This is a genomic window from bacterium SCSIO 12844 (genome assembly GCA_024397935.1).
GTDB lineage: Bacteria > Pseudomonadota > Gammaproteobacteria > Francisellales > Francisellaceae > M0027.
Map to the genome: position 1 here is coordinate 516,650 of CP073743.1, position 57,671 is coordinate 574,320.

General features: G+C 33.3%; 47 protein-coding genes (2 of these 47 running past the window's edge). 17 read left to right on the forward strand and 30 right to left on the reverse strand.

Translation table 11 applies throughout. The features are described 5' to 3' along the window. From rpoD to rpsU, 4 genes are all read right to left on the reverse strand, one after another. Nucleotides 1-1,584 carry the 5' portion of an RNA polymerase sigma factor RpoD gene (rpoD, locus tag KFE69_02510; GenBank protein UTW43033.1) on the reverse strand. It extends 345 nt beyond the left edge of the window, so 1,584 of the gene's 1,929 nt are visible here — the first part of the coding sequence; it begins with the start codon at nt 1,582-1,584; its stop codon lies off the left edge, out of view. Between the two features lie 123 nt (nt 1,585-1,707). Next, entirely contained in the window at nt 1,708-3,507 is a 1,800-nt protein-coding gene (gene dnaG, locus KFE69_02515) for a DNA primase (protein UTW43034.1), read from the reverse strand. Between the two features lie 6 nt (nt 3,508-3,513). Beyond that, nucleotides 3,514-3,960 (reverse strand): GatB/YqeY domain-containing protein, encoded by a 447-nt coding sequence (locus KFE69_02520; protein ID UTW43035.1) that lies wholly within the window; start codon nt 3,958-3,960, stop codon nt 3,514-3,516. Nucleotides 3,961-4,001: 41 nt separating this feature from the next. Then, nucleotides 4,002-4,217, reverse strand: a complete 216-nt coding sequence (gene rpsU / locus KFE69_02525; GenBank protein UTW43036.1) for a 30S ribosomal protein S21 — start codon at nt 4,215-4,217, stop codon at nt 4,002-4,004. Between the two features lie 312 nt (nt 4,218-4,529). On the opposite strand from rpsU, the gene ssb reads away from it, so the two are divergent. After that, complete coding sequence (gene ssb / locus KFE69_02530; protein UTW43037.1) at nt 4,530-5,009, forward strand: single-stranded DNA-binding protein; 480 nt, start codon at nt 4,530-4,532, stop codon at nt 5,007-5,009. 115 nt (nt 5,010-5,124) lie between these two features. Continuing rightward, nucleotides 5,125-5,394: a 30S ribosomal protein S20 gene (gene rpsT / locus KFE69_02535; protein UTW43038.1), complete on the forward strand. Its 270-nt coding sequence runs from the start codon at nt 5,125-5,127 to the stop codon at nt 5,392-5,394. A gap of 80 nt (nt 5,395-5,474) precedes the next feature. Here rpsT and KFE69_02540 read toward each other — a convergent pair whose 3' ends face one another. Together KFE69_02540 and KFE69_02545 are read right to left on the reverse strand one after the other, a co-directional pair. Further along, nucleotides 5,475-7,634: a bifunctional (p)ppGpp synthetase/guanosine-3',5'-bis(diphosphate) 3'-pyrophosphohydrolase gene (locus tag KFE69_02540; protein ID UTW43039.1), complete on the reverse strand. Its 2,160-nt coding sequence runs from the start codon at nt 7,632-7,634 to the stop codon at nt 5,475-5,477. A 79-nt stretch (nt 7,635-7,713) separates the two neighbouring features. Then, nucleotides 7,714-7,980, reverse strand: a complete 267-nt coding sequence (locus KFE69_02545) for a hypothetical protein (protein UTW43040.1) — start codon at nt 7,978-7,980, stop codon at nt 7,714-7,716. 50 nt (nt 7,981-8,030) lie between these two features. On the opposite strand from KFE69_02545, the gene KFE69_02550 reads away from it, so the two are divergent. The 3 genes from KFE69_02550 to KFE69_02560 all read left to right on the forward strand — a co-directional run bounded on the left by KFE69_02550 (nt 8,031) and on the right by KFE69_02560 (nt 10,529). Continuing rightward, the gene (locus tag KFE69_02550; GenBank protein ID UTW43041.1) at nt 8,031-8,597 is read left to right on the forward strand and encodes a Sua5/YciO/YrdC/YwlC family protein; all 567 of its coding nucleotides are present in this window, start codon (nt 8,031-8,033) and stop codon (nt 8,595-8,597) included. A gap of 105 nt (nt 8,598-8,702) precedes the next feature. Next, nucleotides 8,703-9,221, forward strand: coding sequence for a hypothetical protein (locus tag KFE69_02555; GenBank protein ID UTW43042.1), 519 nt, complete (start codon nt 8,703-8,705; stop codon nt 9,219-9,221). Nucleotides 9,222-9,269: 48 nt separating this feature from the next. Next, on the forward strand, nt 9,270-10,529 hold the full coding sequence (locus tag KFE69_02560) for an aminotransferase class I/II-fold pyridoxal phosphate-dependent enzyme (protein UTW43043.1): 1,260 nt from the start codon (nt 9,270-9,272) through the stop codon (nt 10,527-10,529). Here KFE69_02560 and KFE69_02565 read toward each other — a convergent pair. The 14 genes from KFE69_02565 to KFE69_02630 form a co-directional block, all read right to left on the reverse strand. After that, a complete protein-coding gene (locus KFE69_02565; GenBank protein ID UTW43044.1) occupies nt 10,514-11,248 on the reverse strand; it encodes an SDR family oxidoreductase in 735 nt (244 codons plus the stop codon). The genes KFE69_02560 and KFE69_02565 overlap by 16 nt on opposite strands. A 23-nt stretch (nt 11,249-11,271) precedes the next feature. After that, nucleotides 11,272-12,138: an amidohydrolase family protein gene (locus tag KFE69_02570; protein UTW43045.1), complete on the reverse strand. Its 867-nt coding sequence runs from the start codon at nt 12,136-12,138 to the stop codon at nt 11,272-11,274. Between the two features lie 114 nt (nt 12,139-12,252). Next, a complete protein-coding gene (locus KFE69_02575) occupies nt 12,253-13,347 on the reverse strand; it encodes a hypothetical protein (GenBank protein UTW43046.1) in 1,095 nt (364 codons plus the stop codon). A gap of 113 nt (nt 13,348-13,460) precedes the next feature. Continuing rightward, on the reverse strand, nt 13,461-14,183 hold the full coding sequence (locus KFE69_02580; protein ID UTW43047.1) for a class II aldolase/adducin family protein: 723 nt from the start codon (nt 14,181-14,183) through the stop codon (nt 13,461-13,463). Then, the gene (locus KFE69_02585) at nt 14,183-14,884 is read right to left on the reverse strand and encodes a hypothetical protein (GenBank protein ID UTW43048.1); all 702 of its coding nucleotides are present in this window, start codon (nt 14,882-14,884) and stop codon (nt 14,183-14,185) included. Before KFE69_02585 ends, KFE69_02580 begins: the two co-directional genes overlap by 1 nt. A 27-nt stretch (nt 14,885-14,911) precedes the next feature. Then, complete coding sequence (locus tag KFE69_02590; protein ID UTW43049.1) at nt 14,912-15,469, reverse strand: hypothetical protein; 558 nt, start codon at nt 15,467-15,469, stop codon at nt 14,912-14,914. Nucleotides 15,470-15,555: 86 nt separating this feature from the next. After that, the gene (locus KFE69_02595; GenBank protein ID UTW43050.1) at nt 15,556-16,197 is read right to left on the reverse strand and encodes a queuosine precursor transporter; all 642 of its coding nucleotides are present in this window, start codon (nt 16,195-16,197) and stop codon (nt 15,556-15,558) included. A gap of 44 nt (nt 16,198-16,241) precedes the next feature. Beyond that, nucleotides 16,242-16,739: a hypothetical protein gene (locus KFE69_02600; protein ID UTW43051.1), complete on the reverse strand. Its 498-nt coding sequence runs from the start codon at nt 16,737-16,739 to the stop codon at nt 16,242-16,244. A 166-nt stretch (nt 16,740-16,905) separates the two neighbouring features. Then, the gene (locus tag KFE69_02605) at nt 16,906-17,226 is read right to left on the reverse strand and encodes a divalent-cation tolerance protein CutA (GenBank protein UTW43052.1); all 321 of its coding nucleotides are present in this window, start codon (nt 17,224-17,226) and stop codon (nt 16,906-16,908) included. A 14-nt stretch (nt 17,227-17,240) separates the two neighbouring features. Next, nucleotides 17,241-18,026: a methyltransferase domain-containing protein gene (locus KFE69_02610; protein UTW43053.1), complete on the reverse strand. Its 786-nt coding sequence runs from the start codon at nt 18,024-18,026 to the stop codon at nt 17,241-17,243. Nucleotides 18,027-18,044: 18 nt separating this feature from the next. Further along, nucleotides 18,045-19,418, reverse strand: a complete 1,374-nt coding sequence (locus tag KFE69_02615) for a hypothetical protein (GenBank protein UTW43054.1) — start codon at nt 19,416-19,418, stop codon at nt 18,045-18,047. Nucleotides 19,419-19,427: 9 nt separating this feature from the next. After that, nucleotides 19,428-20,405, reverse strand: a complete 978-nt coding sequence (locus tag KFE69_02620) for a hypothetical protein (GenBank protein ID UTW43055.1) — start codon at nt 20,403-20,405, stop codon at nt 19,428-19,430. A gap of 51 nt (nt 20,406-20,456) precedes the next feature. Beyond that, complete coding sequence (gene lpoB, locus KFE69_02625; GenBank protein ID UTW43056.1) at nt 20,457-21,074, reverse strand: penicillin-binding protein activator LpoB; 618 nt, start codon at nt 21,072-21,074, stop codon at nt 20,457-20,459. 132 nt (nt 21,075-21,206) lie between these two features. Next, on the reverse strand, nt 21,207-21,416 hold the full coding sequence (locus KFE69_02630) for a hypothetical protein (protein UTW43057.1): 210 nt from the start codon (nt 21,414-21,416) through the stop codon (nt 21,207-21,209). 500 nt (nt 21,417-21,916) lie between these two features. On the opposite strand from KFE69_02630, the gene KFE69_02635 reads away from it, so the two are divergent. The 3 genes from KFE69_02635 (at nt 21,917) to KFE69_02645 (ending at nt 34,094) form a co-directional block, all read left to right on the forward strand. After that, nucleotides 21,917-28,303 carry a pentapeptide repeat-containing protein gene (locus KFE69_02635; GenBank protein UTW43058.1) on the forward strand — a complete coding sequence of 2,129 codons (6,387 nt, stop codon included), beginning with the start codon at nt 21,917-21,919 and terminating at the stop codon, nt 28,301-28,303. Between the two features lie 175 nt (nt 28,304-28,478). Then, nucleotides 28,479-29,768, forward strand: a complete 1,290-nt coding sequence (locus KFE69_02640) for a hypothetical protein (protein ID UTW43059.1) — start codon at nt 28,479-28,481, stop codon at nt 29,766-29,768. Nucleotides 29,769-30,014: 246 nt separating this feature from the next. Next, nucleotides 30,015-34,094: a hypothetical protein gene (locus KFE69_02645; GenBank protein UTW43060.1), complete on the forward strand. Its 4,080-nt coding sequence runs from the start codon at nt 30,015-30,017 to the stop codon at nt 34,092-34,094. A gap of 80 nt (nt 34,095-34,174) precedes the next feature. Here the strand turns inward: KFE69_02645 and KFE69_02650 are convergent, their stop codons facing one another. From KFE69_02650 to KFE69_02660, 3 genes are all read right to left on the reverse strand, one after another. Next, nucleotides 34,175-35,614, reverse strand: a complete 1,440-nt coding sequence (locus tag KFE69_02650; protein ID UTW43061.1) for an oligopeptide:H+ symporter — start codon at nt 35,612-35,614, stop codon at nt 34,175-34,177. 127 nt (nt 35,615-35,741) lie between these two features. After that, on the reverse strand, nt 35,742-38,015 hold the full coding sequence (ptsP, locus tag KFE69_02655) for a phosphoenolpyruvate--protein phosphotransferase (protein UTW43062.1): 2,274 nt from the start codon (nt 38,013-38,015) through the stop codon (nt 35,742-35,744). A gap of 13 nt (nt 38,016-38,028) precedes the next feature. After that, a complete protein-coding gene (locus KFE69_02660) occupies nt 38,029-38,505 on the reverse strand; it encodes an RNA pyrophosphohydrolase (protein ID UTW43063.1) in 477 nt (158 codons plus the stop codon). 191 nt (nt 38,506-38,696) lie between these two features. On the opposite strand from KFE69_02660, the gene glnA reads away from it, so the two are divergent. After that, on the forward strand, nt 38,697-40,109 hold the full coding sequence (gene glnA / locus KFE69_02665) for a glutamate--ammonia ligase (protein UTW43064.1): 1,413 nt from the start codon (nt 38,697-38,699) through the stop codon (nt 40,107-40,109). 107 nt (nt 40,110-40,216) lie between these two features. Here the strand turns inward: glnA and KFE69_02670 are convergent, their stop codons facing one another. Further along, a complete protein-coding gene (locus KFE69_02670) occupies nt 40,217-41,167 on the reverse strand; it encodes a hypothetical protein (GenBank protein ID UTW43065.1) in 951 nt (316 codons plus the stop codon). A 211-nt stretch (nt 41,168-41,378) separates the two neighbouring features. Here KFE69_02670 and KFE69_02675 point away from each other — a divergent pair, with 211 nt between their 5' ends. Continuing rightward, complete coding sequence (locus tag KFE69_02675) at nt 41,379-43,127, forward strand: glycosyltransferase family 39 protein (GenBank protein UTW43066.1); 1,749 nt, start codon at nt 41,379-41,381, stop codon at nt 43,125-43,127. Here the strand turns inward: KFE69_02675 and KFE69_02680 are convergent. Next, nucleotides 43,124-43,840: a hypothetical protein gene (locus tag KFE69_02680; GenBank protein ID UTW43067.1), complete on the reverse strand. Its 717-nt coding sequence runs from the start codon at nt 43,838-43,840 to the stop codon at nt 43,124-43,126. The two genes, KFE69_02675 and KFE69_02680, sit on opposite strands and share 4 nt — an antisense overlap. A 31-nt stretch (nt 43,841-43,871) precedes the next feature. After that, nucleotides 43,872-45,182 carry a hypothetical protein gene (locus KFE69_02685; protein UTW43068.1) on the reverse strand — a complete coding sequence of 437 codons (1,311 nt, stop codon included), beginning with the start codon at nt 45,180-45,182 and terminating at the stop codon, nt 43,872-43,874. Between the two features lie 230 nt (nt 45,183-45,412). Here KFE69_02685 and udp point away from each other — a divergent pair, with 230 nt between their 5' ends. After that, nucleotides 45,413-46,186 carry a uridine phosphorylase gene (gene udp, locus KFE69_02690; GenBank protein ID UTW43069.1) on the forward strand — a complete coding sequence of 258 codons (774 nt, stop codon included), beginning with the start codon at nt 45,413-45,415 and terminating at the stop codon, nt 46,184-46,186. 5 nt (nt 46,187-46,191) lie between these two features. Here udp and KFE69_02695 read toward each other — a convergent pair whose 3' ends face one another. After that, on the reverse strand, nt 46,192-47,442 hold the full coding sequence (locus KFE69_02695; GenBank protein UTW43070.1) for an O-antigen ligase family protein: 1,251 nt from the start codon (nt 47,440-47,442) through the stop codon (nt 46,192-46,194). Nucleotides 47,443-47,603: 161 nt separating this feature from the next. Here KFE69_02695 and KFE69_02700 point away from each other — a divergent pair, with 161 nt between their 5' ends. The 6 genes from KFE69_02700 (at nt 47,604) to waaF (ending at nt 53,658) form a co-directional block, all read left to right on the forward strand. After that, on the forward strand, nt 47,604-48,644 hold the full coding sequence (locus KFE69_02700) for a glycosyltransferase family 9 protein (protein ID UTW43071.1): 1,041 nt from the start codon (nt 47,604-47,606) through the stop codon (nt 48,642-48,644). 83 nt (nt 48,645-48,727) lie between these two features. Next, nucleotides 48,728-48,982: a hypothetical protein gene (locus KFE69_02705; protein UTW43072.1), complete on the forward strand. Its 255-nt coding sequence runs from the start codon at nt 48,728-48,730 to the stop codon at nt 48,980-48,982. Beyond that, nucleotides 48,966-49,550 carry a DNA-3-methyladenine glycosylase I gene (locus KFE69_02710; GenBank protein ID UTW43073.1) on the forward strand — a complete coding sequence of 195 codons (585 nt, stop codon included), beginning with the start codon at nt 48,966-48,968 and terminating at the stop codon, nt 49,548-49,550. Before KFE69_02705 ends, KFE69_02710 begins: the two co-directional genes overlap by 17 nt. Beyond that, on the forward strand, nt 49,547-52,303 hold the full coding sequence (glnE, locus tag KFE69_02715) for a bifunctional [glutamate--ammonia ligase]-adenylyl-L-tyrosine phosphorylase/[glutamate--ammonia-ligase] adenylyltransferase (GenBank protein UTW43074.1): 2,757 nt from the start codon (nt 49,547-49,549) through the stop codon (nt 52,301-52,303). The genes KFE69_02710 and glnE overlap by 4 nt, the downstream gene beginning before the upstream one ends. A 69-nt stretch (nt 52,304-52,372) precedes the next feature. Continuing rightward, nucleotides 52,373-52,603: a zinc-finger domain-containing protein gene (locus KFE69_02720; GenBank protein ID UTW43075.1), complete on the forward strand. Its 231-nt coding sequence runs from the start codon at nt 52,373-52,375 to the stop codon at nt 52,601-52,603. Between the two features lie 5 nt (nt 52,604-52,608). Next, nucleotides 52,609-53,658, forward strand: a complete 1,050-nt coding sequence (gene waaF, locus KFE69_02725; GenBank protein ID UTW43076.1) for a lipopolysaccharide heptosyltransferase II — start codon at nt 52,609-52,611, stop codon at nt 53,656-53,658. A gap of 17 nt (nt 53,659-53,675) precedes the next feature. Here waaF and KFE69_02730 read toward each other — a convergent pair whose 3' ends face one another. The 3 genes from KFE69_02730 to KFE69_02740 all read right to left on the reverse strand — a co-directional run. Continuing rightward, complete coding sequence (locus KFE69_02730; protein UTW43077.1) at nt 53,676-53,867, reverse strand: cold-shock protein; 192 nt, start codon at nt 53,865-53,867, stop codon at nt 53,676-53,678. Nucleotides 53,868-53,986: 119 nt separating this feature from the next. Then, nucleotides 53,987-57,376 (reverse strand): beta-ketoacyl-ACP synthase 3, encoded by a 3,390-nt coding sequence (locus KFE69_02735; GenBank protein ID UTW43078.1) that lies wholly within the window; start codon nt 57,374-57,376, stop codon nt 53,987-53,989. 128 nt (nt 57,377-57,504) lie between these two features. Continuing rightward, nucleotides 57,505-57,671: the 3' portion of a DJ-1/PfpI family protein gene (locus tag KFE69_02740; protein UTW43079.1), read on the reverse strand. Its footprint extends 520 nt past the window's final position; only the last 167 of its 687 coding nucleotides appear in the window; the start codon falls outside the window, past its right edge; the stop codon is at nt 57,505-57,507.

Consider the following 57,671-nt stretch of genomic DNA (forward strand, 5'->3'; position numbering starts at 1 on the left):
CTCTTTAGCAATTTTTAGGATTTTGCGAATTTTATCTTCAGGCATTTCGATCTTTTCGCTTAGCTCTTCAGGTGTTGGTTCTTTACCTGTTTCTTGAACCATTTGGCGAGAGATACGATTGAGTTTATTAATCGTTTCAATCATATGCACAGGAATACGGATCGTGCGTGCCTGATCAGCAATAGAGCGTGTAATTGCTTGACGTATCCACCAGGTAGCATAAGTTGAGAATTTATAACCACGACGATATTCAAATTTATCAACGGCTTTCATCAGGCCGATATTACCTTCTTGAATTAAATCTAAGAACTGTAGGCCGCGATTGGTATATTTTTTAGCAATTGAGATAACAAGGCGTAGGTTTGCTTCAATCATTTCCTTTTTAGCGCGTCTTGCAACAGCTTCACCAACAGACATTTGCTTATTAGCAGCTTTTAACTCTTCAATTGACATTGTCGTATTATCTTCAACTTGGATCATAGCCTCTTGAAGGTTTACAATCTCATCTTTAAATGGACGAATACTGTTATATTTAGTAACGATTTTATCAATCCAATTTAAGTTGGTTTCATTGCCATTAAAACTTGAGATAAATACTTGGCGAGTCATACGACCTTTTGCAGTGCATATTTGCATAATGCGTCGTTCAGCAAGGCGTACTTCGCTCATATAACCTCTTAAAGCATTAATCATGCGATTTAGTTGAGGCGATGCAAATTTAAATAATAAGAATACTTGCTTTAGCTCTTGTATTGCTTGTTTGTATTCAGATGAGCCTTTTTTGCGAATTGTATATAACGCTTCTAGCTTATCTCTTAGTTGGCCAAAATAAAGCGATGCAACTTCAGGGTCAGGCCCTTGATCTTCTTGAGGGGTTGAAGCGTCACCATTATCATCATCCATATCATTTGTAGCGGGAGCAGCAACTGCATCATCTTCTAATGTATGCTCAGGATCATCAAGCATAGAGCCTACATCGGTTGCAGAAGTATCTATATCATCAGGGGAGTTAAACCCAGTTAATAACTCTGCAAGCTTTGTAGGAGATAATAAGACGGCGATATCTTCAATATTTTCATCATCCGCTAGTTCTTCAGCTAAATTTTCTTCAGCTTCTTGTAATAACTCTTCATATTTGGCTAGTAGATTTTGAGCAGTAATAGGGCATTCAGATAGTGTTTCAATAACTTGGCGAGTACCTTCTTCAATACGCTTAGCAATTTTAATCTCGCCATGGCGAGTTAGTAAGTCAACTGATCCCATCTCGCGCATATACATCCGCACTGGGTCAGTTGTTCGTCCTAGTTCAGAGCCAACTGAAGCCAATGCTTGTGCAGCAGCTTCTGCTGTATCATCTGTTGTATCAGATAGTAATAATTCATCTTCATCCGGTGTATTTTCAAATACGCGAATTCCCATCTCGTTTAAAGCTTGAATAACTTCTTCTAAATGCTCTGGGTCAGTTGTTTCGTCAGATAGATGGTCATTAATATCAGCATAAGTCAAATAACCTTGCTCATTAGCTAAGGCTATTAGCGTTTTAATATATGACATTTGTTCTTCTTGGTTATTTTCAACAGCCATAATTTCTGTTCTCTTTTGTTTTGCTATTTTTTAGACACTGGATCAAGGCAGAAATTGTAAAACAGATTGTTGAATTTGTCCAATTTTTGCCTCAATTATTGATTAATTTTTTACTTATTTATTTCAATGTCTGCTAAGTAGTTGTTTCAATAGTTTTTTCTCCTGTATGTTAAGCGGGGTGTGCTTGCTTTTTTCAATCAGCCTACTAAGCAGTATATCATCATTTTTTTGTTTTAATTTGATAAAAGTTGCATTTAGTTCAGTTTGAACCTCTTTTAGGCTTAAAAATGGAAAATCAATTGCTGAAATTGCAAAGAGGTATTGCTTTTGTTGTGGGTATTCTTCAGTCATATGCTCAAGTAATAATTGCGTATATGGTAATTGTTGTGCTTTTGTAATTAGATTCATTAATAGCATTAAAGTAATATTTGTATCTTCAGTTAATTCTTTAGGTATATGAATATCAGATGCAGCTTGAGGCTGTTGTAAGATAAGCGCAATTGCTTTTTCTTCTAGTGATAGGCGTTCTTTAATTAATTTAAGCGGCTTTGTGATTGGTTTTTTTTGTTGTGATGCTGTTTGTTTATGAATATTTCTTTTTTGATAAGTTCTAATGGTATGATCTAATTGCTTTTCAGTTAGTTTAAACTGTTGAGCGAGTATTTGTTTAAATACGGTTTGGTAGCTAATATCCATTTTAAGTAATAGTTCAATGGCTTTTTCAAACATTCTTGCTTTAGCATCAGCACTATCATCATCTTTATCTGTGATAGAAGCTAGTGCGTACTCAAGTGCAGGTGTTGCTTGGTTAACCAATGCTTGAAAATGATTTAAGCCGTATTTTTTGATATAGCTATCAGGATCTTCATCATCTGGTAATGTTAAAAACTTCACTTGACGGTTGTGATTTAGCATTGGCAATATCATTGTTAATGCTCGAATGGCTGCTTGTTTGCCAGCGGTATCACCATCAAAGGCAAAAATAAGCGTTTGTGTTTCTCTAAACAGGCGCTTGATATGTTGTTCGGTTAATGCAGTACCCAAAGTTGCAACCGCTTGCTTAAACCCATGTTCATGTAAGCTTATGACATCTAAATACCCTTCAGTAATCAATAGATAGTTAACTTGAATACGTAATTTACGTAGTTCATATAAGCCATAGATTTCATTGCTTTTATGAAAAATAGCTGTTTCAGGTGAATTTAGATATTTGGGTTGTTGTTCATTATTTAATGCGCGAGCGCCAAATGCAATTAGTTTGCCTTGTCGATTTCTAATTGGAAATATCAGACGATTTCTGAATTTATCATAATAACGTCCAGATTGGTTTTGTACAATAAGTCCTGATTTTTCAAGTAAATCAAGGTCATATTTATCAGAAAAAGTATCAAGTAAGATACGCCACTGATCAGGTGCAAATCCTAATGCAAATAGCTTTGCAGTCTCAGCACTAATGCCTCTGGATTTAATATACTCAATGACTTCATTAGCGTTTGAGTGATGTTTTAGTTGCCAGTGAAAGAGCTTATTTGCTTTATCTGTTATTTCATATAGCTGGTCAATTAATTGCTTGCTATGATCATCATTTGTATTTGATGTGCTCTGTTGGCTATTGTTAAGCTCATAAGGAACAGATAAGCCTTGGAGGGATGCCAACTCTTCAACAGTCTCAACAAAGTTTAAGCGTTCATATTCTTTTAGAAAGCCAATTACATTGCCGCCAGCGCCGCAGCCAAAGCAGTGATAGATTTGTTTTTGCGGGCTAACATAAAAGGAAGGAGTTTTCTCATCATGAAAGGGGCAGCAGGCAGTTAAATTAATGCCGCGTTTTTTTAAAGGTATTGCTTTGCCAATGATTTCAACAATATCGCTAGATGCAACAAGTTGATTAATGAAATCTTGTGGGATTAATCCCTTGCCCATTCTAGGTTAACCAAGTTTTGATTTGATCAGTTGACTAACAATGCCCATATCAGCACGTCCGATTAATTGTGGGCGAACTATGGACATTATTTTCCCCATGTCTTTCATTGTGCTAGCGTCAGTTGTATCAATGGCATGATTAATTAGCTCATTAATTTCTGACTCACTCAGTTGTTGAGGTAGATATTGTTGTAAGATAGATATTTCAAGTAACTCTTTTTCAGCTAGCTCATCACGTTGTGCTTTTTGATATTGCTCTGCTGAGTCTTTGCGTTGCTTGATCATTTTAGTCAAGGTCGAAATTGCAAGCTCATCGGTGATGGTTGCTTTTTCATCAATCTCGATTTGTTTTAAAGCCGCCAAAGCCATTCTAATGGTATTAAGGCGGTCTTTATCTTTATTTTTCATGGCAGTTTTCATGTCCTGCACCAATTGTGCCTGTATTTCAGACATAGACTCTCCCATTTATTATTATAGTTAGAGTAGTGAAAGCGTTACGCCAAACGTTGGCGGAACTGTGCTTCACGGTGCAGTTTTTTCAGATGGCGTTTGACTGCTGCAGCTTTTTTACGTTTTCTTTCCCAAGTTTTCTTTTCGTGGAATTCACGACGACGTAACTCAGACATAATACCTGCTTTTTCACAAGTACGCTTAAAACGACGTAATGCTATGTCAAATGGCTCTGTTTCTTTGACGCGAACTGATGGCATGCTAAATCTCACCTCACTTAAATAATGTAGTTTGCCTGTTAATTTATAAATATATAACTTAGTCTAAACTTGCGCATTGTAATCAAAGGTGTAAGCTGTGTCAAAGTTTTTCATGAAACTTTTTTAGCTAATGCTGTGTTTTTATCTCTAAAGTTATAACTTAAATAAGTTTAACCTACTTTTTTTTAATTAGCTAATTGATTTTGATATATTTTAATGAATTTTGTGTGTTTTTCCTTGCAATTTGGTATCGGTTAAGCATAAAGTGTCACATAAAGAGACAACCCGTCAACAACAAAAAAGGAAATGGTTATGGCAAAAGGTACAATTAATAAGGTAATTTTATTAGGGCGTTTAGGTGCAGATCCAGAAGTTCGTCAAACACCAAGTGGTATGACTGTTGTTAATTTACGTCTAGCAACAAATGATGGTTATAAAGATAAAAACAGTGGTCAGTTTGTTGAAACAACTGAGTGGCATCGTGTTGTCCTATTTGCAAGACAAGCAGAAGTCGCAGCTGAATATTGTAAAAAAGGTTCATTGGTTTATATTGAAGGGCGTATCCGTACGAATAAATGGCAAGATCAGCAAGGCATGGATCGTTATACAACAGAGATCGTTGCAAGCGAACTTCAATTAATTGGTTCTCGCTCTGATAGTCAAGCTTATCAAAGTGATGATTATGCTTCGCAGGCTGACTCAACTGAGCGTAAAACACCAGTAACTGAACAAGCGACTCCATCGTTAGCAGAATTAGACAAAGACTTTAATGATGATGAGATACCTTTTTAAAGAATTATGATAACAAAAAATTGACAAATGCATAAAGGCAAGGTATGTTGTTGTTCATTTTTTAGTGTAAATGAAATATAACTAACTTTAATATAGATAAAACTGGAGAATAACATTGGCAAACAGTAAACAAGCAGCTAAAAGAGCACGCCAAGCGGAAAAAAACCGTAAGCATAACATGGCTCGTCGTTCAATGATGCGTACTTTTATGAAAAAAGTATTAAAGGCAGTTGAAGTAAAAGACGTTGACCAAGCGAAAGAAGCGTTTAAAACATTAGTTCCGATTCTTGATCGCTATGCAACTAAAGGTTTAATCCACAAAAATAAAGCTGCTCGTCATAAGAGTCGCTTGAATGCTAAGATTCGTGCCTTAGAAACTGCATAAGTCTTATATCCTTTAAAATATACATTAAGATAAAAGCCCGTTTAATTTAAAAATTAAGTGGGCTTTTTTGTGTTTGGTGGTTACTGTATTAACGTTGCTTTTTGTTTCACTTTAAAACGGCGTATAACACGATAAACTCGTGGTAGGCGTTTAAGCGCACGTAGAGAGCTTGCAAGCTCTGTTCGATTGGCTACTTCAATAATCATTGATAAAACACCATAAATACTATCAGATTCTTCAACATTAATTTGTTGAATATGAATGCCCATATTGCCAATAACCGTTGCAATATCGGCAATAGCGCCGGTATAGTTGGCAGTTTCTATCTGTAGTTGACAAGCAAAACGTTGATTAACATTATCTCCCCAATCAGTACGAACAATCTGATGTGGGTTTCGTTTAAGGACTTTTTGTTTTTTTAGTTCATTACATTTACGATGATGTACCTCTAAGCCTTGATTAGGAATCATAATACCTAAAATCTTATCGCCGGGAATCGGATAGCAGCACTTAGCAAAATTAATATTGGTTGATTCATTACCATGAACAAGTAATGCTGGGCTGAAAATAGAGGCACCTGATTTATACCGTGGCTCTTTATCACGGATGCATTTAAAAATAAATTTAGCAATCTCAGTTGGTTCTTTCTCACCACGGCCAATTTTAATTAATAAAGCTTTTAATGAATTAACGCCGTATTCCTTAGTGATGCGCTCGATCATAGGATCAGTTAAATCTTGGTCAATATTTAATTTATTTAATATCAAAAAGCGGTTAACTAAGCGTTTACCAAGGTTAAATGCTTCATCATTTGCTTGTTCACGAATGTATTGCCTAATGGCACTTTTAGCTTTACCCGTTTTGACAAAATTAAGCCAGGCAGGGTTAGGGCTTGCAGTAGGAGAAGTAATAATCTCAACTGTTTCTCCATGGGCAAGTGTGTAGCTTAATGGCGTCATTCGACGGTTAACACGCGCAGCAATACAGTGATTACCAATTTCGGTATGAATGGCATAAGCAAAGTCAACAGGTGTTGCATCACGTGGTAATTCAATAATTTCACCGGTTGGCGTAAATACATACACTTCATCTGGGAATAAATCAACTTTAACGTTCTCAACAAACTCAATGGATGAATCCGTATGCTCTTGAATTTCAGATAAGCGTTCAATCCACTGTTTTGCTTTTTGTTCAGTTAAGCCTTTAGATTTATAAAGCCAGTGAGCTGCAATGCCTTGCTCTGCCATATAATCCATTTCGCGTGTTCGTATTTGAACTTCAATTGGTACGCCATAAGGGCCAAGTAAAGTGGTATGTAGTGATTGATAGCCATTAGCCTTAGGTAGTGCAATATAATCTTTAAATCGCCCTGGTAGGGGCTTAAATAAGCTATGAACTGCACCAAGTAATTGATAGCACTCAGTAACATTCTCAGTGATAATGCGAAAACCATAAACATCCATAATCTCAGATAGCGGTAGTTTTCGTTTTTGCATTTTTCGATAAATGCTATATAAATGTTTTTGACGCCCAGTAATATGATAATTTTCAGGGATATTAAGCTCTTTTAAATGATCAATTAACAGTGCTTTTAATTTTTCATGTAAGCGTTTTCTATTACCAATGGCTTGCTTAACATTGGCTTTTAAAATTCTATATCGAAATGGGTAAAGCGCTTCAAAAGCTAATTCTTCTAGTTGTGATTTAAAATCATGCATACCAAGGCGGTGTGCTAAGGGTGCATAAATTTCTAATGTCTCATGTGCAATACGTCGTCGTTTATCAGGACGTAGTGGTCCAAGCGTTGACATATTATGTAAGCGATCAGCAAGCTTAATGACAATAACACGTAAGTCATGTGCCATCGCTAACATCATTTTTCTAAAATTTTCAGCTTGTGCTTCTTGCTTGGATTTAAATTGAATTTTTAGTAGCTTTGTTACACCGTCGACAAGATTGGCAATTTCTTGGCCAAAATTAGCTTTAATATCTTCAGAGGTAACTTCAGTATCTTCAACTGTATCGTGTAGTAATGCAGCAATTAGTGTTTCTTTATCTGCTTTGATATCGGTTAAAACTTCAGCTGCAGCAACAGGATGGGTAAAATAGGGTTCTCCTGAGCTACGCTTTTGAGTTTCATGAGCATCTGCACCAAAGATAAATGCTTTAGCAATTTCTTGGCGATCTTCATTGCTACAGTAGTTTGCTAACTTGCAGTTTAAGTTTTCAAATAAAAACATAAAAATAGTATGCGCTAAATTAATCCTTATACTTACAGAGTATAAATGAAAAAGGTAGGTTGAAGCTATCTAAATGCAATTAATTATTTTGATTTGTATCAGATGATGGTGCTAATGTTTTGCCAGAAGATGCTTTTGTATTTTTTGCGCTTGTATTTTGCGCGTTAAAATAAAACTCTTCAACAAATAGTGGATGTGAGTTACTTGGTACGCCATGAGGTTGGTTTATATGCGCATTTGATTGAGGTTGAGGTTTTCCTGGTGCAACATCAAAACTTTTTTGCGTGCAGGCGAGTATGCCTAGTGATAGAATAGCAATAAAGAAAAAAATGGTTGTTTTAATCATAATTAAATACCAAAAAATTATTATTAATTTATAAAAGTATAGCAAAAATAATGAAAACTGAAATTATTAAAGATTTTAACGTAGCAATAGAACAGTTACAAAATCATCGAGTGATTGCTTTACCTGCTGAAGCATGCTTTGGTTTATCTGCATTACCATCTAATGACACGGTTAATCAAATTTTAATGCTGAAAGGCCGCCTACAATCAAAAGGATTGATATTAGTTGGTCATCAGTTGGAAGTATTTAAAGACTGGATTGATGACTCACAGTTAACCGATGAGCATCAAAAAAAATTAAATGCCAAGTATGATAAACCAACTACTTGGATTGTGCCTAGCAAGGTATCAGTGCCTAAGTATATTACAGGGAATTTCAACTCAATCGCTATTCGGATTACCAAGCATCCGGTATTGGCCTATTTATCAAAAACATTAAACTCAGTGCTTATTTCAACAAGTGCAAATTTACAAGGACAGCCGCCAGCAATTACAGTTGATGAAGTATTAAAGTATTTTGAGGATAAAATAAGTGGTGTATTTGATGCTCAGATCGGTAGCGCACAATCACCAAGTCAAATTATTGATTTAATCTCAAATGAAGTCATTCGACGATAATTATTTTATATTTCATAAAGTCAATTGAATTAATATCAATTGCTAACTAGACGTTTGCATTAATTCTGTCTAATATGAAGAGGAAATAAATATAGGAGTGTATCTATGAGTCGTGCGTATGATCACATTCGTATCGAAGCGTTATGGAACGAAGAAAGCGATGATAATCTAAGTAATGACCAGTTTTATCGCTTGTTGATGGAGCAGTATAAAATTTATGTTGAAATGGCAGATCGAGCATCATTTAGAAGAACATTAATTAATCTATTTTTTATGATCGTTAATATTTCAGTTGTTAGTATTATGGCCTTAGGCTTAAGTCGTGCAACAAGTGGCGTGTCGATGTTTTTAATGTTAATTCCATTATTGGGTTTATTAGCAATTTGTTATGCTTGGTGGCGTTTGGTGCGATTTTATCGACATAGTGTAACCATTAAAGAAAAAATTATTGGTGAATTAGAGAAACGTATGCCATCAGCAGTATGGCAGGCTGAACGTAAAGCAGTTGTGCTTAAAGGCGCGTTGAACCCATTACACCGACTAGAGAGTGTAATGCCATATATATTTTGTTTGTTATATATTGGTATTTACGTTTATTTATGGGTTAATCCACCTTGGAATTGATCAATTGCTATTGACTTATAAAGACTTAAAGAAGGTTGTGAGAAGAGTATGGCTGATTTAGAATCATTAAAAGCGCGTTATGAGCAATTTAAAGCACAAAATTTAGCACTGGATATGACCCGTGGTAAACCTTCTCAAGCACAGCTTGATTTGTCTTTACCGTTATTATCGATTCTAAATGAAAGTGATTATATGAGTGCTTCAAAAGTAGATTGTCGTAATTATAGTACGCCAAATTTACTAGCAGGGTTACCAGAATTAAAAGCATTATTTGCAGAGTGTTTTGACTTAAAGGCAGATAATATTGTTTTAGGTGGTAACTCATCATTGAAGCTTATGTATGATGTTATCTCAGCTATGATGTTACACCCTTTGCCAGGGGCGAATACAACTTGGTCAAAAGAAAAAGTAAAGTTTCTTTGCCCATCACCTGGCTATGACCGTCATTTTGGTATTTGTCAGTCACTAGGTATTGAAATGATACCTGTAAAATTAACAGGCTCTGGCCCTGATATGGATGAAGTTGAGCATTTAGTTAAAAATGATGCTGCAATTAAAGGGATTTGGTGTGTGCCAAAATACAGCAACCCAACTGGTGAGACGTATTCGGATGAGACGGTTAAACGTTTAGCTTCAATGAAAACGGCAGCTAATGATTTTAGAATATTTTGGGATAATGCATATGCCGTTCATTATCTGCATGATGAACCCGATCACTTATTAGATATATTTAGTGCTTGTGATGATGAAAATCATCCAAATCGCGTATTTTCATTTGCATCAACCAGTAAAATTACCTTTGCTGGGGGTGGTGTTGCTTTAGTTTCATCCAGTAGTGAAAATACTCAGTGGTTTAAAGAAAAACTTTCTTACCAAACCATTGGTTATGATAAGTTAAATCAATTAAGGCATTTGTACTTTATTGAGACGAAAGATAGCTTATTGCATCATATGCGCCAACATGCGCGCATTTTAAAACCAAAATTTGATGCTGTATTAAGAGTGTTAGAGAAAGAATTAGGTACTGATGGGGCGTTTGCTACATGGACTGAGCCAACCGGTGGCTATTTTATTAGTTTAAATACTAAAGATGGCTTAGCTAAACAAGTTGTTGAAATGGCAAGTGAAGTGGGCGTAAAACTAACTAAGGCAGGCGCCACCTATCCTTATGGTAATGATTTAAGTGATGCCAATATTCGTATTGCACCTTCGATGCCAACAGTAGCTGAAATTACCCAAGCATCTGAAGTTTTGGCTTTATGTATTCAGATTGTAACCATTCAAGCGAATGCTCATTGCGCAGTATAACCACCATCAATGGGTAAGATAGCGCCTGTTATATAAGATGCTTTACCTGATGCTAAAAAGTACGCTAATTCAGCAATTTCATTGGCTTTACCAATACGTTTAAGTGGTTGAAGGTTCGCTTCTTCACTGTGAATATCAGCTAATGCAATGCCTGATCGATCGCTATAACGTTTTACAGCCGCTTGGTATAATTCTGTATCAATTGTACCCGCTGCAATGCAGTTTGCAGTGATATTGTACTTAGCATAATCTAATGCAATGTTTTTTGTTAATTGACCAATGGCAGCTTTCGTTAAACCATAAATAGCAGAGCTTGGTTTGGCTATACTACATTGGTCAGAACCTATGGTAATAATATGAGCGCTGTTATTTGCTTTCATCATAGGTATTACTTCACGAATTAAGACAAAAGTCGATTTTAAATTGGTATTGATAACATCATAAAAATCTTCATCCGTTGTATTTTCAATTGTCGCAGAGAAGTGTTTGCCAGCATTTGAAATGAGAGCATCAACTGTATTTGTCTGTGTTTGAATTTGTTTGATAGCCTGAGTAATTTTATTGCTATTGGTTAAATCACATTTAATCCAGCAATCCTTATTGTGTTTAGGTTCGTTAATATCTAAATTAAAAACTTGCCAATTTTTGGCTAAAAATAATTCAAGGCAAGCCTCTCCAATCCCTGATGAAGCACCAGAGATAATGATTGTTTTTGTCATTGATAAATTTTTCCTTATTTTACTTAAAAGTTAAATGCATAAAATTGATTGGCATTGTCAAAGAAAAGCTTTTTTTTGTCAGCATCATTTAAATTAGTTTGTTTTAATTGATTCAACCATGTTGAATAATTATCATTAAAATCAACTGGAAAATTACTACCATAAATTAAGCGCTCAATGCCGATTGTATCCACTAAATAATTTAAAAGCTTATTGAGTTCATTTAGTTTAAAATTACTTTTAAACATATTTAAGCCAGAGACTTTAATATAAATCGATTTAAATGGCTTAAGTGATTCAATGGCTTGAGTCCACAAGTGAAATTCATTATCATTATCCATAATGGGTAATGATAAGTGTTCAAGCATAATCTTGCCTTTGAATTGATCTAAAAAAGGCATGAGTTTAAGCCATTGTTTTGGGTAGAATTGTGCTTCAAAAATTAAGTTATAATCAGCTAATATTTGCAAGTTTTCAATCAAGTTTGAGTTAGTACTTTCATCTGATTGCATCGGGTTATAATGGGCTAAGTCTTGATGCGCTAAAATATGGCGAATACCAATAACTTCTGGGTATTCTAGCAAACGCTCGATAGCAGTTTTAAATGTATTTGGAGATTGTAAAATATCAACAAAGGCAATGATTTTAAGTTTAATCTCTGGATGTTTTTGCGCTTCTTTAATAAGCCATTGAGTTTCTTTAAGTGTATCAACTTTTGAATCATGTGCTTCAATATGCACAATACCTTTAAGAGGATGATCAAGTGATGTTTTAATGGCTTCTAAAGTAAAGGATTTTTGAATGGCTTTAAAGTCATCAGATAAAAAAATCCATTGATTGTAGTTATTTTCTATATCCCATAAATGGATATGACTGTCGATGATGTTCATAAATAATTCAAGTTAAATGACTGTGTAATGATTATATAAGATATATTAAAGCATTTGTTAGTCTGATGATAATTAATTAAATATTTTATAGTATTATTTAGAAAATAAAGTGGTTTATTTTTTAGATGCAACTGCTTTTTTAGAGACAGTTGCTTTACTTTTAGTAGTTGTAGATTTTTTAGTGCTTTTTGCAACTTTTGTAGTTCCCTTTTTTAAGGGTGTAGGGTCCATAGCTAGTTTAAATTCCCTTTTAATGTGCTCTGGTACTTCTTCAGCCAAAGTAAATTGCCAATTTGTTTGTTTGACTAATGCACCAACAATCCGACTTTTAACGGAATCAAGTATGGCATTTAAAACTGCCTTAAATGCAGTAAGTAGTTGAGCACCAAATTGAGCTATTTTAACTGAGAAGGTAGCATCAGATTCACCTGAAGCGCGCTTTGGAGATTTAACTTTTTCTTCAGTACCAACTTTCTCTAGTGCGCCAACACTTCTTAGTTGTTTAATAATATTATCAATAAGTTCATTAACTTTTTTCTGTTCAACAACAGGTTCTAAGGAACCCTCTAAAGTAGTTGTAAGTGTTACAGGTACTTTACCCTCAGCTGGTAATTTAATATAAACATAATCAGAAACTCGATCATTAATATTCCCTGGTTTGTTATAAGACTTTACTCGTTTAGACTCAGCTGCTTCTCCGGCACCTCCAGGTGAGCTAACATCAGTTTTAATGGTAAATTTAACGCCACCAAAATGTGATGGATCAACTTCTCCAGTAACTTCAGTATCCGCAGATGATCTAATATGCGCAAGCTCATCTCCATCTTCGCTTGTTCGATAAAGTGTTGTTGTCATAGTACCAATTAATGCAATATCAACTTTAGAGATTAATTTTTGAATAAGCCCTGCAATTTCAGTAGCAACTTTTTTAGCGCCACCATTAGCAGTCATACCAGGTATTTGCATTAAATCTGCAACAAGCTGTACACCTGTTTCAATACGTGAATTCTGTTTCAATAAGAGTTTGAAATTTTTATCATAATCAATATTGATATAAGCGCTAGTTGTTTTTTCATCAGCTGTGACAACTTTAATTGGTCTTGGACGTGGCACTTCCCAAATGCCAAAGCCTTTAGGTGTGGCATCAATATTTTTACCATTCCAAATCATTTCTTTATCTTTAACAAGTCGAAAATATTTTTTACCCATTAACTAACTTCCTTTGAGTTTATTAATTACGTATAAAATAATGATAGTACAAAGTTTTTATTTTATGAGAAAATTAGTTTAATAGTTTCAGTTGTTAAATTGATTATTGTAATTTAGTTATCGTATTGAGCATACTTAGATGCTTGTGGGCAGCGATTAGCTAGGGCTAAGAATTCCTCATATGGGTTAGAAATTTTCATAAATTGAGACTTGGTTTTTAAACAAGTTTCTGGGGAAATTTCGATAATAGATTGATTGGCTGATAAAGTTTTTATTTGAATTTTACAGACCCTTTCTAAGTAAAAAAGTAAGTATGCAGCTTGTTCAATAGAGCTGCCTGTAGTTAATAGTCCATGATTTTTTAGTATCATAACTTTTTTATCAGTTAAACTTTTAGCAATTTGCTCTCCTTCATTACCAAGAGCAAGTGCATCAAAATCATGATAGGCAACATCATTATAAAATCTTAATGCATGTTGATTGATAAATAATAAGCCACACTCAAGGGAAGAAACAGCCGTGCCATAGATGCTATGAGTATGCATAGCAGCTTGGATATGTGGATTATTTTGATAAATTGGTAAATGAATGTTACTACCTTGAGGCATCACAGTATAGCCATTATCTCCAATCATATTACCTTTTAGATCTAGCTTAATTAACATATGAGGTTCAACTGCTTCAAATGCTACATCTAGCGGTGTAATTAAGATTTGGTCAGTATTAGGAATTCGAGCACTTAAATGAGTTGATAACAAATCATCAAAGTTATTATTTTGAATAATATGATGACTAATGGTAAGTTTTTTTCTTATATCTTTCTCAGCTTTATTCATTAAATTGGCACTCCTTTTGGCTCAGGCTTTAATACAGTTTCTTTTTTACTTGTGCGTGTGGTAAAAAGAATGAAAATATCAATAATGATTGCATATACTATAATAATGCTAATTTCAAATATTAGATTATTGATTACCCTCGACCAAGTCATATAGCCTGCTTTTACCATAGGGTAGTCTAAAAATAAATTATGTGAAATTAGAGTGATTGAAATTGAAATAATAGTTGCACTAGAAAACCGTTTAAGTTTTTTAAGAAAAAAGGAAAAAATAATTACTTCAACTATAGCAGTGATTATAGAAGCAATTAATCCATGATACCAAAGTGGTGGAAAGCCTGATGATAAGGTATCTACGGCATAGCTTCTACTTGCTTGTTGTACTTGCTCAGCAGGAAATGTAGGTTGACTGAAGAAGCTTGAAGCATAAACTGAATATGAAAAAAAACCATCACAAAATGTCCCAATTAAAACAACATATATTGCAATAAGGCGGCCTTTTAAAAATACAATCAAATCGGATAAAACATAAACTAAAGGAAAGATAAATGCTGAAAAACTAATTAACATAGAGTAATCAAAGAAGTGAAACATATGTGTTCGAAAAAATAAAGGGTCAGTTGTTATTTTGCAGGTTACATAAAACATAATAGCAAATAAAAATACAGCTTCCTTTTTAGTGTTAGTTTTAATTTTGAACATAATAAATACCAAGTTATAGTTGTGTTATTAATCTGTTTCTACCAATGTTAGAGTAATTGGTTTAGTGCTTTTTTTTAAATCATCACTATAGTGATTAGTATTTGAGTTAGTGAGTTTAAACTGTAAAAGCTCAAAACTATCTTTAGATAATTGGCTTATGATTTGATAGTTAGATGTAATTTCTTCTGCCCGTATTGGCGGAAGCTTTTTATCTTCAGTAACATCATATAAAGTAAATAGACCACTAAAGTCATCATATTCTAGGTGATAGCGTACAGTTGGCTTTGAAGCAATTTTTACTAACTCGTGAGTAAGTAAGATTAATTCGGTTTTATCTAAATCATAGGCTTTAGATGAGCTAATAAATTCTTTTACTAGCTCAAGGTGTTCTTGACCATAGGCATTATATTGAATATATAAAGTGCCTTTAATTAATTGTATTTGGTAGTTGAATTCAGAGTCATTATTCTTTGATAATTTTTGAATAATAAGACTTAATTTAATAAGAGAAAATCCAATATACTTAATTCCTTTAGCTAGAAATTCAATACCAAATAATGTTCGAAAATAGCGAACTTCCTTCAATTAGTTGTCCTTAAAATACCATTTATCTACTTTTAAAATGCATTATGGATGATAAAAGAATTCTAAAAGAAGTCAATATGTCAATATCAATCAATGATTCTTTTTTTAAGTATTTTGATTAATAGTGTAATAGGAATTAGCATAATAACAACAACGACTAATTTTGACAGTAGTGAAACAAAAATAAGTTCTATGATGGTAGCTGTACTTTCAATGCCATAAAACCAGATAAAGTAGCCAATGGTTGTAAATAAGATTAATCCAATCATTGTAGATGAAAAACTTCTAATACTATAAGCTTTACCTGCAAGTTTTTTCTTTAAAAATGACATAATACTGATATTAACAAGTGCACTGATAATTAGCGCAATTAATCCACCCCAGTAAACTCGAGCTAAAGCGCCTAATATATGGTCATAAGCATTTTGCGTATGGAAAGTACTAGGGGATGGTAGTTGAATGATTAGGCTTAAGCCAACATCAAATAAGCACTCACAAATAAGTGTTACATAAAGTAGGAAACGTGCAGCCTTTCTACCGTATAATTCAGTAACGATATCACTTAGTAAGTAAACCAGTGGAAATATAAATAAAGAAGCGGAGCCTATAATATTATGAAATTGAAACAGTTTATAAGTTAATAGGTCACTTGCCGTCACTGCAGCGATAGATAGTGATGAGATAATAATTAAAAGCTTTTGACTAAATGTTAAGGCTTTGGGTTCCATTTGAAATTCCTTTTAAATGCTTAAATTGCCAATTTCAATGTGGATTATAAATAAATTCTTAAGCACTTAGCAATTAATTCAACCATCGAAGCTGAGTAACCCACATTGCCTGACATAAAAGAAAGCCCTTTATAAAGTCCAATTTTATATTTGCCTTTGAACTTAAATAAACAGATATCGTTGATGCTCGTTTCAAACATATCAGCATTTGGGATAAATAAAAGCCTATAGCCTGGTTTAATGCATACCGATGGATCTTCTTCGGTAATTTCAATAAAAAAGTGATTATCAGATATCGCCTTTGAAATGGTATAAATTGGTTTTTTCTTGGGATAGTCTTCTAGTGCATAGACAGGAATATCATATTCAAGTATTTTAACACCATCAAGATATAGTGAGGGTAATTTAAGCATTTGTTCAATGCGGCGCGCATTTTTTTCGTTGATATGTCCTGAACCATTCATTCCTTTACTGAGCCCACATAAATCAACACCAGTCAGGCGAGCTAATTCACGTATTGAACGTATTTTCTTACGTTTCATGGTGTGCTCTATACGCTGTATCCGCGTTTGATAGATTAGATTGAGGCTTTCAATAGCTGACATGAGTTTACTTAACGTATCCATTGTTAATTACTCTGAGCATTATAACGAAACGATAATTGTATTTCAAAAGATAAATAAGTTAATTTTTATTTCTTAATAAACTCTATGTTAAGGTTTCAGAAATCCAGTTTAAGTAATTTTTATGCCCATTGGTAATATCAAAAGCAATAATTTCAGGCACATCATATGGATGATGTTTTAAAATAAGGCTTTCAAGTTGAGCATATTTATCTGATGTTGATTTAATAATTAATAATGACTCAGCATCCTTATGAATTTGTCCTTGCCAAAGATAAATTGATTTGACTGTTGGCATAATACTGACACAGGCTGCTAAATTAGATTTAACCAATAGATCTGCCATTTGTGTCGATTGATTTTTAGGTATGCTAATAAGTAGCATTTGATATTTTTGGCTATCCATAGTTATTATCCATTCTAGGGTTTATAGGCATAAATATTTTTTACAATCACATCACCTTGATTCATTGCATCTGCTGTTAGCTGATAACCTGATTTAATTTCATCATAAGCTTGCTCACCAAATTGGTTAATAAATTGATCTTTAATGGCTTTAGATGATAAATGCTCAATAATTTCAGTATTATAAATGGCATATTCTTTGGTTTGATCAATAAGTTTAAGGTTTATAAATCCAATTGATTTTAAAAGATGAAGATATTCATTTTCAGTAACTGGAAAAAGTGATAAGCCTTCTGTTTCAGCCATTTTATCGAGTGCTTTGCCAAATGAATAAGCGCATTTACTTAACCAATCATTAAGTACAAAAACACCACCTGAATTTAAAGTTCTATATATCTCTTGATAGAGTGGTTTTTTATGTTTTAGGTGAACTAAAACGCCTTTACTAGTGATAATATCAAAATAGTTGTCTGAAAAATCAATGTGATTAGGTTTATTTGCATGGTGAAAGTTTAAGTTAGTTAATGTTGGCCATTTATTTTGACAGTAGTTAATTAAATTAGGATTAATATCAGAAGCAATCATTATTTTTGGTTGGTAGTGTTTAACTAAGTAATAAGCCATACCGCCAAGGCCACACCCAATTTCATAAATGATTTTATTATTTAAATCAATATCGGAAAATAAAGTATCAATGGCTTTTGTACCACCTTCAGACATCATGCCATCGCCATAGGCTAATTCTAATTGCTGGCAATATTCAATTGGATATTCATCAATAATTTGATCAAAATTATCCATTAAATTCATTCCTTTATTTTAAAGTTCATAAACATCGATATTAAAGAAGCTTCCAATATGGTTAACCCAAACAAGCGTAGTTTTTTGTGGGTTAATGGTGATTTTTTTCTGTTGAGAACCAATCATGATCGTATAATTACCTTTATCGAGGAGTGATTCATATAGCTGAACGCTTTGAGGCAATAATAGCCAGCTTCTTAAATCAGCTTTTGAAGTAACAATACTATAGACAGATCCTGCAATCCAGCCTGCAAATCCAGCATCTTTGTGTAATTGATAGGTAGCTAATGATTTTAAAATAAGTCTTAATACTTCACGTGTAATAATTGCAGGGTATTGCTCAGTTAACGATTTAGCTGCTAAAAGGTTAGTATCAACTAACAGTGCTGTTTTACCTGATTGTAATTTATGGTTATTTGATTTAATACTGACAATTGTGCTATGAATGGGAGTATTTGCATGACTATAATAAGGAATGGCTAAGTTTTGAATGCCTAGATTACCCAATGGCAGTGGCAAGTAGAATGCTTTTTTAGCTTCAACAAGGCCAGATTCATATAGCACGACAACTCGTCCTTTCTTACCAAATGGGTTGCCCCCATTAAAACCGACTTTCATTTGTTGATAAGTATCTTTAACATAAGGGTTATCTGGGGTTAAGCGAAGTGCATTTTTGATAGAGATAAATGCATCATTATAATCATAGTCATCGGCTTCATAAAGAATCGCTTCAAGATAATAGGCAAAACCATTTTCATAGGCATTGGCTATATTTTTTACTTGCTCTTGCATGGAAGCAATTTCTTTATGTTTACTTATGTCAAGGTCACTTTGTTTGATACCAAATTGACTATAATCATCTTCAATTTTTTTGTTGCCTTGGGTTGAGATATCTTTTTGTCTTTGAATCCAAGCCTGGGCTTGAGAAAGTCTACGAATAGATACTAACGCATTGGATAGATCATTTAACGCCAGATAATTTTTTGCTTGATAGGCATATAAAAATGTTTGTTCATAATCAGGGACATCATAGGCAAGTTCAAGGTCACTGGTTGCAAGTGCGCCTGCACCTGAAAGCATTTTTGAGACTTGAATTTTTGCTTTCATTTGCGCTTGACGTACGGAAGATATGACATTTGCATAATCATTAAGTGATGTTTTATTTTCATTATTGAGTTGATTGATGCGACCTAATTCAAGTGCGTAAAGATTAGGGTCTTGGCTTTCTGAAAATTTATCTTTGTAAGCCTTGATGGCAGCTTGGGCATTATTTTTAGCAACATCCTTTTTAGTTGTTTGCATTTTTTTTGGATAAGGGCTTTGTAGGGTTGCACAGCCAGTGATGGCAATAGTAAGTAAAATAATAATGATTAATTGAAGTTGTTTAAGCATCGATAAGCTCTATGATTTGGTTTGATTGATAACTTTTTCACTGATAGCGCGACTTGCTTTATTAATTAATAGTCGTTCAACAGTTTTAAGGTCATTATCAGGGTTTTGTAATAGTTTGGTAATTTGATCTTCAGGAATGCTAACAGTGACTGTATCAGCATAGAGAATTTCCATTGTTGCCATTTCAACTAAACGAAAATTAATAGTTGTTGAAGCAATATAGTGATCAAAATTAGAACCATAAAATTTTTGTTTTTCATTTTTGATATTTAATTGATCAATGGTACCAACTAATAGATAATCTGCACCAACCATTTGGCTAAGACGAGCTTTATCTAGATTATTAACATTACCACTTGCTAGAATCGCTGCTTCTTTTGCATATTGTGAAAGATCGGCATTATTGCGATCAATCATACGAAACTGGCCTGATTGGCTGATGTCAGTTACAAGAGATTGGTTTAAAAGGCTAATGCTACGACTTGGTGCAATAGGGCCTTCAGCTGCAGAGGGTGCTAATTGAAATGGTAGAACAGCAAAAGAGTATTTTTTAGCATGCGCATCTGATTTACTAATACCTTTATATTGGGCAAAGGTCATTTTTAGTGTCACATACCACTGATTATCTTTTTGTTCTTTTTTGATTAATTGATAGTTAAGTACAGTGCCGGCTGTTGCTGCTTTTACAGCGCTTATATTATCTTGAGATAAAATATCGGCACTAACCGGATAGCTTTGATTACCAATAGTTACATAACCTTTTGCAATGGCTTTTTCATTAATCACGGCATTGATTGAATTAACATAAGTACCATTAACTTCAGAGACACCATTAATGATGGCATTTGAAATAGCTAAATTAAGCGTATCACCTTGGCCTTGAATATCCCTTGTTTCAGTGGTTAATGTTGGATTTGCATAGACATTAATAGAAACAAGGCTTAATAATATGGCAAAAATTAAAGAGAAATAAGATAAACGTTTCATTGTTTCCTCCATTTATCTGTTAATGGACAAAAACTTCAATTGGCTTTTAAATTACCAGCCAAAAAGTGTTTTCTTTTGAACTTTTCTGATTTGTTTTTCTGCTTGCCAAACAATAGTACCAGTTTGTAAATCAAGCATTTTTAAGGTAATTAAGAAAAACATGGACTGTTGTGAAGAACCTTTAGCATCAATATTAGCAATACTACCAGTGATCATATAATGTGCACCTAATTGATGCCCCATTGCAACAGCAGTTTTTTGATCAACCATACCAGATTGTTTTTGATATTCCATCTGCTCTTTCATTGCTTGGACTTGTTTCATATCAGTAAATTGGAAGTAGCCACTATTAATTATGCGGGTTGATACAGTATTCTCCAGCATATTCGTATTAATATGCTCATTGGTTTCATTACGAATACCGCTAAAAAAGACAACGGGTTGTTTTTTGCCAAAATCAGTAATGCGTTTGATATTCTGTGATTGAAGCATACTATCAACCATTTTTTGTGTCGTTACCTGAAGGTCAGTTGAGCTAAAATCAATTGATGTTGTATCAACGTCATCGGGATTCGTATATTCAACTTTTGGTGAGCATCCAGCTAAAAAAGTGATTAGTAAGATTCCACTAAAAAGGGCAGTAATAAAATTTGCCTTAGATTTAATCATTCTTGACTCCTACGGTTTTAATTTAAATAAATCTTAATATTCTGTAGGAATTATAGCGAAATTAATTGCTATTCGCTAAGGAAATTATAAGTTTGTTATGACATATAAATTTTATTAATAGGAATTAATCTATTAGTAATTAAAGCCAAAACTTGGGCCTAGATGAGCTGGTCCTAGAGCAAATGGCATTGGTGCTTGTTGAGGTTGTTGTGGGTCTAATCTTGGAGCATTTGGTGCTTGGGGAGCAGCATTTAAATTTAAAGGTGGAATGATATGAGGTGCTGGGTGAGAGTTTAATCTTGGGGCTCTAGATGGTTGTTGATTTCTATTATTGCTTGACATAATTTGCCTCCTAGCTTTATGTTTGTTTAAGCAAAGTTCATTATAGATAAATAGAAATATATTTAAATGCTATAAAGTTGGAATTTGAATTAATTATTTTTATATTTGATTAATTGATTATAAGATAAAACACAAATTTATTTAATTATTTATTATAAAACAAATAGTTGATTGCTTTGAAAGTAAATTCAAGGATCGGCAAAAAAGAGCTGATTATATAATAAAATTAAACTTTTGTAAATAAAACTTCTATAAAATATGTAACATTATTTATATAAACTATAACTATTATTCTTATAAATTATTTATATTTCAGTTGGTTATTTAATAATAAAATGGAATTAAAATCGCAAAATTTAAAATAATCAGTTGATTTAATAACCAATCATATGAGAGATTAAATATTAAGTTATATGATTTAAAGGTGGTGAAAAGTTCCGAAAATAAGTCTTTTAAAATTTTCATAATTGATTGGTTGTGTTTTAGCTAGGAGGTTTGCTGTGAAAGAGTATATTGGTTTAACAAGTTGGTTAGATACAAATTTTATAGAAAAAGTTCTATATGCAAGATTACATTCTGCAAATAAAACTGTATGTATTCCTGCATTGGATGATAGAAAAGAACTTTCAATTGCTCTAGAACAATATAATGAAACACTAGGTAAACCGCGTAGAGTAGTCACATTTGATAGTGAATCAAATCAAGTTAGAATGAGTCTTGGTATTAATGGAGGAAAAGATTGGAGTGAATACAATCAGTTTGTAATTCCTGTTAATACAGGAGCCAATCATAATGAAGCAATTATCTTATTTCCCAACAGCGTACCTAAAAAAGCTATTTTTATTGACCCTATGGGCCATCCAATACCTGAAAAAAGACGGCGTGAGCTTGAAGAACTAGGGTTTCGAAATATCTCATCGACTAGGGCTGTCCAGCGTGATGGTTATCATTGTGGTGATTATTCCATAGAGTTAGTTAGCCAGATTCTGTCTAAAGAAGATCCTGCAGCCCTTACTCAGGAAGATTTAAATGAAATCACAGATGCAGTTGGGAAATATGATAAACCGCGCTTAGACAAAAATCGGGCTGATTATGTTCATGAGTATTTGATGACACTGACAGGTGACGAAGCTAATCCCATTACAAATCAAGTATTAGTGAGTGAAAGCTTAATTGCTAAAATTAGACAGGAGCAACGTGATTTAGCTTATCGGAGTCCGTATTTATTAATTAAATCAGATGAAGAAGTACAACGTCTTGATGTAGAGGCAAGCATAAGGGCAGCTTCAGCATATCGGGAATATACAGAGAGGTTGAGGCTAGAATCAAGCTCTGAGAGATCAGTGAAACAGCCATTGGATCGTAGATCAACATCAACTGAGAGATCTCCCATAGAGACAAAATTAACTGAGGCCGAGCTAGAAAAGCAAAAAGCATTGCTAAGAAGGCATAAAACTGCTCAACTTGACACTAAAATAGTGCTTTTACAAACAGAGCGTGAATTACTTGAAAAATTGCAAATAAAAGAGTCTTTAGAGCTTAGTGATATTCAAACCTTAATTAATAATGCAGTTAATATTCAAGAAATTAAGAGTCGTTTATTAGAGTTAGAAGCTAGCTTTGAATTATTATCAGTAGATTTAGTGATCAAATCTAAAGAAATAGCTAGAGTCTTTGATTCAGCAATTGAGGAGCCTCAAGTAGAGTCAATGGATGCTATCAATGAATCAATCACAGATTTTTTGAAGTTTGAAGATTTGGTTAAGATTGCAGAGCCTTTAGAATCAATTGATCAAATAACACCGTTATATCGAATTGCAAAAGAGTATGAAGAGAAACTATTAGAATTGCAAGATGCTCAAGCACTAGTAAGAGAAAAAGAGTTAGAGCATGATAAGTTAAATCTACTTGGGGTGGATAAACATGATGTAGTTAAGCGATGGAAAATATTGCATCAAATTATAATAGAGGTAAAGTCAAATTATCGTGAGCACTTGGATAGGACAGGTAAAAGAGGCGAGGAAGAAGCTAATAGGCTAAGAGTTGAAGATAAGTTTAATACATTTACTCAATACGGAGCCACATTTGGTGACGGAGTTGACGTTGCTGGACTTAGTTACCAAGGTTTAGCTAAAGCTCTTTATGATTGTTATCAAGAAATGTTCTCTAGAGAACCAAAAGTATTTGGCAGTTCAGTTAAGATGTCAGATAGTCGAAGACTTTTGTTATTGAGTTTAAGGCAAATTGATATTGTTGAATCCGATTTTAGTAGTGAAAGAAAATTAGAGGAAAAAATTGGAAAAATTAACTTTAGTTCTGATAACGAAGTTGTACTTAACAACCTATTTCGACCGAAAAGTGGCACAGCAGTAGAGTTTTTAGATACGTTTTCAGAACTATTTTTAATTGACCGCTTGAAAAAGCAACATAATAAGGAAGTTTTAAATGTAGCACGTCATAGAGCTGCTTTAGCTGATGAAGGTTTAAAGGAATATATACGCTTAAATAAAGCTAATTTATTAAAAATTAAGGCATTTGTTGCAAAATGTAGTGAATTAGGCCTATCTGATTTAGAAGTACAATATAAAGATATACTTAGTAAGTGTGAGAGAGTTCAATTAGAGATTAAACAAAATGAGGCTAAGGGTTCTGAGTCTAAAGAAATGATTCAAAAAAATCCAAGAGGATACATTACATCAAGACTAGAAGAGATAGAAACAGCATCAATTGCGTGTAAGAAGGAGCTAGATGAATTAGCAGCAGAAGAATTTAAAGGCATAAAACAAAAAATTATTGCACCAGATCAAAGCGAATCTCTTGAGGATACATTGGAAAGCCATATAGCTGAAACACAGATATTAGGTGAACATTTTAGAAAATTAGCGAGTAGTCGTGTGGAAGGGTTAGATGCTAGGCAGAAAGTCATTTTTAATGGTATGTTAGATAGAATTTTATCATCAACAAATGATAAGTCAGCTAATAAGCAATTACGTCATGCAAAGAGTGGGTTAGCTAAAAAAGTAGAAGTTTGTAATCAATTGGTATTAAATGGCGAAGATAGAAAGCCAGGGGCATTACATGCAGCTGTCCAAGAGCTACATGAACAAATGAGCATTACGTATGATTTAATGGCACAAGCAAAGCAACAATTAACTGAGGGTTTAGTGTGGCTATTAATGAATTCAGATCAGGAAGTTGTATTACCTGAAGGCATTGTTGCACTTGATTTCAGTCATATGGATCTAAGAGGTGTTGACCTAAGTAGAGTCAAAGATCATTCAGGAGAAACATTTGATTTTAGTTATTCTATTTTTAATCAAACAAAATTAGGCCTTATGTCAGAAGATGAATTGTCAGATAATTTACAAAATTTAAAGAAATTAATTGGAGTTAGGCCTAGTGTCAGCATAAAAGAGCTACATCAAGCACTTGTGAATTTTGCAAATCAGGAACTTAAAAGTGGTGTTTCCAGTGGTGAAGAATTTGAACAATTTAAAACGCATAATATTGAGCAAGTTAAGAAGATTTGGGAATTTCATTTTCCAAATTTCAGAGTAGAGCTGTCAAATGATGATAATCTTTCAGAGATATTAAGACATCTAAATACAATTACTCAATCAATAGAGCATCATTCAGGGTTAGAAACTCAATTTCCAGTACATATGGATTTTGTTAATTTTAGCCAAGCTAAATTTATCGGAGAAATTAATAATACATCCTTAGAGTATGCAATTATGCCAAAAGATTTAAGAGGCGTAAAATTCAAAAGTTGCCTTATGCATAGAGCTAAATTTGACGGATGTATTGTTGATGAAAATACCAAATTTTCAGTAACTGCAGATGGTTTAAGAGGAATTGTTCCTAGAGTAACCTCTAAAGGCGAAAGTATATCTTTAGCTGGATTAATAATTGATGGCCATAAAGGGGGTAGTTTACCAAGAGATTTAAGAGGTTTTGATCTAAGTGGGGCAGTTTTGTTAAACCTAAATTTAGATGAGTATATTATTGATGAAACCACCAAACTTAATAGAGTTATTTTCAATAATATCTCTTTTAATAACTGTCAAATAACAAAAGCACAGTTTAGTGACTGTCAATTTGAGCAATGTGAATTTATTGGCGAAAAATTAGATATGACTGCTGCAGAATTTGATGGTTGTACTTTTAACCAACTTAAGCTTGGAAATGGATTAGAGTTTAATGAAAGAGAAGGAAGATTTGGAGTTAAAATTCAATCGAGTTTCAAAAACTGTAAATTCAGAGGAACGACAGAGTTATCATCTCATTGTGATATTTCAATGAGTTGTTTTAATAATGTTTATTTCGAAGAATTATCCTTAGATTGGTTGGGTTGTACGCTTCCAACAGATACAGAGAGAAATACTAATATAAGCATTAAACAGTTAAATAATGGTTCTAGTATATCAAAGCAAGAGTTAAGAGGAACGGTTCTAGCCAATAGCAAAATTACTAAAATTGTAGGAGTAAGCGCAGATACATTTATTGACCAGTTCGATGATCAGGTTCAAAGATTAGCCGAGGTAGAAAAGCGTAGCACGAGTGAAATAAGAAAGCGTGCTTTTGATTGGTTTCGTAAGCATATTTCACAAGTATCAGGGTATGGGGAGTATATTAAAGTATTAGGAATGCTAAAAAAATGGCAACAGGGTGAATCTGAAAATAATAATATAAACAAACTAGATTATAAGTGGAGATTGTTCAATCATTATAAAGAAGGTATTTATAAAAGAGGAGCAACTAGACCATCAAAATTGGGTAATTTAATGATTCAGATGGTTGAAAATACACTTAAAAAAATAGAGACTGAGCATGCAGTTGCAACTCATGATAATCAATTACCCCATGAGTATAAATTCCTTCAAAAGGCTTTTAATCAGTTATTAGATCCTCAAGAGACGCTTGGTAACTACAAAAGGCTTGCTATTAATCCTATCATTGTTGATGCTGTTGAAAAGATAAGACGTGGCAAGAAAGCTTTTGGTGCTGATATTTTCTCTCGTTATGCTCATTCGGCTATATCAATGCAGACTGATAGAGAGAGTGCCACCATGCAGCAAATGAGAGGGTTTACCTCAGTTATGGTTGAGAAGAACCATTTTGATCATTCAATTAAAGCTTTAGTTTCTTTATTAATTTCAGAAAAACCTGCTATGATTGAGGAAGTTATTGAAAATTGGAAGCCGCTAGAATTATTTCAAGCTGTACTAGCCTTAGAGTTAACTCACCCTGATCTAGCTGCAAAGCTAACAGATTCTGACTGCTATCGTGAGCTACGCGAGCAAGTGAAATTTGTTGCGCTTACATATGAAGACTTATTGAAATCAGCTATCTTTGATACTTTAGAGAACTTGGCGATAAAAGATAAAAAGTTGGCAAAATTCTTTATAGAGATGCTAAGGGAACTACCTTTATCAAAAAGAGCATTTTTAAATGTGGCAAACGCTCAAAGATTTATTGAAGGTCGTGATAGTGGGGATATATTCGTTCATGACAAAATATCAGTTGCTACAAGAATGGAGTACCTTAATGAAGTGCTTAAACTTTTTGATGATGATTATCAGTTTTTTGGTGGAAGCGAGCAAGCAGATGTTAATGCGATAAGGAAGGAGTTTCGTAGGCATTTCACACTAGATAATAAAACATTTAGGCATCGAGTTTCTAACAATAAAGAAGCTTATCCTCCAGAGCGACAAAGGCAAGTAGAAACATTCTTGGAATCAGAAGCTTCAATTGGTTCAAAAGAACATCCTACAGTTAGTTGGCCAAGGGATCGCTCAACAGAATTTACTGGAGATGAGCAATATTATCAATTGCAAGATATTGTTACTGGCTGGGCTTGCGAAAAAGCACAGGCATCACAAATAGACCAATATGTAAGAAAAGTAGTTTCACTTGCTTTAGGTCGTTACTATCTGGATGTAGATAAGAAAAATGCTCAAATAAATAAGCGTTTTAATGGAATTGCTGAAGTCTTACCAAATGGCAATATTAAGCATACTTGGTTATCAGGAATAGAAAGAAGTTTATATACTTTAAAAGATCTAGAAGATATTTTAGAGCATATTAATAAGACAAGAGGTGCTGGAAAACGGTTATTTAATGAAGCTGATCGAGCTGGGAATGCCTTTAATTATGCGCTAAATAATATAAAACAGAATGAAATATTTAAATCTATGTCAGATGGTAGTCAATTAGTGGTAACTCATAGCGGTAAACTACCAAAAAAAATAACATTTACATCAGGTTTATTAGGATTATTGAGTGCTAGGGTTGGTCGTAGAGTAACCATAAGTGATTCTCATGATAGATCAAGTCGATATAATCCAAATGATACAAAAATTAAAGTGTTAAAAGGTAGAGTAAAAAATGGGTTTAGGTTTATAAATGAAACCATTGATAATTTAATAGACACTAGCAAAGCACTAGCAAAGCATCAAAAACAATTGCAAAGTGTAGAGGAAGGTAGCTTTATCGACACATTTCTAGAATTTGTAGGTGATTATGATCCAGTAAAAGCAAAAAAATATTATCAGCAGGCTATAGTTGGTGATAAAGAGCGACTTACGGCTAAGGTTGACAAAATATTAAAGTTGCTAGAGGGTTTAAAAGATAATTTGAGCGGTTTAAATAAGTTGGGAGATACAACCTATAAGGCTCAAGATATAGAATTAATTCAACAAGCTATAGTAAAGATAAAAGAAAATAAATCAGTAGAAAATATTCAAGTAGAATGCCAAAAAGTTGTTGCTGTACAAAAGAGAGAACCTGCCGTGAAAGGTCAACGATCAAAAGCTCCTAAAATATTTAGGGATCACGGTCAGCAGCGAACCTTTGAAGTAGGCCATGATATTGGTCAAGTTGGCTAGACTATATAGCTAACTTGTTACATTAATCTAACTGAATATATCTAAAGAATTAGGCATTTCCCTGCTTAGTAATCAATCTAATTATTTCAATTGAAAAACATAATAACTTGTTATAAGAAAGTGTTTCACTAATAATCAAAAATATAGGTATGCATCAATAACAAGGAGGTTAGTGATGAGTCCTCATGAATTTTATAAATTATTTATCAATACGTTATCCATTATTAAAACTTTAGCTAAATCCCATAGCAATTGGAATTGGCAGAATTTAGAGGATGCCATTAATACGCAGTTAATTCCATTTTTAGATAACCTAGATTCGGTAATTACAGATAGTACATTTTTAGTAGATCATATTCAAAGTCCTAGTGTTGATTATCTAAAAGAGAATTTTAATGATTTATATCAGTATGAATCTGTACGAGCTCGTACTGGTCAATTAAATTTTGATGCTATTTTCCATGCTGAAATGGTATTAAAGTGTATTTTTAATTTTCAGCATCCATTATTTAATCGTTTTATAGGGGCGTTTATTGATCAACTCATTTCTGATTTTCCTGAGAATAAAAAATTAATGCTACGTTTAAATGTATTACATCAGATAAAGAAGGATTTCAAATTAAAAGTAGATCTCTTAAGTATTGATGAGCTTTCTCAAAAGCTAGAAAGTAACCTTGAACAATTGGCTGAATTACAAAAAGAAGTTGACTTAATTGATATAGATGAAATGGTGGTTCAAACTAGTAAAACTGATATGCTGCAACGTTTTCATGCCCAGAGGGAATTACTGGAAGATATTGCTTATCTCTATTGTCATGGCTCTAATCAATATAGTGGATATCAAAATATTAAAAAACATGATCAGAAGGACTTTGAACGTATTTTTGGGCAATATTTGGACTATGATTATGGGCAACCAAGACTTAAAACTTTTTATCAAGTTGAGAATTTTGATTTTAAAGACGCTTTAGATAACCTCTTTATAGCCTGTCGAGATTATTATTTACGCTTTAGTAGTCGTCAGTGCGGTAGTATTGCAGAGATTTTAAAAAATGAAGTCAACCAAAACAAAAATAGCTTAGGAATAGAAGTTTTAACGGGGGATGCTAGAGAGAAAGTTGACTATACTTATGAAGTTTCTAAAGAAAATTTAGTTGACGAATATCAACAAAATCAGTTAGCGTTTCAACAGTCTACAAAGCCTTTAGAACGTCAAATGTTACAAATGACTATTCTAGAATTAGAAAATGAAGGCTATGACCTTTTAGCCCAAGCTCAAATTAAAGTATCTGATGCGTATCAATTATCATTAGAGCAGTCTAAGCGAACTTTAACTACACCAAGCTTAACTGAGACTCCAGTACCAGCGATAGAGTCAAATGCATCAGAATCACCAAAACTATCATTTTTAGAATCTGGATTACAAATGTCTCGCCAAGTTAGTAGCGCATTATTTAAAAAATAATTATAATAAAATAAGAATTAATTATAAAAATACAATAAAATATAACTATATTTTCAATAGTAATGTTTCAATTTATTTTGTTTTGTTTAAAATACTTACATAAATAATAATAAAAACATGTTACAGAAATATAAAAATAATTATTGTAATTTATTTAATAATAAAATAATAATCGAAGTGGAGGGTTAGAAAGTTTTAAAGTCTTTCTAATAACTAGAAATCCATATAAGTTTTGGAGGTTGCCAGATGATAGAAAAAGTTTTAGATATAGTTAAACGCCCTAAAGGTGAGTTTGGTATACTTCAAGATCGAAAAGATATAGAGGAAATTTTAAATCCTCCTAAAGTTAAAAAGAAAAAAAAGAAAGAAGAAAGTATTAGCTTATCATCTTCACCTGAATCAGAAATGTCTGTAATATCTGATAGGGTAAGCTCAAGTAGTGAAAAAAGAAATGGTAAAAAGAAGGCGTCTCCAATTCATTTTGATGAAAGTGGAGTAGGGACTCCAGATAGAAAAAGTGTTTCCTCTGCTTTAGCAAAAAGAATACAAAAAGAGGCTATAAAAGTTAGTTTAGAAGAATTTATTCAATTTGAAATGACATTACGTGTAATGTTTCCTGAAAAAATTCATGAGCTGCCTGAGAACTTTTTTATAAGTATAATTGAAGAAACTTATCCTGAAAGTGCAAATGAAGCTTTTATTCATTTTGATTACCCTGTCACGCAATTGGCTGTATTACAAAGTTTAAACATTCAATATAACTTTATTGATCCACAGTTAATGGTTCATACACTGAGTGAGCTAGCACCTCCTAAAGAATCACCGCATAGTGAATTTGAAGAAAAGAAGAAAGCTTTAATAGATTTAGATGAAGAGATAACACTTGCTCAAAGTCAATTATATAATGCACATGTTATAAAAAATGCACAGATAAAATTACTAGAAGATTTCGCAACTAATTATTATTCTGGAGGAAATTCTGGTATTCCTGGTGAGAATTTTAAAGGGCATAATAACTTAGCTCAGATTAATAAAGTTTTTGGTGAAATTTTTGATCGTGAAGGTAATGAGCTTAAGCTACGGGATGATATTAAAAAGAACTTTGATTTTAACGAAATAGTTTCATCCATTATTGCTAACTGTCAACGTGAACGTTCTGTTTTCACTCGCTTTTTTGGAAATGAACAGTATGGCTTAGTTGTTGAATCTCTAAGGGAGTGTATAAAGAGTCAACAAAATAGTGTTCAATATAGTGCTGGAAATGTTAGTTTAAGAAATGATACCACACTTCCAGCTCAACCTAAGCAGGAAGGTTATATTAATAGTGATAGTATAAGACAGTTGGAGCTAACATTAGGTGAAAAAATAAGCGAGAAAGAGCAACTATTAGAAGATAGTAAGGCTTTAGCTGGTAATGCAATAGAAAAAGTTGGCTTTTCAGCTATAGAAGCTTGCCAACAAAAAATTCAAGCTGAAAAAGAAGCTGAAAACAGATTTAATCAAGTATTAGCTGACATTAATAGGCTTATTGAGGAGTCTTCAGCGACTGCTAAAAACATGTATAAAAACTATCAAAATATTCAATCACTTTATGAGAAAGTTAAAGAAAATCCAGGGTATGTTATCCAAGTTGAAGATGAAATAGTAAATAATGCTGCTCAGTGTGAGTCTTCAATGAAAGAATTAAACAGCCGCATTGAAACTGCAAAAGAATTATTAGTGAATTTGAGAGAAGAAGCTATGCAAGCTGGTACTCAAAAAGCTAAGTTAGAATTAGAAAAAGCAGAGAGATTATTATTGACAGAATTAAATTTGTTATTACTTCGTCAAGATAGTTTAGATTTTATTGGTCAAGCAAGCACAGATGTATCACAAGAGAGTGATAATATTCAAAAAATACTAAAATTACGTGATATTTCTTTAAAAGAAGTAAAAGCGGACCAAGTTGATATTAATATTATTCTTTCTCAAATTGTTGAGAAAGAATCTATCGAAGATAAAGAAGCATTAATTCAAAAAGCAGAGGAATTGCTTAAACAAGTTGAAGAAAAGAAAAATTCTGCTGTAGAGTTAGCTAATCAAGTTAAAAATGTAGAAAACTTTACTTATACTGAAGAGTCTGATTCAGAAGATCAGGCGAAGAAATTAGAAGGGGAAATTAGTAACCTATATCAGAGTATGAATAGTGATTTAATTGCTGCTAAGAAAAGTTTAGTAGAGTTAAAAGAAAAGGCTAAACAATCGCAGGAAAGCTCTAAAAAAGAAATAAGTATAGACTCTCCTAACCTTTCTATGCGTGAATTACCAAAAATGGATAAAGTAGAGTTTGTTAGTGACTTACTCTCACGTATAAAGGAAATGCCTAGTTATGGGCATATTTTAGCGCTTCATAAAACAATTATGAAAGGATTAGAGCAGCCTGAAAGCCGTAGCCAGGATGAACGCTTAGGTGCTGAAACACTATCTCAAGTTAGACAACATAGTGATTATGTTAGAGCAAACTTGCCAAAGATAGAGCAACATATGGTTGATGCTATTGCTTATCATCTTTTTATACAGGATAGAGGTAATGCTCAGCAGCAGTTGATTATAGATAATCCTTGGTTGGAGAAACATCAAGAACAGTTATTGACAAGAGTAATAGATCTTCAAGTTAATAAAGTTCTAAAAGAGACAGTACCAGCTAAGGCAGATAAAGAATCAAGAGTGCCTACTATTAATAGTTTAGCTAGGCAATTTGATCATATAAATGACTATAGAGTGTTACTTGAATTACATAATAAAATTATGAAAACTCAAGCTTTACATTATCTCTATGAGCCTGAAGGTATGGGGACTGACTTTACTAAAAAAAGAACAGATACTTTGTCAACACCTTGTAGTAAGACTTGGTTTAATTCTTTTGAAAAGCCATTAGTTGATCGTCTAGCTGTTCTTTTGGAACAAGACGGTATAAAAGATAAAAAAGAAGTAGAAAAGATTATCCAAGCAAATCCTTTTTTAGATGACTCTGATCATAAAAAAGTCCTTCTTCCTAAAGTAGAATATAGAGAAAAAAAAGAGTCACATAAAAGCTCTAGAGTATCAATAGAGTCAACATCTTCTACGCCTTCAGTAGGTTTAAGTTTATCTTCATCCAGTGCCTCTCCTAAAAGAGATACAGATCAACTGATTGATAGTATCTTTGATCATGCAATAACTGAATCAAGAAGTCGTCTTAGTAAATCAGAATCAGCAAGAGATGCTCAATTAAATGCGCTGGAAAAATATGTTGAACAACAGAATGATAATTCAAATTTGTTACAATTGCATGATGATATTATGCACTCTGACAAGTATGCTTATTTATATAGGCCAAAAGGTTTAACTGGTGTAAGTACCGATAGGACTTATAAAAAAGATGATATAACATTTACTTTGTGTAGTGAAAGCTGGGCAAAACTTGAAGAAAAAATGGCTTTGAAAATAGCTAATATCTTGCTGCAACAAAAAGCTTCAAATGATACAGTAAATCATATCTGTAAAGAAAATCCATTTTTAAACCCTTATAAAGAGAGTATTAAAGCCAATCTAAAAGTAAAAGCTTCTAGTTCCCAAGCTAGCTTTTCTGCCCATGCTCAAAGTAGTTCGGTAAGTTTATCACAACAAGCATCTGTTAGTCATCGAACTTTAAGCACAAGAAGTCAACCAGCACAAAGTCAAGCAGCTATGCATCAATCGCAACCAGTTAGTATATTTTCAAGCTCTTCAGCTAGTAGCACTTCTTCTTTCAGTAATAGTAGCTCTTCTGTAAGATCTCAAAATGCCCAAGCTAATCCTATAGCAAGTAGTAGTGTATCAGAAGTACCAGTTCAAAGAGGAGATCAATGGATAAGAAATATTATTGGAAGTACGCAAACTGGATATAATACGTTTATGCATGTTGGTTCGGGGGCGAGGGTAGCTAATATAAATGCACTTAAGGCTTTTGTTGGCAAACAGACAGACCCTCAAGTGATATTAAACCTGTATGATGATATTAAACAATCTGATTACTTTGATTATTTATATAAGCCTGAGGGTTTTAGCTTACCTGGTGCTCGCAGTGAAGAGTGGGGGAAGCTTAAAGAGAAAATGGTAGGATGTGTTTTTGATATATGGCGTAAGAGTAAATCGTTTAATTCAGAGCAGTCACAGCACCCATTATTAAATCAAAGTAAGTATCAAAGGACACTTGGAGTACTGGAGAGTAATGCTGCTAATAGTATGCCACCAAATCCATTTTCTTCACAACCTGACATGTTTATGGAATCAAAAAAAACTTTTGGCTTAGATGGGAAGCTATAATTAATTTACTTTCCCATTCCACGCCTAATTTTAATTAAATTAGCTAGATTTTCTTTGATTAACTATTTATACAAATAACCCTAAATCATGCGTTTTTTATATTTGCTGGTATAAAACATAATACCAGAGACAATAACAGCAATAATGCCAATATAGAAAAAGGCAGATGTATAAACACCTAAAGAATAGTTACTGGAAACATTTCCTTTTGGTAATCCCATTGTTGATGCTACATAACCACCTAATAAGTTACCAACGGATAGAAACACAAACCACATACCCATGGTAAATCCACTGATAATTGCTGGCACAAGCTCAGCAACCATTGCAACGCCTAAAGCTGAAATCATTAATTCACCTGTTGATTGTAAGAAATAGCTTAATACTAACCACCAAGAAGAGACGATGCCTTGATCTGATGAAACAAATTTTGAAATATATAATACAATAAATGCTAAGCCACATAATAACATGCCAGAGGCAAATTTATTGTATATGTTATAACTAATATTTTTCTTTTTTAACCAGATATAGAAGTAGGATAAAATTGGGCTTAAAAGAATAATCCAAAACGGATTTAATGCTTGAAAGCTTTGTGCTTCTACACTAAAGCTTAGTAATGAATGTTCGACATTATTAATTGCAAAAAAGTTAATTGATGTTTGCATTTGTTCATAAAGAATCTGAAAGATAATTGCCTCACTCATAAGGATTAAAGCAAGCATCATCCTACTTTTTTCTTTGCCAGAAGCTTTAAAAAAACTAATAGATAAATACCAACCGATCACACATAAAAACATAATGATAAGTACAGCTTCGGCAAGTATGACATTTTCAAGTAAAAAGGTCACAATAAAAACAGCAATGATACCACCAATAATTGTAATTACTAATTTAGAATAGGATAGTGATTTTTTGCCAGCTTCAGTGCCTATATGTGATAGAAATTTTCTTGAATAGATAAAAGTTGAGAGTGCTAGAATCATACCAAGTGCACTTGCGATAAATGATGCTCTAAATCCATAATGTGCAGCTATAATTGGTGAGAAAAAGATTCCAAGAAATGCACCGATATTAATTGCCATATAAAATAAGGTAAATGCATTATGTAATAACTCTGGGTTAGATCTATCATAGCATTTGGATAATAAACTTGATGGATTAGATTTAAAAAAACCGGTACCCACACAAACAAAGCTTAAGCCATAATAAATTAACGCTTTTTCGCCTGTGCCTAATAAAATATAGCCACACAATAAAAATAATAAACCTAAGACAATGGTTCGCTTTGCACCAATGACACTATCGCCTACATAACCACCAATGGCAATAAAAGTATAGATTAGTGCAGTATATGCACCAAAGAGTATAAATGAGTTAGATTGTGATATGCCAAGTGATTTTGTAAAAAATAAAGCAAGAATGGCCATAACCGCCATATAGCCAAATCGCTCCCAAATCTCTAACATGAAAATTGCATAAAATGCTTTCGGATGTTTATAGGTAGTTGTCTGATCCATTTAAGTGACACCAATTTAGACTTTATAATAAGCATCTGTTATAAGCTATCTATCATGGTTTGTCTAATAGATATATTATAAAAAAATTTATATGATCAAATTATTTTTAGCTGAAGTATAATAATAGCTAATTTATTTTCCCATGCCCAGTTTTAATTAAATTGGCTAGATTTTCCTTGATAAGGAAATCTTCTAAAAAACGTCTAACTTCTTCTTTGGTGTTAAGACGTAAAACTTTTTTAGTCACATCAACACATTGTTCATAAGTAATATGACGTAAAATCCATTTTGCCCTTAAGATATCAACGGCATTCATACTAAGACGATGAAAACCCATGCCGACTAATAGTGGAATTGCTAGTGGATTACCAGCAAGTTCACCACATAGACAGGCAATTTTAGCAGAAGAGACAGTAATTGAAGAGATATCATAAATAGCACGAATGACAGCTGGGTGTAATTGACTATAAAGATAGGAGACTTTACTATTATTCCTATCTGCTGCCAGGAGATACTGAGTCAGGTCATTACTGCCAACCGAGATAAAATCAATGTATTTAAACATAGCAGGCAGTTGATAAATGACAGATGGTACTTCAATCATAATGCCGATTTGTGGGAATTTAATGCTAAAGCCTTCTTCAATTAATTCATGCCAGGCGCGTTTGATTAAACTTGTCGCTTCTTCTACTTCTTCTAATTCACTAACCATGGGTAATAGAATTTTTAAATTACCATGATTTTTACTTGCCTTAAGCATTGCCCTTACTTGCATTAAAAATAAATCAGTCTGATCTAAAAGCATACGCAACCCACGCCAGCCTAATGCAGGATTTGCTTCTGGCTCGCTAAAGTAAGGTAATGCTTTATCAGCACCAACATCCAATGTACGCATGGTAACGACATGGGATGGAAAAGCATCTAAAAATTGTGAGTAAATAATTCGCTGTTCATCTTCTGATGGAAAGTTATCGCGAATCATAAAGGGTACTTCAGAGCGATAAAGACCAATGCCTTCTGAGCCATTAAATATTGCAACATCTAAATCAGCAACTAAGCCAACATTAGCCTGTAGCTGGACTTTATGATAGTCTGCTGTTTCAGATGGAAGAAGCCTAATTGATTGTAAGCGTTCTTGAAGCTGCTCTTCTTGCTCTATTAAGCGTTGATAGGCTTTGACTAATCCTTTTGATGGATTAGCATAGACACGGCCAATATGTGCATCAACAACTAAGTGTTTGTGTTCTAAAAATGAAATGGGTAACGATGGAAAGCCAATAATAAATGGGACACCCATTGCCCGTGCTAAGATTGCTGTATGTGAATTCTCAGTGCCTTCTTGTGAAATAACCGCTTTTAAAAAACCTTTGGGTACTTCAGCTAACATTGAGGGGGTGATTTCATAAGCAACTAAGATTGTATCTGAAGGGTAGCCCTCTTGTAAGGGGTTGGTTTTTTGTAAATGAGTTAAGATACGTCTGCCAATATCCTGAATATCACTTGCTCTTGATTGTAAATATTCATTAGACATTTGGCTAAAAGAATTTGATAGGCGTCTAACAACTTGCTTCAATGCACTTTGTACCCAGATTCCATCTTCAATTAAGTTGATAACTGCATCATAAAAGCTCGTAGAGTCAAGAATTTGAAGATAAGCTTTAAAAAGAGCTGTTTCAGTTTCACTGACCTGTTGATCAAGCGTTGTAATCATTGTGTCAATTTCTTGCTTTAATGCATTGACTGCTGATTTGAATTGATCAACTTCATTCTCTGATTGGGTTTGTTTATCAGGGATACTATCAAGGTCAAAAATATTATAACGTACAACCGCTGTTCCAATAGCAGCGCCTTTAGTGATTGGTTGGCCATCAAAGAAAACAGTTGGGTTATCTTTGGTTGCTTCTTCAATTTTTTCTGTCACATCATCACGGTCAAGTGCCTCATCTAATGCTTCAGCAATGTTAGCGCAAAGAGTAACAAGTTTGGTTTGTACATGCTCAGGCATGTCATTAATATTTTTGTTTTGAACGGCAATAATGCCAATCACATCACTTTTATAAATAATAGGCATTGATAAGAGCGTATGTAATTTTGCTCGTGTAAATGATGTGAGTATTGTTGGGTGATGGTTTTGGAAAATATCTTTAATTAATACGGGTTCTTCTCTTAAAGCAGCATTGCCGACAACATCTTGATCAGCATGAATATGAACAAGCCCAATTAAAAGTGGCGTTAGGGTGGTTGCTGTTAATGTATATAAACTTTTATCATCTTCAGTCAAAAAAATACTACAAGCATCTATATCTAATTCAGTTTGAATTTGGCTTGCAAGCGCTCTTAATGCATCTTCTAAAGCTGCATTATTTTCTAGTGCGTTAACAAGTTGTTGCCATAACTGCATAAATGCTTAACCTTTATTTCCATTCCTTATAAATTGGGAAAAAATACTCCAATGCTTTACGATAAACATGGCGCTTAAATGATACAACACGTGTAGTAGGATACCAATAATCTACCCAGCGCCAAGCGTCAAATTCAGGTTTATTATTTGCCTTTAAGTTGATTGCTGAATCATTTGATTTTAAACGTAACAAAAACCACTTTTGCTTTTGACCAATACATAATGGAAAGCCACGACGAATTAAAAAACGAGGCAGGCGATAGCGTAGCCAAGTCTTAGTTGCCGCTATGACTTCAACATCGTGTGGTTTTAATCCCACTTCTTCATAAAGTTCCCTATAAAGTGCTTCTAATGGTGTCTCTCCTGAATTTAATCCACCTTGTGGAAATTGCCAGGCATTTTGGCGCACACGCTTTCCCCAAAAAACTTTACCTTCTTTATTTATGAGCACAATTGCAACGTTTGCTCTAAAACCTTCATGATCAATCACCGTTAAACCTAATATTAAACTAAAACTATATTACTACCCTAAAGGATACCTGAAATCTAGCTATTTTTCCTTAAATTTAATCAGGAAAAATTTAATGTTTCTTTCAGTGCAACTTGAATGATCATTAGCTATAATAGTGGCGATTTTAAAATTTAATCCACTTTAAATTAATTATTGTAAGGGAGAAGCCGATGAGTCAGGCAAAAGAAGTTTTAAAGCAGATCAAACAAGATGAAATCGAGTTTGTAGATTTACGCTTCACTGATACTAAGGGTAAAGAGCAACATGTTACAATACCAGCTAATAGTATTGAGGAGAACTTTTTTAGCGAAGGAAAAATGTTTGATGGCTCATCTATTGCTGGTTGGAAGGGAATTAATGAATCAGATATGATTTTAATGCCAGATGCAGATTCTATTATTTTAGATCCTTTCTTTGAGGCGCCAACTTTGCAAGTACGTTGTGATATATTAGAACCTGCAACGATGCAATCATATGAAAGAGATCCACGAGCAGTTGCAAAGCGCGCTGAAAACTATATGCGCTCATTAGGTATTGCTGATACTTGTTATTTTGGACCTGAGCCTGAATTCTTTATTTTTGATGATGTCCGTTTTGAAAACCAGATGCATAAAGCATTTTTTAGTATTAATTCAGAAGAAGCAGCTTGGAGTAGCCCACTTGAATTTGAAAGTGGCAATTTAGGTCATAGACCGGGTGTAAAAGGTGGTTATTTCCCTGTGCCTCCGGTTGATTCATTACAAGATATTCGCTCAACTATGTGCCAAATTTTAGAAGAGGTTGGCCAAGAAGTTGAAGTGCACCACCATGAGGTAGGTACAGCAGGGCAGTGTGAAATTGGCACAAAATTTGATACCTTAGTTAAAAAAGCTGACCAGGTACAGTCATTTAAATATGTGGTTCATAATGTTGCGGAAATGTTTGGTAAAACAGCAACGTTTATGCCAAAGCCTTTAGCAGGCGATAATGGTTCAGGCATGCATGTCCATCAATCGCTCTCTAAAGATGGTAAAAATATTTTTGCTGGTAGTAATTATGCTGGTCTTTCTGATGAAGCATTATATTATATCGGTGGTATTATTAAGCATGCACGAGCGATTAATGCTTTTGCTAACCCATCCACTAATAGTTATAAGCGTTTAGTGCCAGGATTTGAAGCACCTGTATTACTAGCCTACTCAGCACGAAATCGCTCAGCTTCGATTCGTATTCCTTATGTGATGAATGAAAAAGCACGCCGTATTGAAGTTCGTTTTGGTGATCCAGCTGCAAACCCATATTTGATGTTTGCAAGCATGTTAATGGCAGGTTTAGATGGTATTCAAAATCAAATTCATCCAGGTGATGCAATGGATAAAAACTTATATGATCTACCAGCAGAAGAATTAGAAAATATACCAACAGTTGCATCTTCATTAGATCATGCTTTAGTACATTTAGATGAGGATCGTGACTTTTTAACGGCTGGTGGTGTATTTAGTGATGACTTAATTGATGCTTATATTGATTTAAAATCAGAAGAAAGCCAACGTTTGAATATGACAGTTCAGCCAGTTGAATTTGAAATGTATTATAGTGTTTAATAATTTTTTGTAGAGACGTGATTTATTACGTCTTTTGTTTGATTAATTGTGAAAACACCCCGCCTGCTTTGCAGTCACTCCTCTAAAATTAGAGGGGAATTAATAATTTAAACAATCAAATTTGGCATTAAGCGAACATAAATAACTTCACCAATTAACTCAATACATAGTTGAAGTAGAATAATACTTAAGATAACCGATGCTTGGTGGCTAAATACAAATGCAATGGGTAGAGCAATTAATGAATTTCTGCTTAAAAAGCTAAAGGCAAGTGTACGTGTTTGCGCTGATGTTAGCGAAAATAAGCTACCTAATGGAATTGCAATAACTGGCATAATAACTAAAAAGCTAAGATAAATAAAACAAACTGTAAATAAGTCAGGGTAAGAAGTTAGCCACATTGATTGAGAATAGGTTGCAAATAGAAGAAATAAGACTAAAAAAAGCATAAATTTAGGCAATAGGTGAATCGTTTGTTGTACATAGAATTTATTGTTTACTTTTTTAAGTAAACATTCACTTATGAATGCTAATAATAAAGGTACAATAATTATCCATAGTAATGTCTTTGTAAATAAATCAATTGAGATCATAGTCTGAATTGTATTTTCAAATATGAAGTATAAAAAAATGGGGATTAATATCATTTGTAAAATTAATAAAATTGGCGTATTAATACGAATTAATTGATCACTACCTCCACCTAGTTTACTAAAAAGCACAACATAATTAATTGAAGGTGTTAATAATACAAGCAATAAGACAAATTTAAATGATGTATTTAGATCTATCATGGGAATGCTTAAGTATAGAATCAATGGAATAATAATGAAATTACCAATAATTAATGCAAATAAAAAACGTTTATTTTTAAGTGGGTATAGTGTTTGGGTAAATGGAATTTGTAAAAATACCGCATAAAGTAATAAAGAAATGCTTGATAAAATATAAGGTTGGAATATTTGGCTATGATTATTAGAAAAATAATTAACGATGATGCCAAGTAATACGGCTATAGCATATAAAAAAAACCACTTTTTTTCTAAATTCTGTTTCATTCGTTAATTTATCTGGTTGGTTAGTTATAGATCAAGTGTTCAACTTCTTGAAGTAGTTTAAAGTAGATTTTGCTAGAGTACAAATTGATAAAACTTGTTCTCTAAACGTATATTTAAGAAGTATTGTCTTTTAATCGAGTAGTTTTTTTAAGCGTCTAAAAAAAATTCAGGTATACTGTCATTTAACTTGATATGACTAGGAGTAAAGTCGTTGACTACGGATAAAGCAGATATTCGATTAAGTGATTTATTAATTTTAAGTATAGGCTTATTAATTTTTAATTTGCTTTTTTTAGGCGGGCATCAATTAATTTCACCGGATGAGACACGATATGTTGGTGTGGCCTGGGAGATGTTTAAACATGATAATTATACCGTACCAACAATTGCAGGTTCTCCCTTTTTAGGTAAGCCTATTTTATTTTATTGGTTAAATATTTTTGCATTTAAGATTTTTGGTGTTAGCGAATTTGCTGCGCGATTTTTTCCAGCAATTCTGACAACTTTAACGGCTTTATTCGGTTATCTTGCAGCATCTATTGTATTTAATCGTAGAGTTGCAATATTAAGTGTTTTACTAATTGCAATTACACCGCTATTTTTTGCTTTAGGACATTATGCGAATATGGATGGTGAAGTCGCTTCTTGGCTTAACTTGTCTTTATTTTCTTTAATTATTGCATTGTATTTGCCAGTAGAGACAAAAGGGCGTAGTTTATGGTTGTATTTAGCTTACCTATTTGCAGCAGCTGCGTTTTTGACAAAAGGCTTAATGGGTATTGTATTTCCAGCAATGGTATTATTTTTTTGGTTTTTAATTTTAAATAATTGGAAACTTTTATTAAAGATACGCTTAATCTCTGGCCTTATTCTATTTCTGATTGTGATTCTGCCCTGGTTTATTATTGTTGAGAATAAATATCCTGGTTTTATGGCTTACTTTTTTCTTTGGAATCAGGTCGTTCGTTTTGTTGGCGATAATTTTAATATGCATAACCCATTTTATTATTATATTTTGTTAATAATAGGGGGGGTATTTCCGTGGACATTTTATTTTTTCCAAACTTATATCAGTCAGATAAAATTAATATGGCATAAACGTCAACAATATAAAATTGAGTTGTTTTTATTATTATGGGTCATTTTAATTACGATCTTTTTTTCAATCCCAACTTCTAAACTACCAGGCTATATTGGCCCTGTATTTCCAGCATCAGCAATGTTAATGGCTATTTATTTTGATCGCATATGGACAGCGAAGTTATCGAAAGTAAATATCATTGCAACGGTTATTCTAGCTGTGATTTTTGCGCTTGCTGCAATTACTTTATTGTTATTGCCATTATTATGGCATGATAAAGCTGTTTATAAAACAATGCCTTATGGCTATTTTCTTAGCATTGTTTTATTGGTTGGTGCGACTACTTTATTTGTAGGTTTAAGAAAAAGAAAACCTTTAAAATGGTTTGTAATTACAATAATTATCGTTAATATATTGATGAACCTAACCTTAATTGCAGCGATTAAATACTTTAGATTACAGTGGAATTATCCAATTGCAGAAAAAGTACAACCGGTGTTAAAACAATACCCAAATGCTCAAGTTTTCATGATAGGTCGTTATTATTATGCAATACCACTTTATTTAGATCGTGATGTGGGTATTGTTGCTGATTGGGATAAGGGGCAACAATTGGGTGATAACTGGAAGCGTGAGATTTATGAAGGTGTTAATTATTTACATCATTTACCGAAAGATTTAGTTACCTATCAGGTATTTTCAAAGCGTTGGCAACAAGCATTAAAAATGCATCAGCCCATTATTGTCATTTTATCAGAGAATCCAAGCGATTCCCAATTTAGAAAATTAATTGGTAATAGTCGCTATCAATTAGTTGGTGAAGTACCACGCCGTGGTGCTTATATTATTACTAATATGAAAGAAGATCGTAATAATTAATGGGTAACTAGGTTTACTTGGTTTTTATGATTTAGAAATTTTTTGATTTGTTCAGGTGTACAACCTTTAGCACAAATAGCGGCTAAACCTAATTCTTTTTCATTATACTGTTGATTAGTATTAGATGCTTTTTTATGTGTGTTATTCACCTTTGATACTTTCGCTGTATTATTTTGCATATTTGTAGCTAAAGGCTGTGCATCAGTATTATTATTTGTTATTTGAATATGATTAACTGGCTCAACAATAGAGACATGATCTGTCGTATTTTGTTGTTGGTTTATAGCATAGTTTGCTGGATAGATAATTTTTAAAAAGCCTCGACCAAATTGATCAACTTGTGCTTCAGTTGCATAAGTAACTAAATTTACATTATGACTGACTTCATCTAAAGCAGCCATAGTTGAATTGGCTTGTCTTGGTGGTGTGCCTTTACCACTAAAAAGCATACTGGAGCGATATTGAGTTATTTCAGAAACTGACCAACTAAAAATGTCATTATAAAAATCTTTAAAAGCAAAACTATCTGATGGTGAGTCAATAGGGATTAAATGACTGGAAGATGCTCTGCCGCTATATAACTGACGCAAAGCAGTTTGAGAAATAGTATTAACTTGAGTTTGTTTGCCAGTTACGATAAGCATTTGAGAAAATGCCTCAGTTGCAAAGCCTATAGCAAACAAACTAATAATAATAAGCATTAATTTTTTCATAAAGCTTCCCTTAGTCAATCTTATGATGGGTTTAGAAGATTAAAGAAGCAGATACGGTAAATAAATTTACATTGCCATCTGGTTTGGTTTGGAATAACCCATAACCACCTTGATCAGGCATAATATAGCTCCAAGAACCTTTTAACACGAGATTGGCATTATAGTAATAATTTAAGCCAAGTGTTACAGATGATTGACCCTGAGCTACTTCTGCACCTGGGCCGTAGTCGGTTAATTCATTCCAGTTAGTTGTATATAACTTAGCATAGTTAATATATGGTAAGAACTTTTCGATATGATAGCCAAGTGAGAAATAATAAGCATTTAATGCTGCATATGGTGCATCAAGTTTACGAGAAGCAAACTCACTTGAAGCCCAAATATTATCATAATTCATTTCACCACCTACACTGTAGAAACGACCAGTTTGATCTTTTGGTGTTGGTGATCCACTAGGAACGCTTGTTGTTTCTACTTCGGTTTGAGCATAAGATGCGTGAACTTTGAAAATCGTATTTGAGAATGTTAAATCGCCACCAAATAGCTTATTGCCTTGGAAGCCAAGCTCTTGAACACTTGACATACCTGAGCCAATATTTAAGACAGCATCATAATCCCATGAACTTTCGCCAAAAAATGGTTGGAATGATACATTCCATCCGCTATCACCTAGGTTAGTTTGTAATAGTAAATTAACCCCGTTTAAAGAGTAAAATGGAATTAAGCGATATACTTCGTTAGGTAGGAAAGTATAAGGGTAATTATAACCAACTTCAATTTCTTGTGAATATAAGAATAAAGGTAATTGGAAACGACCAGCACGTACAGCAATATTTGGATTGACTTGATATTGTGCATACATCCAGTTAACGGTTGGTGTATAGGCTGTATTACCATTTGTATTATCACCATCTGCAACAATTTGGGTCATAAATGATAATTTATCAGTAATTTGAGTATTTAATTGTAAACCAAATAATGACGGAGTTGAAAAGTTTGCATCTTGGTTAACATTACCATGACCTGGAATATTATATTGAGATGAACTATCAGATAGAGTCATACCCGTTGACATAAAGCCATGTAAATTAAACTTAACCCCATTTAGATCCCAGTTAACACCGCTTAAACCTGAGCTTTGACTACTTTGATTATTAGCATCTAAATTACTTTGCGTATTTGTAGTATTATCAGCTTTAGAAGTAGTTTGACTTGTTATTACTTGCTTGTCATTAGATGTTGTATTTGAATTAACGCTAGCGACTTGATTCGTATTTGCGGCATATGCAGTTGCAATACCACAGGCCAGTGCAATTGATATAGGTAATATCTTAGCTTTCATTTGTTGTTCCTCTACACATTTTTTATTACAACCCGAGCAACCCGAGATAAAAATTTGCAACATATTCGCATATTTTTTTATAATAATCAACAGTTAAAATATTGAAATTTAGATTATTTTTGTAATAAAATTAATAAATAATTATTATTGTAATATTTGATTTATTGTTATATTCTGAATTTCAAACTATTTTTAAATATTTAAATAACCAAACATTAAAGGAATAAATAATGCAAATAAATGAAAAAAATAAGTTATATCATGTTAATTTAGCTAAATGCGATCTTCAGGGAGCAACACTTGCGCTATTACCTGGAGACCCTCAGCGTGTAGATTGTTTGGCAAAATTACTCGATGATAATGCACAATTTCTTGGTAGTCACAGAGAATATACTTCTGCACTGGTAAAAATCAATAGCAAAAATATCTTAATCTGTTCAACAGGTATGGGCGGACCTTCAACAGGTATTTGTATTGAAGAATTAGCGATGTTAGGAATTAATCAGTTTATTCGCATAGGCACAACAGGTGCGATCCAACCACAGATTAAATTAGGAGATATTATCTTAACAACAGCGTCTGTGCGTTTAGATGGCACATCGGTTCATTATGCACCAATTGAATATCCAGCTGTTGCAGATTTTGACTTAACGATGAAATTGGCAAAAAGTGCAAGAGAGCAAGGCATCGTTATTCATTTGGGTATTACGGCTTCATCTGATACATTTTATCCAGGACAGGAGCGCTATGATAATTATTCAGGTTATATCAGACGCCATTTTCAAGGTTCTATGAATGAATGGCAAAAATTAAATGTTTTAAACTATGAGATGGAGTCTGCATCACTTTTAACGATTTGTTCAACTTTTGGCCTAAAAGCTGCATCCATAGCAGCAGTACTAGCCAATCGTGCAGTTTCTGAGAAACCAGATGTCAGTAACTATGACCAATCAATGCAACAAATGGTTAAGATTATAGCTCAAGCAATAGCAACTGATATTTAAATATATTAGCTTCGCTTTTTAAGATTTGATAAGAACAATAAACTTACAAAAAATGCCACTTCATATGATGCAGGGTTATGATATAAAATGGATTCAACAAAAGCATAAAAAATAAAACTTATAGATACTCCAAGTGCCATATTTGCTTCAATCCCTTTTCTGATAATAAATAGGCTATCATAAATCATCATAGCAAAATAAAGTATTAAGAGTACTAATCCAACAATGCCAATTTTAGTCATAACAAATAAAAATTCGCTATGTGGGTCACTGGTTGTTAAGTTAGGATTATTAAGGTCAAGCCAGTTTCCTTGAATAGGGGTACCAGTACCTGAGCCAATAATAGGTGATTTTTTAAATTGCTTGATTGCTAAGTCTAACATGATAAAGCGTTGGCCAAATGAAGTTTCATCAGCGTTTTTATCTACCTGCACAATTGATGAATAGAGCCTTTCTATTCGTGAATGATTGTAAGGGTTTAAAAGCATAGCGCCAGATGCAATAATAACTAAGCAGATAAAACCTATAACTGCCTGTTTCCAGCTTTTAATAAGATATTGCAAGCTAAAAATGACCAGTAATATGACATATAGTAATAAGCCAGTTTTACTGGTATTAATAAATAATATATAAAAGCTATTTAATAGCCATAATGCGCCATAAAGTAGCTTTAATAGATAATGTTGATGATATTTTAGCAAGGTAACACAGAAAAAAGCACCTAAAGCGGTTATAAAGCCAGTTTCAGTGTGCGATTGTAATGGGCTTGAGTGTACACCTTGCTTTTGATAATCAGTAAAATTTAATATCCACTGAAAGAAACTATTACTATAGGTAGAAAGTATGCCAATTAACGCTATGATAATTGCGCTGATAATAAAAAAATTATAAGCAGTTAATTGCCAGTTTCTTTGGTTAAATATACAAATTAACATAGGTGTTAATAGTAATGGAAAAATTAGCCAGTTATATTTATTTGCAATACTCCAGGCATTTTCCTGTAGTGGCTGTGGTGTATAAAAAATACCGATATACATCATTAAAGGTAAAAGTAGCATTGGTATAAGGAATTTATTGGTTTTTAAATAAGAAATGGCTCCTTTGATATCACCACCAATTAATGCACAAACAATTGCAATACCAAGAGGAATTGTAGTTAAGGCTCTACCTAATCCAAAGCATGCAAATGGAATTAAAAAAGCAATTGCAGATAAATATAAAAAAAAGGTTCTTATTTTTTGGATGTTAGTTAACATTGTTAAGTCTTACCTATGTGGCATCAGTATTTCATTTTAGGATGTATTATAGTTTATTTTAATTAATTGCCTAGAATTTATTGGGTTAATTCTTTTTGTTTTAATGAAAGATGATATAATTTTGCATGAATTTGAACTTAAAGATGGATGTGAACATTACTATGCAACCAGTTAATTTGGAAAATAAAAAATTATTAGTTGTAAGGGCAGATAATATTGGAGATTTGGTTTGTACAACACCATTGATTAAAGCAATTAAAGAACAATATCCAAGTGTTACAATGGATGTTATGTTAAACACTTATAATGAAACGGTGCTAGCAAATAACCCCTATATTAGAAAAATAATTAGTTATGAAAAAGCGAAACATAGAAAGGGAAGTTTAATTAAAACATACATTAATAAATTTTTGTTTTTTAGACGTTTAAAGAAAGAACGTTATGATTATGCCTTACTAGCAGCAGGTGGGTTTAAAGAAAAAGAAGTAGGCTATGTTTCACTTGCTGGAATTAAAAAATTAATTGGTTATGTAGATAGGCCTAATCAGAAAAGTAAACTATTTGCTGCAATTGAGAGTCAAGATAGAGATAAAATACATGAGGTAGAGCTTGTCTATAACCTTGGTAAAAAAGTATTAGGTTTAACAAAAGATCCGGGAGAGATGTTACTTTATCCAGATAATAAGTTAGTTGATGCATTAAAAGAAAGATTTAACATTAACGATGAAGATAAACCCATTGGTGTTCATTTAAGTTCAAGAAAACCTCAAAATCGTTGGCCGATTGAGTCATATGTTGAATTGATTAAACAAATACATGCAAATAATATTACACAACCAATTTTAGTTTTTTGGTCACCGGGGTCAGAAAATAATCCATTGCATCCAGGCGATGATGAAAAGGCAGAGTATCTGAAAGAACAGTTAAGCCATATCAAAGGGCTTAATTTATATTTTGTTGAAACTAAACATTTATCAGAGCTAATTGCCGGTGTTTCTTTATGTGATTCTTTTATTTGTTGTGACGGTGGTACAATGCATATTGCAGCAGCACTAGTTAATCAAATGGTTGCAATTTTTGGTAGCACCAATGCCGATAACTGGAAGCCTTGGAAAGTTAAACATCACTTATTACAAAGCCCATCTAAAAATGCTCAAGATATAAGCGTTACTGAAGTAGTTAATGCATTTTTAGATTTATGATGGCTTTAAGCTTAAATTGTTTTTAGATGTAAATTATTTTATGATAAATCTAAGTTTCGTTGACCAAGGAGAAAATGAAAATCATGGCTTCTAAAAATAAGCAAAACTTAAATGATGAAATGACAGATTTTCCATTAGATTTAGATCAACTTTTATCACATACTGATGCAGCGGGAAATCAAGAAATTGCGCAAGCATTAGGCAGCCTTGTTTCTTCTGCAATAGAGCTAACAAAACTTGCAAGTGACTATGAAACAATTACATCAGCAGATGATTTTTTAAAGCTTTATCATAAATGTTTTCTAACTATTTCAGGCGCATTTGAACATGCAGGATAAAAGACGCTGTTTTTGGGTTAATGATGATCCACTTTATCTAGGCTACCATGACCATGAATGGGGTGTACCAGTTTATGATGAGCGACAATTATTTGAGTTTTTGTCTTTAGAAGGCATGCAAGCGGGATTAAGTTGGATTACGATTTTAAAAAAACGCAATGCTTATAGGACATTGTTCGATCAGTTTGATATTCAATTAATTGCCCAATATGATGATAAAAAAATTCAGTCATTACTTAAAGATGCTAGTATTATCCGAAATAAATTAAAAATTAATGCGATTATTAATAATGCGCGTGCTTGTATAGAGTTAAATCAACAGCGTTCATTATGTGACTATTTATGGTCATTTGTAGATGGTAAGACGATCGTTAACCATTGGAAGGATAGATCAGAAGTACCATCAGAAAGTGATACTTCAATTGCAATGTCAAAAGATTTAAAAAAGAAAGGTTTTAAATTTGTAGGCCCTACAATTTGTTATGCATTTATGCAAGCAACTGGTATGGTCAATGACCATACAACGGATTGTTTTCGTTATCATCAACTAAATGCAGATTCATATTGAAAGCAATGACCGAGTTAAGCAAAGATAATCAATATAATGAATTAATTGAATTAGTTTTCAAACAATTAAACAAGATCAACAATGATCAAATTCTAAATAAATTAAGTCGTTCACAGATTGAATTTTTATTTGATAATTCACCTTTTATTGTTTTATTTGCCAAACAACACCTTGAGCTATTTGTAGAGGCAGTGACATCTGCTTTACCAAAAAACTATACTCAAGCATATGATGAATTTATTCTAAAGTACACTATAAAAGATTTTAATCAAGCCATTCGCCTATTTAGAAGGCTTCATTCGGTAATTATTATTCATCAAATGATTAATCAAAAGCAACCGTTTGAACTAATTGCCAAGCATCTATCATCATTAGCTGATCATTTAATTAAAATCACTTTAGAGAAAACATACGCTGATATAAAGGCACAGTTTAGCCTTGATCATGTACCAGCACTAATTACATTGGCTTTAGGTAAATTAGGTGGCAATGAGCTAAATTTTTCATCTGATATTGATTTAATTTTTTTGTATGATGAAAAAAATAAATTATCATTTGACCCATTAAAAGTTTATACGAATGTTGCACAACGGTTTATTCAATATTTAAGTCAGTTAACTAAAGATGGCTTTGTCTATCGAGTTGATATGCGCTTAAGGCCATTTGGAGAAGGTGCGCCGTTAGTATGTTCAATTTCAAGTTTTCAATCTTATTGTATTAAACATGCCAGAGAATGGGAGCGATATGCATTAATAAAAGCGCGTCAAGTAGCAACTATGAATGAACAAGTTAATCAGATTATTAGTGATTTTGTTTATCGAAATTATATGGATTATACAGTTTTAGATGCTATTCGGCGTATGAAAAGTAAAATTCTTAAAGAGATGCAGATTGAGCGTTTACGTTTTAATATTAAGCTTGGCCGAGGTGGTATTCGTGAGATAGAGTTTATTGTTCAATGTTATCAATTAATTTATGGTGGTCAAAATCGCCACTTAAGAACCTGTCATTTACATGATGCATTGATGAATCTAGCAAAATACCAACATATTGATCAATCAATTGCAGATCAACTTTATCAACATTATGTATTTCTTAGGAACTTAGAAAATATATTGCAAATGATTAATGATCAACAAAGACATCATTTGCCTAAAAAAGAATTAAATCAAATAAGAGCAAGTAAAATGCTATCTTATAATAGTTGGCTGGATTTGTTTGCTGATTATAAGCAAATAACAAAAGCTGTACAGGTAGCATTTGATCAGCTGACCCACTTTAAAGAGATAGATCAAACATATAAAGAAAAGCAAAGTCACACGACTGAATCTGTATTGGCAAAAATTGAACAACAAGCTGATATAGAGGCATTAATTAATACATTTAAAGAAAAATTAAAACGAAATAGCCAATTATCCGAGCAAACTTATCATTTGATTAATGAGCTACTATTTTCATTTTTAATTGAAGTTTATCTTTATTCTAAAGAAGAACAATATGCACTTTTAGAACATATAATAAAATTATTAAGAACGATTGCTAGACGTAGCACCTATGTGCATTTATTGGCTGAATCTAAAGCACAGCTACCTGATCTAGTTAAAATCATATCAACAGGAAATTGGTTTTCACAGCGTTTAATTCAGTATCCTCATTTATTAGAAACTGCATTATTTTTATCTGATGATCATAAGCAACTATATTTAAATAAATCAGATTATAATACTTTTTTATTAAAGCGGATTAGCCAGGTTGATAGTAATAGCAAGGAAGAATTAATAGAAACTGTGCGTCGTTTTAAGGTTGAGGAAGTTTTTAAAGTGGCTATTGCTGAATTTAAGCGTAGTTTAACCTTAATGGAAACATCAGATGTTTTAAGTGCGTTAGCTGAATCTATTATTGAAGTGATGTTAGATGCTGCTTGGAGGCAAATAAAACGTAAGTTATCTATTAAGGATAGTGAGTATATTCGCCTAAGAGAATCATTTGCTGTTATCGCATATGGAAAACTAGGTGGCTTTGAACTTGGCTTTGGCTCAGATCTTGATTTAATTTTTCTTTATGATTCGTCTGATGAGCTAAAAAATCAAGCCAAAGTGTATGTTAAGGTCGTACAACTTTTTGTTAGTTTAATGCAAACAGAAAGTTACTCAGGGAAATTATATCGCATTGATTTAAGATTAAGGCCATCGGGTGAGACTGGATTATTGGTTTCTGATATTAATGCATTTGAAAATTATCAAATGAATCAAGCCTGGGTTTGGGAGCATCAAGCCATTACGCGTGCTCGTTGGATCTGTGGTAGTGAAGTACTTAAACATAAGTTTGAGTTAATACGTTATCATGTGTTGGCTAGGAATAAAAATTTGGATGAACTTAAAGATCAGATCATAACGATGCGTAAAAAAATGAATCAAAATCTATATAAGCCCCAAAATGGCTATTTTGATTTAAAATTTTCTCCAGGTGGCATGATTGATATTGAGTTTTTAGCTCAATATATGGCATTAGCATATACCAGTAAATATAAAGAAATTAGCCTATTTAGCGATAATATTCGTATTTTTCAATCCATGGAAAGTGCGCAGCTACTTGAATTTCAACAAGCGCAAATGTTGATTGAAGCTTATTGTTATTATCGTGATTTAAGTTATGACTGTTTATTCAAGAATCAACCATTGTTAGTTGAGATTGATAAATTAAAGCCTTATGATAGCAAGGTAAAGAGAATTTATGAAAAATGGCTTAATTAGTCGAGTATTTTAAATTAAGCTATTCTTACTAAAGATAAAGTGATTAATGAGATTTAAATAGGAGTGGCTATGTCTGAAAATAATCATATTGTTCATGTAACTTTGAGCGATTTGCCAGTTCACTGTCCAACCGATGAAACAAAGCTTTGGAATGAACACCCTCGCGTATTTATAGAATTAAGTGTTGGTGCACCTGAAAATAGTTGCCCTTATTGTAGTACTAAGTTCAAATTAGATGTTTCAGAAGAAGAGAAAAAAGAGCTCGTTGATGATCCAACAGATAGAATAATTGATATTTAGTTTATATGAATAAAAGAAATTATTATTTAATTATTGGGCCTAGTTGGATTGGTGATATGATTATGTCCCAATCGCTTTATCGTCTTTTAAAATTAAATGACCCTGACTGTTTAATTGATGTTTTAGCACCTAAGTCAACCTATGATTTAGTTCAATTTATGCCAGAAGTAAATGAAGTAATCTTAGCACCATTTAAACGTAAAAAGCTCGGATTTAGTGATCGCAGGCTACTAGGTAAATCACTAAAAGGAAAAGGCTATACACATGCAATTGTATTACCTAATTCATGGAAGTCTGCTCTAGTTGTATTATTTGCCAAAATAAAGCATCGTATTGGTTTTAAAGGTGAGAGTCGTTATTTATTGCTTAATGATTTACGTCACTTAGATAAAGAAAAACTACCTTTAATGATTGAGCGCTTTTGCGTATTAGGTATTGGTAAAAAGGATCTATTACCTAGCAAATTGCCTTGGCCTAAGCTTAAATTTGATCAAGTACAAGTAAATAAAATATCACAAAAATTTGGCTTTGATGATCGTAGTTATCAAAAACTTATTGCATTTTGTCCTGGTGCTGAATATGGCCCAGCAAAGCGATGGCCAGAGAACTATTTTGCACAAACGGCAGCTCAATTAGCAAAAGAAGGCTATAAAATATTACTCTTAGGTGGGCCAGGTGATAAAGAAATCTCAGATAAAATCCTTACAGAGTATGAAAAAATAGTAACCGATGAATTTAAAAATCATTTGATTGATTTGGTAGCTAAAACAAAGATTACTGAAGTCGTTGGTTTACTATCAAAAGTTAAGGCCGTGTTAACCAATGATACAGGGTTAATGCATATTGCTAGCGCATTTGAGCGACCAACCTTGGTTATTTATGGTTCATCTTCAGCAGGCTTTACCCCGCCGTTAAATAACAAGGCTGAGAGTATTTATCTTGATCTTGAGTGTCGTCCTTGTTTCAAGCGTACTTGCCCATTAGTCCATATGAACTGCTTAAATCAATTAACACCACAGATGGTGTTAGATAAATTTAAAAATATTAGTGAATAGAATAATGTATTTTGTTATTAGATTTTTCTTACATTAACGGCAGCAGGGCCTTTTTGAGTTGTTGTAACTTCATACTCGACTTGATCATTATCATTAATCATGCCTTCAACGTTACTTTTGTGTACGAACAAATCTTTAGAGCCATCTTCTGGTTTAATAAATCCAAAGCCTTTTTCGTGATTAAAAAATTTTACTGTACCAGTTGCCATATTTTTACTTTCCTATATTTTAATGAATAACTATTGCGACAATACAATAACATACTTTCAACGCTTATGGTATTAAAATATGCTATCTCATAAACGAATTTTTTATTTTTTTATGCGATCTACTTTTTTGTAAGAATAGCTGCACCTGCTGTAAAGCCTGCGCCAAAGGCACAAAGCGCAACTTTTTCATTTGCTTTTAAGTCGTTTAAGGTCTCTGATAATGCAATTGGGATTGTACAAGAAGAGGTGTTACCAAAGCGCTCAATATTACTATATAAAGTGCCTGGAGCAAGCTTTAAGCGTTTTTCAATGGCTGCTGAAATACGTAAATTTGCTTGGTGTGGAACAATTAAATCGAAATCATGTAAATCAAGTTTGGCGTTCTCACAGCAGTCATGCATCACTTGTGACATGGTCTTAACAGCAGATGTGAATAACATACCACCTTTTAATGCAATACCAGAAGCTTTATTCGTTGGAACATTAATTACCTCTGCTGGTTTAGCAGTAGCAGTTAGTAATGTTTGCTCAACGATTGCTGTTGCATCACCAATGTGTTCTTCACCTGTAATAATTGTAGCTGTTGCTGCATCACCAAATAAAAATGCAGTATCAAAGTCAGTTGGATCAACATACTTAGATAGTGCTTCAGCAGTTAGTAATAAGACTTGTGCTTTTGGTCTTGATTTTAAGAAATCTTTTGCATGGTTTAATGCATAGATATAACCACTACAAGCAGCATTAAGATCATACGCAGTAATATGATGCTCACCAAAATTTGTGTATAGTTTTTCTAAAACTTGCGTTGCAACTGCAGGTGATTGGTATACTTCTGGCGTACAAGTGGCACATAAAATAAGATCAATATCACTAAGTTTTAGTTGATGTTGATTAAATATTTCAATGGTTGCTTCATAAGCTAAATCAACGACACTCTCACCATCTTTTAACCAGTAGCGATTCTCAATTCCAGTTCGATCTACAATATCTTGATGGCTATGGTTAGGGAAATGTTTTAAAAGCTCACCATTAAGTACTTGACGGCTGCCTGTACGATAAACAGGCTTGGAAATGCCAACAAGTAAATTAAGTGACTGCTGCGAATGTGCTAAAAGTTCAGTTTTTGATGCTACTTCAGTTGCTTTTTTAGTTATGATTGCGTGTTTTTTGACAATTTGGCTTTGGCCTTTTGAGCCTTCTGCAAGTTTAATGCGAATTAATGGTGAGCCAACTAATGCCGTTTCAGATTCATTGACATAAATTTGTTCTACAACACCTTGGTGTGGTGACAAAATTTCACCAGCTGATTTGGATGCTTCAATATCAACAATTTTATCAGAGGCTTTAATTTCATCGCCTTCTTTAATATGAATTTCTGAGATTAAGACACTTTCATCTGAAGGGCTTGCGCCAATCACTTCAACGGTAAAGTAACCAGCTTCATCTTGTTGATCAATTTGCCACTGAATATTTAGATCTAATAAATCACAAGCAGTCGTTAAAATGGTTTCAAAGGATGGTAACACTTCAAGTTGATTGGCATAATTACACGGTGTGTAGGTATCTGCTCTTGTAATACGTCGAGCACGAATTACCTCGTTTGAGTTTTCTATCACAGAAGCAATAACCTCAGCACCAACACCACAACTATGGTTGTCCTCATGTGTGACAATTAAGCGTTTAGTCTTTTCAGCCGAAGCAAGTAGTGTTTCTTTATCAATGGGCTTAACTGTTCGTAAGTCAATGACTTCAGCCGTTATGTTAACTTCTGATAAGGCTGCTGCGACTTCTTGGCATAAAGATACGGTATTTCCCCAACCAACTAAGGTAATGTCATTGCCTGGTTGAACAATACGTGCTTTACCGATAGGTACTAGCTGTTTGTCAACATCGTGGGAAGTTGTATCTTCAATGGATGCATTATTTAGTAGCTTTTTAGGGTATAGAAATACACACGGACGCTTAGATTTAAATGCGGCATTTAGCATACCAACAGCATCAGATGCATTCGATGGCATATAAACATCAATACCTGGAATATGTGCATAAGTTGCTTCGTTTGTTTGAGAGTGGAATGGGCCAAGGCCTGGACGATAACCACCGCAGGCTGCAAAAACAATCACAGGGTTTTCCCATTGTCCATGACTGCGCCAATACATGGTGCCTAGTTCAGTAAAGATTTGGTTGTATGCCAAAGGCATAAAATCAGCAAACTGAATGAAAGCAACAGGTTGTTTGCCTGCAAGCGCCATGCCAGATGCTAATCCGGTAATGGTTGATTCTGATAATGCTGTATTAATTACTCTTCCTGGGAATTGAGTCGAGAGGCCTCGAGTAATGCCAAAGACATCTCCTTTACCATCTTCAATATCCTCACCCAATAGGCATACATTTTCGTTAGTTAATAAATGATGCTTAAATGTTTCACGCATTGCCTCTAACATACTTAAGCGGTCAATTGATGTAAAATCACCTCGGTATTCTGCAGCTGATGGTTTTAATTCTTCGCTAAGTGGGCGTTCAGCAGTAAAGGTTGCTTCAGGTTCATCATCTTGGCGTGCTTTATTAACGGCGTTCTGTACTTCATTTTTAACTTCAACTGCCATCTGATCTAAAATTTCAGGTTCAACACCCAATGAAATTAAATAGCTTTTAGCATGAATAAGTGGGTCATCATCAAAACTTCCTGATATTTCATCATTGCTTCGATATAGTTTTTGATTATCTGCATTGGAATGATTATCTAGTCGATTAACTTTAAATACAACAATGCCAGGTTGTTGATTGGCTCGTATATCATCAACAATATTTTTTAATTCATCATAGTGTTCAAGTGCTTTGGAGCCATCAAGGTATGTAATTGGAATATCATAGTATTGGCTAGCTTGCGCATGATCGGGTAAGGAGAAAAATGTCTTACCCTCTGTGCGCGTGGATATGGCTAAACCGTTATCATGAATAAAGAAAAGTACAGGTAATTGACTGCGCTTAGCCTCTGCTATGGCTTCTGTTACTTCACCTTGTTGTGTGGTGCCATCACCAATAGCACATAATACAACAGCTTTTTTATCTTTTTCTTTTAAAACATGTGCCACACCTGCAGCTTGCAATGCACTATTTCCCACAGGGCCGACAATGCTCATAATATTTAATTCTGGCGCAGACATATGCGAAACCATTTGACGTCCATGCGAGTGCGCATTTGCTTTGCATAATGCACTTAAAAAGAACATCTCAGATGAAAGGCCTCTTGCTAACATTAATGCTTTATCACGATAATGGCAATGTAGGTAATCTTGTGGTTGAAACATAGGTGCTAATATGGCAGCGCCTTCATGGCCTTTACTGGAGGCTAAAAAGTTAGCTTCACCACTATTAACTAACTCGGCTTCCATATGATCGCCTTCACGAGATAATAACATATAGCGATATATATTTAGCAGTGTATTAATTCTCTGTTGATCTTTAATTGGTGTAGACATTTCTTCAGTCATTAAGTTGTCATCCATCTTCTTTTCTTTCAATTTTGTTAATTAATGTTAATAAATACTAAAACTTGTTATTAATCTCAGGGTAGTTTACCTGATCTTGAGGGCGATATGAATAGGTAGATACATCTTCAGGTATAATCATTTGATTAAGAATTAATATAATCCTTAATATATTGAGGCAAATCTGTCGCTTTACTACTTACGTTAGGAGCATAGTCTGGCAACTGATTTTTTGTCTCTAAATTACAATAGCTCAAACGCTCTGGGAAATATTCAAATAGTAGCTGAACTTTACCTGCTGTTTCTTTGCCAG

Excerpts from the sequence above, each read along its gene's own strand:
- dnaG (UTW43034.1), bottom strand. The coding sequence starts at position 3,507 with ATGGGCAAGGGATTAATCCCACAAGATTTCATTAATCAACTTGTTGCA.
- KFE69_02520 (UTW43035.1), bottom strand. The coding sequence starts at position 3,960 with ATGTCTGAAATACAGGCACAATTGGTGCAGGACATGAAAACTGCCATG.
- rpsU (UTW43036.1), bottom strand. The coding sequence starts at position 4,217 with ATGCCATCAGTTCGCGTCAAAGAAACAGAGCCATTTGACATAGCATTA.
- ssb (UTW43037.1), top strand. The coding sequence starts at position 4,530 with ATGGCAAAAGGTACAATTAATAAGGTAATTTTATTAGGGCGTTTAGGT.
- KFE69_02540 (UTW43039.1), bottom strand. The coding sequence starts at position 7,634 with ATGTTTTTATTTGAAAACTTAAACTGCAAGTTAGCAAACTACTGTAGC.
- KFE69_02545 (UTW43040.1), bottom strand. The coding sequence starts at position 7,980 with ATGATTAAAACAACCATTTTTTTCTTTATTGCTATTCTATCACTAGGC.
- KFE69_02550 (UTW43041.1), top strand. The coding sequence starts at position 8,031 with ATGAAAACTGAAATTATTAAAGATTTTAACGTAGCAATAGAACAGTTA.
- KFE69_02555 (UTW43042.1), top strand. The coding sequence starts at position 8,703 with ATGAGTCGTGCGTATGATCACATTCGTATCGAAGCGTTATGGAACGAA.
- KFE69_02560 (UTW43043.1), top strand. The coding sequence starts at position 9,270 with ATGGCTGATTTAGAATCATTAAAAGCGCGTTATGAGCAATTTAAAGCA.
- KFE69_02565 (UTW43044.1), bottom strand. The coding sequence starts at position 11,248 with ATGACAAAAACAATCATTATCTCTGGTGCTTCATCAGGGATTGGAGAG.
- KFE69_02570 (UTW43045.1), bottom strand. The coding sequence starts at position 12,138 with ATGAACATCATCGACAGTCATATCCATTTATGGGATATAGAAAATAAC.
- KFE69_02575 (UTW43046.1), bottom strand. The coding sequence starts at position 13,347 with ATGGGTAAAAAATATTTTCGACTTGTTAAAGATAAAGAAATGATTTGG.
- KFE69_02580 (UTW43047.1), bottom strand. The coding sequence starts at position 14,183 with ATGAATAAAGCTGAGAAAGATATAAGAAAAAAACTTACCATTAGTCAT.
- KFE69_02585 (UTW43048.1), bottom strand. The coding sequence starts at position 14,884 with ATGTTCAAAATTAAAACTAACACTAAAAAGGAAGCTGTATTTTTATTT.
- KFE69_02595 (UTW43050.1), bottom strand. The coding sequence starts at position 16,197 with ATGGAACCCAAAGCCTTAACATTTAGTCAAAAGCTTTTAATTATTATC.
- KFE69_02600 (UTW43051.1), bottom strand. The coding sequence starts at position 16,739 with ATGAAACGTAAGAAAATACGTTCAATACGTGAATTAGCTCGCCTGACT.
- KFE69_02605 (UTW43052.1), bottom strand. The coding sequence starts at position 17,226 with ATGGATAGCCAAAAATATCAAATGCTACTTATTAGCATACCTAAAAAT.
- KFE69_02610 (UTW43053.1), bottom strand. The coding sequence starts at position 18,026 with ATGGATAATTTTGATCAAATTATTGATGAATATCCAATTGAATATTGC.
- KFE69_02615 (UTW43054.1), bottom strand. The coding sequence starts at position 19,418 with ATGCTTAAACAACTTCAATTAATCATTATTATTTTACTTACTATTGCC.
- KFE69_02620 (UTW43055.1), bottom strand. The coding sequence starts at position 20,405 with ATGAAACGTTTATCTTATTTCTCTTTAATTTTTGCCATATTATTAAGC.
- lpoB (UTW43056.1), bottom strand. The coding sequence starts at position 21,074 with ATGATTAAATCTAAGGCAAATTTTATTACTGCCCTTTTTAGTGGAATC.
- KFE69_02630 (UTW43057.1), bottom strand. The coding sequence starts at position 21,416 with ATGTCAAGCAATAATAGAAATCAACAACCATCTAGAGCCCCAAGATTA.
- KFE69_02640 (UTW43059.1), top strand. The coding sequence starts at position 28,479 with ATGAGTCCTCATGAATTTTATAAATTATTTATCAATACGTTATCCATT.
- KFE69_02645 (UTW43060.1), top strand. The coding sequence starts at position 30,015 with ATGATAGAAAAAGTTTTAGATATAGTTAAACGCCCTAAAGGTGAGTTT.
- KFE69_02650 (UTW43061.1), bottom strand. The coding sequence starts at position 35,614 with ATGGATCAGACAACTACCTATAAACATCCGAAAGCATTTTATGCAATT.
- ptsP (UTW43062.1), bottom strand. The coding sequence starts at position 38,015 with ATGCAGTTATGGCAACAACTTGTTAACGCACTAGAAAATAATGCAGCT.
- glnA (UTW43064.1), top strand. The coding sequence starts at position 38,697 with ATGAGTCAGGCAAAAGAAGTTTTAAAGCAGATCAAACAAGATGAAATC.
- KFE69_02670 (UTW43065.1), bottom strand. The coding sequence starts at position 41,167 with ATGAAACAGAATTTAGAAAAAAAGTGGTTTTTTTTATATGCTATAGCC.
- KFE69_02680 (UTW43067.1), bottom strand. The coding sequence starts at position 43,840 with ATGAAAAAATTAATGCTTATTATTATTAGTTTGTTTGCTATAGGCTTT.
- KFE69_02685 (UTW43068.1), bottom strand. The coding sequence starts at position 45,182 with ATGAAAGCTAAGATATTACCTATATCAATTGCACTGGCCTGTGGTATT.
- udp (UTW43069.1), top strand. The coding sequence starts at position 45,413 with ATGCAAATAAATGAAAAAAATAAGTTATATCATGTTAATTTAGCTAAA.
- KFE69_02695 (UTW43070.1), bottom strand. The coding sequence starts at position 47,442 with ATGTTAACTAACATCCAAAAAATAAGAACCTTTTTTTTATATTTATCT.
- KFE69_02700 (UTW43071.1), top strand. The coding sequence starts at position 47,604 with ATGCAACCAGTTAATTTGGAAAATAAAAAATTATTAGTTGTAAGGGCA.
- KFE69_02705 (UTW43072.1), top strand. The coding sequence starts at position 48,728 with ATGGCTTCTAAAAATAAGCAAAACTTAAATGATGAAATGACAGATTTT.
- KFE69_02720 (UTW43075.1), top strand. The coding sequence starts at position 52,373 with ATGTCTGAAAATAATCATATTGTTCATGTAACTTTGAGCGATTTGCCA.
- waaF (UTW43076.1), top strand. The coding sequence starts at position 52,609 with ATGAATAAAAGAAATTATTATTTAATTATTGGGCCTAGTTGGATTGGT.
- KFE69_02730 (UTW43077.1), bottom strand. The coding sequence starts at position 53,867 with ATGGCAACTGGTACAGTAAAATTTTTTAATCACGAAAAAGGCTTTGGA.
- KFE69_02735 (UTW43078.1), bottom strand. The coding sequence starts at position 57,376 with ATGGATGACAACTTAATGACTGAAGAAATGTCTACACCAATTAAAGAT.